The 43,689-nt window shown below is 71.8% G+C and carries 43 protein-coding genes; 11 read left to right on the top strand and 32 right to left on the bottom strand.

What is annotated here, in order from left to right:
• From ACFOWE_RS04805 to ACFOWE_RS04785, 5 genes are all read right to left on the bottom strand, one after another.
• Positions 1 to 832: ABC transporter permease (locus ACFOWE_RS04805; protein WP_377285637.1), on the bottom strand; the 832-nt coding region annotated here is incomplete at its 3' end.
• 16 nt (positions 833 to 848) lie between these two features.
• The gene (locus ACFOWE_RS04800; protein ID WP_377285636.1) at positions 849 to 1,700 is read right to left on the bottom strand and encodes an ABC transporter permease; all 852 of its coding nucleotides are present in this window, start codon (positions 1,698 to 1,700) and stop codon (positions 849 to 851) included.
• Between the two features lie 73 nt (positions 1,701 to 1,773).
• On the bottom strand, positions 1,774 to 3,015 hold the full coding sequence (locus ACFOWE_RS04795) for a polyamine ABC transporter substrate-binding protein (RefSeq protein ID WP_377285634.1): 1,242 nt from the start codon (positions 3,013 to 3,015) through the stop codon (positions 1,774 to 1,776).
• Positions 3,016 to 3,026: 11 nt separating this feature from the next.
• A complete protein-coding gene (locus ACFOWE_RS04790) occupies positions 3,027 to 4,172 on the bottom strand; it encodes an ABC transporter ATP-binding protein (RefSeq protein ID WP_377285632.1) in 1,146 nt (381 codons plus the stop codon).
• A 26-nt stretch (positions 4,173 to 4,198) separates the two neighbouring features.
• On the bottom strand, positions 4,199 to 5,632 hold the full coding sequence (locus tag ACFOWE_RS04785; protein ID WP_377285631.1) for a gamma-aminobutyraldehyde dehydrogenase: 1,434 nt from the start codon (positions 5,630 to 5,632) through the stop codon (positions 4,199 to 4,201).
• A gap of 223 nt (positions 5,633 to 5,855) precedes the next feature.
• Here ACFOWE_RS04785 and ACFOWE_RS04780 point away from each other — a divergent pair, with 223 nt between their 5' ends.
• On the top strand, positions 5,856 to 6,344 hold the full coding sequence (locus ACFOWE_RS04780) for an Lrp/AsnC family transcriptional regulator (RefSeq protein WP_377285629.1): 489 nt from the start codon (positions 5,856 to 5,858) through the stop codon (positions 6,342 to 6,344).
• 54 nt (positions 6,345 to 6,398) lie between these two features.
• On the opposite strand, the gene ACFOWE_RS04775 is transcribed toward ACFOWE_RS04780, so the two are convergent.
• Positions 6,399 to 7,817 carry a DivIVA domain-containing protein gene (locus ACFOWE_RS04775; protein ID WP_377285628.1) on the bottom strand — a complete coding sequence of 473 codons (1,419 nt, stop codon included), beginning with the start codon at positions 7,815 to 7,817 and terminating at the stop codon, positions 6,399 to 6,401.
• 103 nt (positions 7,818 to 7,920) lie between these two features.
• Here ACFOWE_RS04775 and ACFOWE_RS04770 point away from each other — a divergent pair, with 103 nt between their 5' ends.
• Both ACFOWE_RS04770 and ACFOWE_RS04765 read left to right on the top strand, forming a co-directional pair.
• A complete protein-coding gene (locus ACFOWE_RS04770; protein WP_377285626.1) occupies positions 7,921 to 8,631 on the top strand; it encodes an ABC transporter ATP-binding protein in 711 nt (236 codons plus the stop codon).
• A gap of 85 nt (positions 8,632 to 8,716) precedes the next feature.
• A complete protein-coding gene (locus ACFOWE_RS04765; protein ID WP_377285625.1) occupies positions 8,717 to 9,388 on the top strand; it encodes a hypothetical protein in 672 nt (223 codons plus the stop codon).
• Positions 9,389 to 9,434: 46 nt separating this feature from the next.
• Here ACFOWE_RS04765 and ACFOWE_RS04760 read toward each other — a convergent pair whose 3' ends face one another.
• Positions 9,435 to 10,004: a GNAT family N-acetyltransferase gene (locus tag ACFOWE_RS04760; RefSeq protein ID WP_377285624.1), complete on the bottom strand. Its 570-nt coding sequence runs from the start codon at positions 10,002 to 10,004 to the stop codon at positions 9,435 to 9,437.
• A gap of 212 nt (positions 10,005 to 10,216) precedes the next feature.
• Complete coding sequence (locus ACFOWE_RS04755) at positions 10,217 to 11,431, bottom strand: ATP-binding protein (RefSeq protein WP_377285622.1); 1,215 nt, start codon at positions 11,429 to 11,431, stop codon at positions 10,217 to 10,219.
• A gap of 582 nt (positions 11,432 to 12,013) precedes the next feature.
• On the opposite strand from ACFOWE_RS04755, the gene aspS reads away from it, so the two are divergent.
• Positions 12,014 to 13,390 carry an aspartate--tRNA(Asn) ligase gene (aspS, locus tag ACFOWE_RS04750; protein ID WP_377285621.1) on the top strand — a complete coding sequence of 459 codons (1,377 nt, stop codon included), beginning with the start codon at positions 12,014 to 12,016 and terminating at the stop codon, positions 13,388 to 13,390.
• A gap of 58 nt (positions 13,391 to 13,448) precedes the next feature.
• On the opposite strand, the gene ACFOWE_RS04745 is transcribed toward aspS, so the two are convergent.
• Both ACFOWE_RS04745 and rlmN read right to left on the bottom strand, forming a co-directional pair.
• Positions 13,449 to 14,051 carry a hypothetical protein gene (locus ACFOWE_RS04745; RefSeq protein WP_377285620.1) on the bottom strand — a complete coding sequence of 201 codons (603 nt, stop codon included), beginning with the start codon at positions 14,049 to 14,051 and terminating at the stop codon, positions 13,449 to 13,451.
• 94 nt (positions 14,052 to 14,145) lie between these two features.
• Positions 14,146 to 15,270: a 23S rRNA (adenine(2503)-C(2))-methyltransferase RlmN gene (gene rlmN, locus ACFOWE_RS04740; RefSeq protein WP_377285618.1), complete on the bottom strand. Its 1,125-nt coding sequence runs from the start codon at positions 15,268 to 15,270 to the stop codon at positions 14,146 to 14,148.
• A gap of 72 nt (positions 15,271 to 15,342) precedes the next feature.
• Here rlmN and ACFOWE_RS04735 point away from each other — a divergent pair, with 72 nt between their 5' ends.
• Positions 15,343 to 16,425 carry a suppressor of fused domain protein gene (locus ACFOWE_RS04735; protein WP_377285617.1) on the top strand — a complete coding sequence of 361 codons (1,083 nt, stop codon included), beginning with the start codon at positions 15,343 to 15,345 and terminating at the stop codon, positions 16,423 to 16,425.
• Positions 16,426 to 16,507: 82 nt separating this feature from the next.
• Here the strand turns inward: ACFOWE_RS04735 and ACFOWE_RS04730 are convergent, their stop codons facing one another.
• The 6 genes from ACFOWE_RS04730 to ACFOWE_RS04705 form a co-directional block, all read right to left on the bottom strand.
• Positions 16,508 to 17,329 (bottom strand): phosphatidate cytidylyltransferase, encoded by an 822-nt coding sequence (locus ACFOWE_RS04730; RefSeq protein WP_377285616.1) that lies wholly within the window; start codon positions 17,327 to 17,329, stop codon positions 16,508 to 16,510.
• A gap of 68 nt (positions 17,330 to 17,397) precedes the next feature.
• Positions 17,398 to 17,955 (bottom strand): ribosome recycling factor, encoded by a 558-nt coding sequence (gene frr / locus ACFOWE_RS04725; RefSeq protein ID WP_377285615.1) that lies wholly within the window; start codon positions 17,953 to 17,955, stop codon positions 17,398 to 17,400.
• Between the two features lie 277 nt (positions 17,956 to 18,232).
• Complete coding sequence (gene pyrH / locus ACFOWE_RS04720; RefSeq protein WP_377285687.1) at positions 18,233 to 18,931, bottom strand: UMP kinase; 699 nt, start codon at positions 18,929 to 18,931, stop codon at positions 18,233 to 18,235.
• Positions 18,932 to 19,053: 122 nt separating this feature from the next.
• A complete protein-coding gene (gene tsf / locus ACFOWE_RS04715; protein ID WP_377285614.1) occupies positions 19,054 to 19,887 on the bottom strand; it encodes a translation elongation factor Ts in 834 nt (277 codons plus the stop codon).
• A 157-nt stretch (positions 19,888 to 20,044) separates the two neighbouring features.
• The gene (gene rpsB / locus ACFOWE_RS04710; protein WP_377285612.1) at positions 20,045 to 20,956 is read right to left on the bottom strand and encodes a 30S ribosomal protein S2; all 912 of its coding nucleotides are present in this window, start codon (positions 20,954 to 20,956) and stop codon (positions 20,045 to 20,047) included.
• Between the two features lie 342 nt (positions 20,957 to 21,298).
• The gene (locus ACFOWE_RS04705) at positions 21,299 to 21,916 is read right to left on the bottom strand and encodes an ArsR/SmtB family transcription factor (RefSeq protein WP_377285610.1); all 618 of its coding nucleotides are present in this window, start codon (positions 21,914 to 21,916) and stop codon (positions 21,299 to 21,301) included.
• 739 nt (positions 21,917 to 22,655) lie between these two features.
• Between ACFOWE_RS04705 and ACFOWE_RS04700 the strand changes: the two genes are divergently transcribed.
• The gene (locus ACFOWE_RS04700) at positions 22,656 to 23,180 is read left to right on the top strand and encodes a murein hydrolase activator EnvC family protein (RefSeq protein ID WP_377285609.1); all 525 of its coding nucleotides are present in this window, start codon (positions 22,656 to 22,658) and stop codon (positions 23,178 to 23,180) included.
• Positions 23,181 to 23,435: 255 nt separating this feature from the next.
• On the opposite strand, the gene dprA is transcribed toward ACFOWE_RS04700, so the two are convergent.
• The 16 genes from dprA to ACFOWE_RS04620 all read right to left on the bottom strand — a co-directional run bounded on the left by dprA (position 23,436) and on the right by ACFOWE_RS04620 (position 38,629).
• On the bottom strand, positions 23,436 to 24,635 hold the full coding sequence (gene dprA / locus ACFOWE_RS04695) for a DNA-processing protein DprA (RefSeq protein WP_377285608.1): 1,200 nt from the start codon (positions 24,633 to 24,635) through the stop codon (positions 23,436 to 23,438).
• Positions 24,632 to 26,257, bottom strand: a complete 1,626-nt coding sequence (locus ACFOWE_RS04690) for a YifB family Mg chelatase-like AAA ATPase (RefSeq protein ID WP_377285606.1) — start codon at positions 26,255 to 26,257, stop codon at positions 24,632 to 24,634. Before ACFOWE_RS04690 ends, dprA begins: the two co-directional genes overlap by 4 nt.
• Before the next feature lie 184 nt (positions 26,258 to 26,441).
• Positions 26,442 to 26,795: a YraN family protein gene (locus tag ACFOWE_RS04685; RefSeq protein WP_377285605.1), complete on the bottom strand. Its 354-nt coding sequence runs from the start codon at positions 26,793 to 26,795 to the stop codon at positions 26,442 to 26,444.
• A gap of 174 nt (positions 26,796 to 26,969) precedes the next feature.
• On the bottom strand, positions 26,970 to 27,293 hold the full coding sequence (locus ACFOWE_RS04680; RefSeq protein WP_068895098.1) for a DUF2469 domain-containing protein: 324 nt from the start codon (positions 27,291 to 27,293) through the stop codon (positions 26,970 to 26,972).
• A 120-nt stretch (positions 27,294 to 27,413) separates the two neighbouring features.
• Positions 27,414 to 28,073: a signal peptidase I gene (lepB, locus tag ACFOWE_RS04675; protein ID WP_377285604.1), complete on the bottom strand. Its 660-nt coding sequence runs from the start codon at positions 28,071 to 28,073 to the stop codon at positions 27,414 to 27,416.
• A 9-nt stretch (positions 28,074 to 28,082) separates the two neighbouring features.
• Positions 28,083 to 28,952: a signal peptidase I gene (gene lepB, locus ACFOWE_RS04670; RefSeq protein ID WP_377285603.1), complete on the bottom strand. Its 870-nt coding sequence runs from the start codon at positions 28,950 to 28,952 to the stop codon at positions 28,083 to 28,085.
• 210 nt (positions 28,953 to 29,162) lie between these two features.
• Positions 29,163 to 29,507 carry a 50S ribosomal protein L19 gene (gene rplS / locus ACFOWE_RS04665; RefSeq protein WP_377285601.1) on the bottom strand — a complete coding sequence of 115 codons (345 nt, stop codon included), beginning with the start codon at positions 29,505 to 29,507 and terminating at the stop codon, positions 29,163 to 29,165.
• A gap of 169 nt (positions 29,508 to 29,676) precedes the next feature.
• Positions 29,677 to 30,465: a tRNA (guanosine(37)-N1)-methyltransferase TrmD gene (trmD, locus tag ACFOWE_RS04660; RefSeq protein WP_377285600.1), complete on the bottom strand. Its 789-nt coding sequence runs from the start codon at positions 30,463 to 30,465 to the stop codon at positions 29,677 to 29,679.
• Position 30,466: 1 nt separating this feature from the next.
• Positions 30,467 to 30,982: a ribosome maturation factor RimM gene (gene rimM, locus ACFOWE_RS04655; protein WP_377285598.1), complete on the bottom strand. Its 516-nt coding sequence runs from the start codon at positions 30,980 to 30,982 to the stop codon at positions 30,467 to 30,469.
• 95 nt (positions 30,983 to 31,077) lie between these two features.
• On the bottom strand, positions 31,078 to 31,320 hold the full coding sequence (locus ACFOWE_RS04650; protein ID WP_377285597.1) for an RNA-binding protein: 243 nt from the start codon (positions 31,318 to 31,320) through the stop codon (positions 31,078 to 31,080).
• A gap of 1 nt (position 31,321) precedes the next feature.
• Positions 31,322 to 31,771 (bottom strand): 30S ribosomal protein S16, encoded by a 450-nt coding sequence (gene rpsP / locus ACFOWE_RS04645; protein WP_377285596.1) that lies wholly within the window; start codon positions 31,769 to 31,771, stop codon positions 31,322 to 31,324.
• Positions 31,772 to 32,113: 342 nt separating this feature from the next.
• Positions 32,114 to 33,664 carry a signal recognition particle protein gene (gene ffh / locus ACFOWE_RS04640; protein WP_377285594.1) on the bottom strand — a complete coding sequence of 517 codons (1,551 nt, stop codon included), beginning with the start codon at positions 33,662 to 33,664 and terminating at the stop codon, positions 32,114 to 32,116.
• A 210-nt stretch (positions 33,665 to 33,874) separates the two neighbouring features.
• Positions 33,875 to 34,468, bottom strand: coding sequence for a GTP-binding protein (locus ACFOWE_RS04635; protein ID WP_377285593.1), 594 nt, complete (start codon positions 34,466 to 34,468; stop codon positions 33,875 to 33,877).
• Positions 34,449 to 34,829 carry a DUF742 domain-containing protein gene (locus ACFOWE_RS04630; RefSeq protein ID WP_377285685.1) on the bottom strand — a complete coding sequence of 127 codons (381 nt, stop codon included), beginning with the start codon at positions 34,827 to 34,829 and terminating at the stop codon, positions 34,449 to 34,451. The genes ACFOWE_RS04635 and ACFOWE_RS04630 overlap by 20 nt, the downstream gene beginning before the upstream one ends.
• Before the next feature lie 472 nt (positions 34,830 to 35,301).
• The gene (locus tag ACFOWE_RS04625) at positions 35,302 to 35,724 is read right to left on the bottom strand and encodes a roadblock/LC7 domain-containing protein (RefSeq protein WP_449301201.1); all 423 of its coding nucleotides are present in this window, start codon (positions 35,722 to 35,724) and stop codon (positions 35,302 to 35,304) included.
• Between the two features lie 37 nt (positions 35,725 to 35,761).
• The gene (locus ACFOWE_RS04620; protein WP_377285591.1) at positions 35,762 to 38,629 is read right to left on the bottom strand and encodes a sensor histidine kinase; all 2,868 of its coding nucleotides are present in this window, start codon (positions 38,627 to 38,629) and stop codon (positions 35,762 to 35,764) included.
• Positions 38,630 to 39,284: 655 nt separating this feature from the next.
• Between ACFOWE_RS04620 and ACFOWE_RS04615 the strand changes: the two genes are divergently transcribed.
• From ACFOWE_RS04615 to ACFOWE_RS04595, 5 genes are read left to right on the top strand one after another with little or no spacing between them, the layout of a single operon-like run.
• A complete protein-coding gene (locus ACFOWE_RS04615) occupies positions 39,285 to 40,268 on the top strand; it encodes an ABC transporter substrate-binding protein (RefSeq protein WP_377285590.1) in 984 nt (327 codons plus the stop codon).
• Complete coding sequence (locus ACFOWE_RS04610) at positions 40,265 to 41,053, top strand: ABC transporter permease (RefSeq protein WP_377285588.1); 789 nt, start codon at positions 40,265 to 40,267, stop codon at positions 41,051 to 41,053. Before ACFOWE_RS04615 ends, ACFOWE_RS04610 begins: the two co-directional genes overlap by 4 nt.
• A complete protein-coding gene (locus ACFOWE_RS04605; protein ID WP_377285586.1) occupies positions 41,050 to 41,832 on the top strand; it encodes an ABC transporter permease in 783 nt (260 codons plus the stop codon). The genes ACFOWE_RS04610 and ACFOWE_RS04605 overlap by 4 nt, the downstream gene beginning before the upstream one ends.
• Before the next feature lie 10 nt (positions 41,833 to 41,842).
• On the top strand, positions 41,843 to 42,625 hold the full coding sequence (locus ACFOWE_RS04600) for an ABC transporter ATP-binding protein (protein ID WP_377285585.1): 783 nt from the start codon (positions 41,843 to 41,845) through the stop codon (positions 42,623 to 42,625).
• Positions 42,626 to 42,661: 36 nt separating this feature from the next.
• Positions 42,662 to 43,666, top strand: a complete 1,005-nt coding sequence (locus tag ACFOWE_RS04595; protein ID WP_377285584.1) for a methyltransferase — start codon at positions 42,662 to 42,664, stop codon at positions 43,664 to 43,666.
• Positions 43,667 to 43,689: the final 23 nt, after the last annotated feature.

Here is a 43,689-nt window from a genome sequence, read left to right as displayed (position 1 = left end):
CGGGGCGGCGGCGCGCGGTCACCGCGTTGACCACGGCGACCACGACGCCCGCGGCGAAGATGAGCGTGCCGATGATGTTGACCTGCGGCGGGACGCCGATCCGGGTGGCGCCCCAGATCCACAGCGGGAACGTCTGGGTCGCGCCGCTGGTGAACTGGGTGATGACGAAGTCGTCGATGGAGAGCGCGAAGGCGAGCAGCGCGCCCGCGACCACGCCGGGCAGGATCATCGGGAAGGTGATCCGCCAGAACGTCGTCCAGGCGGAGGCGCCCAGGTCACGCGCCGCCTCCTCGATCGAGGGGTCGAGGCCGAGCACCCGGGCCCGCACGGTGATCGCCACGAACGAGAGCGAGAACAGCACGTGCGCCACGACCACGGTCGCGAAGCCGGTCTGCACGCCGGCGCTGATGAACAGCGAGAGCAGCGAGGCGCCCATGACGAGCTCCGGCGAGGAGATCGCGGCGAACATCACCAGGTTGGTCGCGCCCTGCCCGCGGAACCGGTGGCGGCCCAGGGCCAGGCCCATGAGCGTGCCGAGCACCGTGGTGACGAGCACGCTGAGCGCGGCGATCAGCAGCGAGTTCAGCACCGCGGTGACCAGGTCGGGGTACTCGTCCAGCCGGCCCCACCACTTGAGGGTGAAGCCCTGCCAGCTCACGTTGGACTTGCTCCGCGTGTCGTTGAAGCCGAACACGATCATCACCGCGATCGGCAGGAGCAGCCAGGCGACGACCAGCCAGACGTAGGCCCGCAGGAGCCGGTCGGACCACCGGCTCCCGCGGGGCCGCGCGGGCCCGGCGGTGCTCCGCGCCGCGGCGGTCAGCGCGCTCATCGTCGATCACCGCTCCTCATCGGGCCGCCGCCTCCAGCACGTTCTCGGTGCCGAGCACCCTGGCGTAGGCGAAGATGCCGACCAGCAGCGCGGCCATCAGCGTGAACGACAGCGCGGCGGCGGTCGGGTAGTCGTTGTTCATCAGGTACTCGGTCTGGATGATGTTGCCGATCATCGTGTTCTCCGGGCCGCCGAGGATGGCGGCGTTGACGTAGTCCGCGGTCATCGGGACGAACGTCATCAGCACCCCGGCGAAGACCCCCGGCAGCGAGAGCGGCAGCACGATCTTCATGAACGCCTGGCGCGGGGAGGCGTACAGGTCCTGCGCGGCCTCCACGGTCCGCGGGTCCACCCGCTCCAGCGCCACGTAGATCGGCAGGATCATGAACGGCAGGTAGTTGTAGACCAGCCCGCCGATCACCGCGGCGGTCGTCTGCAGGACGTGGAAGTCCTCGGCGAGAAGGCCGGCCGACTTCAGCGGCGCCAGCAGGATCCCGTCGTCGGCCAGCAGGAACTTCCACGACACCGTGCGCAGCACGAACGAGACGAAGAACGGCAGCAGCACCAGCAGCAGGTAGGTGGACTTGCGGGAGCCGCCGCGGAAGGCGATCCAGTAGGCCACCGGGTAGGCCAGCACGATGGAGATCGCCGTGGCGGCCAGGCCGTAGGAGGCCGAGCGCAGGAAGTGCCCGCCGTACTGGGCCAGGACGTCTCCGTAGACGCCGACGTTGAAGGTCTGGACGAAGCCGTTGACCACGTCGCCCTCCTGGGTGGAGACCGAGGCCATGAAGACCATCGGCACCACCAGGAAGACCGCCAGCCAGAGGCCGCCGGGAAGCACCAGCAGGTAGGGGGTCAGGCGCCTCACCGGCCGCTCACCGCCTCTCGTCCGCCGTGCGGGCCCGTCCGGGCCCGCTCCGGGTTCGCTCCATCGACCGCCCTCAGCCCTGGGTGATGGGCTGGAAGATGTCCTCGAAGACCTTCTCCTGCGCCGTGGTCAGCGTCACGAACGAGCGCAGCCTGGCCATGTCGGCATCGGAAGGATAGATCATCGCGCTGGACGCCAGCTGCTCCAGGAACTCCTTGTCCTCGCCCTTCGCCTCGCCGGCCTTGGCGGCCAGGAGGTCCTTGGTGGCGGGGACCGGCGCGATGTAGTTGATGTACTCCACCAGCATCGCGGCGATCTTGGGCTGGTAGACGTAGTCCATCAGGGTCAGCGCGTCCACCGGGTTCCGCGCGGTCTTCGGGATGCACATGTTGTCGCTCCAGATCGTGCCGCCCTCGGCGGGCACCACGAACCTCAGGTCCTTGCCCTCGGCGACCTGCTGGAAGACGTCGCCCGACCAGGCCATGGTGATCCACACGTCACCGCGGACCAGCGCGTCGATGTAGTCGTTCTCGTAGTACTTGCGGACCAGGCCCGCGTCACGCTGCTCCTGGAGCTTGGCCGCCGCCTTCTTCCAGTCGGCCTCGGTGGACTTGTCCGGGTCGATGCCCAGGGCGAACATCGCGAAGTTCGCGACCTCCTGGGGGTCGAGCATCATGCCGACCTTCCCCTTGTACTTGGGGTTCCACAGGTCCTCGACGCCGGTGACGCCGTCCACGTACTTCGGGTTGTAGGCGATGCCGGTGATGCCCGCCGCCCACGGGATCGTGTAGGTGTTGCCCGGGTCCCAGACGGGGTTCTTGAACCGCGGCCCGGCGTTGGCGGCGAAGTTCGGCAGCTTGGAGTGGTCGAGCGGGACCAGGTGGCCGAGCTGGATGGTCCGGTTGAGGTGGACGCCGTTGGACATGACCATCAGGTCGTAGCCGATGTCGTTGCCGGCGGCCAGCTGCGGCTGGATCTTGCCGAAGAAGGCGGGCATCTCCTGGATGGCCTCGGAGTACTCCACCTTGATGCCGGTGTCGGCGGTGAACAGCTCCAGCGACGGGTAGCGCTTGCCGTCCTTGTCGATGTAGAGCGGCCAGTTGGCGAAGCGCAGCGTGCCGTTCTTCTTCTTCGACGCCCAGTACTCGGCGACGGCGTCCTTCTTCGGCGGCGCGGCCTTCTTGCCCTCCACACCGCAGGCGGCCAGGGCCAGGCCGGCGGCGGAGAGCCCGGCCAGGCGGAAGGCGTCCCGGCGGGTCACGGAACGGCTGCGCGTCATGCCGCGCAGGAAGGCGGGGGTCGTGCGGGGATCCATGGTGGGGGCTCTCAACTTCCGATCGCGTACGAGTGGTGCGGCTGCCACGACAGCCACACGGCGTCACCACGCTCCGCCGTACTGGCGCTGTCGAGCGCGTTCTGCTGGAACACGGTCACCTCGGCGCCGTCGGCGAGACTGACCGCGTAACTGTTGTACAGCCCCAGATAGACCACTTCGCACACGGTGCCGCGCACCGCGCTGACGTTCCCCGCGGGCTTCTCGGTGGAGATCGTGATCTTCTCGGGGCGCACGGTGACCGCGATCGCGTCCCCCGCCCCGTGCGGCGCGCCCGCCACCAGGATCCGGCCATCCTCACCCAGCCGCAGTACGGCGGAGCCGGCCTCGACCCGGTCCACGGTGCCGCGCAGCAGGTTGGAGGTGCCGATGAAGCCGGCCACGAAGGCGGTGGCGGGCCTCTCGTAGATCTCCCGGGGGTCGGCCAGCTGCTCGACGCGGCCGTCGTTCATCACCGCGATGCGGTCGCTCATGGTGAGCGCCTCGCTCTGGTCGTGGGTGACGTACACGAACGTGATGCCGACCTCGCGCTGGATGCGCTTGAGCTCGATCTGCATGGCCTGGCGGAGCTTGAGGTCGAGCGCGCCGAGCGGCTCGTCGAGCAGGAGCGCGCGGGGTCGGTTGACCAGCGCGCGGGCCAGCGCCACCCGCTGCTGCTGGCCGCCGGACAGCTCCCTCGGCCGGCGCTTCTCCCGGCCCGTCAGGTCGACGATCTCCAGCATCTCCCCGACCCGCCGGGTGATCTCGGCTGCCGGGACCTTCTTCCGCCTCAGTCCGAAGGCGACGTTCTCCCAGACGTCCATATGCGGGAAGAGCGCATAGGACTGGAAGACCATGTTCACGTCGCGCTTGTCGGGCGGGACGTCCGTGACGTCCTGGCCGTGCAGCCGGACGGTGCCGCGCGTCGGCTCCTCGAACCCGGCGACCATGCGCATGGTGGTGGTCTTGCCGCAGCCGGAGGGGCCGAGGAGGGAGAAGAACTCCCCCTCGGCGATCGTCAGGTCGATTTCCCTGACCGCCTGGACGACCTCACCGTGGGCGAGGTACTCCTTCACGACTCCGTCGAGCTCGATCGCGGGCACCTGCGGCGCGTCGGAGGCGGATGGGGCCGTCTCCGTGCCCGCCCGGGTCTTGGTCATACCAGGCTTATCCCTCTGTTTCGCGGCTATTCACCGATGTAGTGCATTACGTGCTTGACCCTGAGGTAGTCGTGCAGGCCGAAGACCGACAGGTCCTTGCCGTAGCCGGAGTGCTTGAAACCGCCGTGGGGCATCTCGGAGACGAACGGGATGTGGGTGTTGACCCACACCACGCCGAAATCGAGCCGATTCGACGCCCGCATCGCCCGGCCGTGATCGGAGGTCCACACCGAAGCAGACAAACCGTACTTTACGCCGTTGGCCTTGGCGAGGGCATCGGCTTCGTCGGTGAAGGTCTGAATGGTGATCACCGGGCCGAAGACCTCGTTCTGCACCATCTCGTCGTCCTGCCGCAGGCCGTCCACGACGGTCGGGGCGAAGAAGTAGCCCTTCTCGCCGACCCGGTGCCCGCCGGTCAGGACCTTGGCGTGGCCGGGGAGGCGGTCGAAGAAGCCCGCGACGCGCTCGAGCTGGCCCGCGTTGTTGAGCGGGCCGTACAGCGCCTCGGCGTCGGACAGGTCGCCGGTGCGGGTGTTCGCGGCGGCCTCGGCGAGCGCGGCGGCGAACTCGTCGTGCACGCTCTCGTGGACCAGCACGCGGCAGGCGGCGGTGCAGTCCTGCCCGGCGTTGTACAGGCCGGCCGTGGCGATGGACTCCGCGGCGGCCTTCAGGTCCCTGACGTCGTCGAAGACGATGACCGGGGCCTTGCCGCCCAGCTCCAGGTGGACCCGCTTGAGGTCGTCGGCGGCGGTCCTGGCCACGGACATGCCGGCGCCGACCGAACCGGTGATCGCGACCATCTGCGCGGCCGGGTGGCCGACCACCAGGGCGCCGGTCTCACGGTCGCCCGCGACCACGTTGAAGACGCCCGCCGGCAGGATCTCCCCGATGATCTCCGCCAGCTTGAGGGTGGAGACCGGGGTGGTGTCGGACGGCTTGAGCACGACGGTGTTGCCGGCCGCGAGCGCGGGGGCGATCTTCCACACGGCCATCATCAGCGGGTAGTTCCAGGGGGTGACCTGGCCCACGACGCCGATCGGCTCGTGCCGGATGACGGAGGTGTGCTCCGCCAGGAACTCCCCGGAGGTCGGCCCCTCCAGGGTCCGCGCCGCGCCGGCGAAGAAGCGGAAGTGGTCGGCGGCGACCGGGGTCTCGTCCTCGGCCATGCGGGCCCGCGGCTTGCCGGTGTTGCGGCACTCGGCCTCGTTCAGCTCGCCGGCCCGCGCCTCGATCGCGTCGGCGACCTTGAGCAGCAGGTTGGCACGCTCACCCGGGGTCGTGCGCCCCCACGACTCGAAGGCGGCCGCCGCGGCGGCGTAGGCCGCGTCGACGTCCTCGGCCCCGGAGACCGGCGCCTGGAGGTATGCCTCCCCCGTGCACGGGTCGACGACGTCGGAGAACCGGCCGCTCTTGGCGTCCACGAACCCACCGTTGACGTAGTTCTGCAGACGGGTGGTCACCGTTGACCTCCTGTGAGGGGGAGCTGAGTCGCCGCGACTCTTACAGAGGGAAAGGGTCCGGACAAGCGATTTCGTTGTGAAGATACCAAATTGCTACGAAATCGCTTGACAGGAGGCGGATAACTGACAACATGTCGCACCGGAGCCGCGTCGTGGCGGAAACGGCCGCGCGACGCGACGACCTGACCGCGACCTGACCGCGACCTGACTGAGGGAGGCCCGGATGAGCACTCCGCCCAAGGCCCGCCGCGACGGCAGGTCCGCTTCCGTCGTCCTCGACGACATATCCAAGCAGATCATCGAACAACTGCAGAGCGACGGGCGCAAGCCGTACGCGGCGATCGGCAAGGCGGTGGGCCTGTCCGAGGCCGCGGTCCGCCAGCGGGTCCAGCGCCTGCTCGACGCCGGCGTGATGCAGATCGTCGCGGTCACCGACCCGCTGACGCTCGGCTTCCCCCGCCAGGCCATGATCGGCATCAAGTGCGAGGGCGACCTGCAGGCGGTGGCCGACGAACTCGCGGCCATCGAGGAGATCGACTACGTCGTGCTGACCGCGGGCTCCGTCGACATCATGGTCGAAGTGGTCTGCGAGGGCGACCAGCACCTGCTGGAGATCCTCGGCAAGATCCGCGCCATCCCCACCGTCCGCGCGACCGAGACCTTCGTCTACCTCAAGCTCCACAAGCAGACCTACTCGTGGGGCACCCGCTGAGGGAGGCCGGCCGCCGAGAGGTACGGCGGCTTCCCGGCGGCCTCCGGGAGGAGATCAGCCGCCGAGGTGGCGCTCCAGGACCTCCGCCATGTCGTTGAGGAACGCGTCCACCTGGCTCACCGAGTATCCCGGCCGGAATATCACGGTGCTGAACCTGGCCTCGCGCACGTCGGCGGGGGTGACCGGATCCTCGGCGGTCCCGCGCAGGGTGGCCGCGACGCGGTCGAGGAAGACGTCCACCTCCTCCTCGTCGTAGCCCATGCCCAGCCGCCCCGGCCGGAAGGCGACCCGCTCGACCCGGGCGGCCTCCTCCTCGGCGGCGGGCGGGGCCGCCCGCTCCTGCGCCACCGGCCTGTAGTCCGGGAGCCGGAGGGGAACCGGCCCGGGGATCGACGCCGGGGGCGTCGGCCAGGGGACGGACCGGGCGGGGGCCGCCTGAGCGGGCTCGGACGGAGCCGTCGGCACCGGACCCTGCGCCGCGGGCGCGGGCGGAGCAGGTGGTACCGGACCCTGCGCCGCGGGCGCCAGCGGCACGGTGGCCGCGGCGGCCTCGGCGGGATGGGGATCCGCGTCCGGCGCGGAGGGCGCACCGGGTACGGCCGGCGTCTCCACGACGGGCCGGACGTCCGTGACCGGCTCCGCGCTCACGGGTACCGCACCCGCGGCAGGCTCCGCGCTCGCGGGTACCGCCCCCACGACCGGCCCAGTCTCAGGCCGGTCCTCCGGAACAGGCCGGTCCTCTCGGACCGGTCCCGCCGGAGCGGGCCCGGTGCCCGCGCCGGACTCCACGTCCGGCACGGACGGCGCGTCCGGCACAGGCCCCTGGGTGACGTCCGGAGCAGGCGCGACGCGGACATCCGGACCCGGCGGCGCGTGCACCGGCGCGGGGTCCGGAGCGGCGGGTCCGGACAGGAGGTCCGGAGCAGGCGCGACGCGGACATCCGGACCCGGCGGCGCGTGCACCGGCCGGTCCGGCCCGGTCGGCGGGGTCTGGCTGACGAGCGGAACGTGCGCGTCCTGGGCCGCAGGCGGGACGTGCGCGGCCGGTGGAACCGCCGCAGCCGGTGGGGCCGGTGGGGCCGGTGGGGCCGCAGGCCTCGGGTCCGCGGGGGCATGGCCGTTCCCCGCCCCGTTCCCTGCCTCGTTCCCCGCTCCGTTCCACGGGCCGGCGGCCGCCGGGGTCTGCGGGGTTCCCGCTCCCGGCGCCTCCACCGCCGCGGGCTCGGCCCGGTGCGTGCCCGCGGTGAGCGTCTCGACCGCCACGATGAAGGCGTCCAGCGCGTAGTCCACCGCGGTCTCGTTGTATCCGCCCAGTTTCGTGCGGAAGCGGGCGTCGCGGATCTCGTCGGCGGTGATCGGCTCGCCGACCGGCTCCCCTCTGCCGAGGGTGCCCTCGATCCGGCGGATCAGCGCGTCCACCTGGTCCGGGTCATATCCGTAGCGCACGCCCAGCACCCGTGGAAAGCGGTTCAAGCCCCGCATCCTTTCCATCCGCGTATTAGCGTTCTCGTCCAATGCCCCATTCTGGAGGGACACCGGCCGAAAAGGCGAGTCGCAACGGTAGGGTGACGGCCCTATGCGGTTATCCGAGGTGTCCTTCCGCTACTCCCGCCGCGGCCCCTGGGTCCTGCGGGACGTCGAGCTCTCCCTCGGTCCCGGGACGGTCGCCGAGGTCACCGGTCGCAACGGAGCGGGGAAGTCCACGCTGCTGCGCCTGCTGGCCGGGATCGTCCCGGCCTCCCGGGGCTCGGTCACCGGCAGGCCCGCCGTCGTCGGCTACGCCCCCGACGTCTTCCCGGTGGACCAGCCGTTCACGGTCTCGGCCTATCTCGCCCACCTGGCCGGGATCCGGCGGGTTCCGCGCTCCTCGGGCACGGCGCTCGCCGAGCGGCTGAACGCGACGCACCTGCTCGGCCTGCCCCTCGGCGACCTGTCCAAGGGCAGCGCGCAGAAGATCGGCCTGATCCAGGCGCTGCTCGCCCCGCCCGGCCTGCTCATCCTCGACGAGCCCTTCGCCGGGCTCGACGAGCAGACCCGGGCCGAGCTCCCCTCGATCATCGGTGAGGTCGCCGCCGGCGGGGGCGCGGTCGTGGTCAGCGACCACCAGAACCAGCTGCGGGAGTTCCCCGGCGCCGTCCGCTGGCTGGTCGAGGGCGGCGCCGTCTCCGTCCAGGACGGCGACCGGCCGCGCCGGGCGGTCATCGAGGTGATCGTGGACGCCGCCGACGCCGCCGAGGTCGAGCAGAAGCTCCGCGCCGACGGCCACGTCACCAGACGGGTCGGCTGACCGTGCGAGCCGCCGGAGAGCCGCGCCGGCAGGAGAGTCCAGCCGCCGGAGGACCCATGCCCCCTCGCCCGACCCGGAGCGCCCCGTGATCCACCTCACCCGGTTCAAGCTGGCCGCCTACGCGCGCTCCCACCGGCTGCTGCAGCCGGCGATCGGGCTGTTCACGATGATGCTCATCTTCTACTCGACGACCGTCCCGGACGGGAAGCAGCTGGCCTCCTACGCCGACTCCGCGGGACTGCTCATCGTCGTCTTCGCCTGGGCCGCCCGGGGCCTGCTCGACACCGAGCCCGCCGCCCAGCGGCTGATCTCGATGACGGCGGCCGGGAGCCCCCGCCGGGAGATCGGCGCGGGACTGCTCGCCGCGCTGGCCGTCAACCTCGTCCTGGCCGCGGTCGCGGTCGTCTTCCCGCTCCTGATCGGCTTCGCCGTGCTCCCCTCCGCGGGCGACCTCGTCCGGGGGACCGTGCTGCACCTGCTCGGCCTGAGCGCCGGGACCGCGCTGGGCGCGCTGACCAGCAGGCCGGTCCTGCCCTCCCCCGCCGCGTCGATGCTGGCGCTGTTCGGCGGCTACCTGGGGCTGCTGCTGCTCAGCCTCACCCCTGCCGGGAGCCTCGCCGTACCGATCATGCCGTGGATGCGCGCCGCCGACGCGGGCACCCTCGACGCGGTCCTGCTCCCGATCTCGGCCGCGGCCCTCCTGTGGTCCGCCGCCGGCGCCCTCGCCTACGCCCGCCTCCGCCGTACCCGGCCGTAGCCGGGCCGCGGCGCCGCTCCGCCGCAGGCCGGTCCCGGACCGCGGATCAGAGGTCCAGCACGAAGCGGCGGCAGACGTGCACGCGGGTGAACCGCTCGCGCATCGCCTGCTCGTCCCGTAGGTCGGCATGGAGGAAGACCTTCACCGGCCGCAGCCGGGGCTGCCTCTCACCGACGGCCCGGCCCGGCTCGGCGGGGTCGGCGTAGTGGTCGGCGTAGACGTGGAGGTAGTGCTCCCGCTCGGTGAAACCCACCGACCGGTACCAGCGCAACGTCTCCGGATCCTCACGGGTCCAGGCGTCCAGCACCGGCACACCGAGCAGGCCCAGACGGGTACGGGTCTCGGAGAGCAGGGCGCGGCCGATGCCCTGGTGCTGGTGGTCGGGATGCACGGCGACGGTGTCGATGGTCGCCAGATCGACGTCGACGGTGACATCCATGATCCCCGTGACGTCCCCTCCCGTCCCGGTCGCGACCAGCTGGAATCCGGGGGCGGGGATGACGGGCTTGCTCTTCATGACGTCGTCGAAGTAGGCGGTCCCCAGGAAGGAGAGCACCCGGCAGCGCAGCCAGGAACCCTCGTCCGCCGGAGCGTAGTCACGTATGGCATGGTCCACGACGGTCCTCACTGCGGGCGGGAGGCATCCGCGCGCCGGCGTCCACCTCGTTGGGAGACCACGAGGGAATCCTGCGCGCCGGATCGCGCCCGGGCAATCGGTTTTTCCGGCCGCGCGGGGGGCGACGGCACCGGCCGGGGAACCGGCCGGCTGACGTCCCGATCCGCTCGTGCCCGCCGGTGATCGCCTCGGCCCCGGCCGGTGACGAACCTTCATTCCGGTGGAGCCGTCTCCCACAGGGCGCTCACCGGCATGGCGCGCAGGCGCTCCCCGAACGGGAGCGTCTGCGCGCCGGTGTAGAGGACGACACCGGCGACGAAGTCGTCGCCGAGGCGGTCCGCCAGGTGACGCAGTCCCTTGAAGTCGTCCGGCCGGACCGTGGACGACGCCTTCACCTCGACGCCGACCACGCGCCCCTGCCGGTTCTCCAGGACGGCGTCCACCTCGACCTTGTCCTTGGTCCGGTAGTGGAAGAGCTCCACGCGCTCCCGCGACCAGGTGAGCTGGCGGGCCAGCTCCATGAGGACGAAACCCTCCAGGAGCGGGCCGAAGACACCCCCGGGACGGAGCAGGCTCCGGGCGTCCGCGCCCAGGAGGTTCGCCGCGACCCCGGAGTCGACGAAGGCGACCTTGGGCGTGCCCACCGCACGGCTGCTGAGGTTGCGTGACCAGGCGGGGATCCGCTTGATCAGGAACACTTCCTCCAGCAGGCCCAGATAGCGGTGGACGGTGCTCGCCGACAGGCCGACCTCGTTGCCCAGCGCGGCCGGGACCAGCAACTGGCCGGAGCGTGCGGCCAGCAGCCGCACCAGCGCCCGCATCTCCGCCGTCCGTTCGATCTCCGACAACTGACTGACGTCCCGAGCGATGAGGTCTCCGACGTACGAGTCGAAGAAGCGCTCACGCCTGCGCGGGTTCGACCGTGCGACCGCTTCAGGGAATCCGCCCCGGACCACCCGCTCGGCGTACTCGGCGCGGCCGGTCTCCGACACGTGGTGCAGGCTCTCCCCTTCGGCGAAGACCGCGTCCACGAAACCGTCGGCCGCACCGTCGATCTCCCCCTGCGAGAACGGCCAGAGCTCGATGGTCTCCATCCGGCCGGGCAGCGCGTCAGGGAGCGCTCGGAGCCCGAGGACCCGCGCCGATCCGGTCAGCAGGTAACGGCCGGGCCGAGGATCCGTGTCCACCTGCTCTTTGATCGCGAGGAGCAGGCCGGGCGCCCGCTGGATCTCGTCGATCACCATCAGGTCGGAGAAGTCGACGAACCCTGCGGGATCGGCCATCGCCGACTGCCGGACGGCCGGGGTGTCGAGGTTGCGCCACTCCCCCGCCCTGCCTTTGGCGAGCAGGCGGACCAGCGTGCTCTTGCCGCACTGCCTCGCACCCGCGACGAGGACGACGCGGGTGTCGGACAGCGCCTCTTCCACGGCCTGCTCCGCACGCCGCGGGAGGACCTTCCCGAGAGGAGTCTGAACACTGTTGGACACCGGATCAGAATGGCATGACCTGCTGCCTCCTGACAGCCTGGTCGCCGTATCGGTGGCCTTCTGGTCGCTACCATGCTGAAAGGATGGTCGCCTTCGCTCTGGCATGTTGGTCGCTGGGGCCTCGGCATGTCAGCCGTTGTTCGCCCGGCGGGAGCAGCGGGAAACGTGTTTGCGCTCCCGCGGGAGTGATCTCTAGGATGCCGCCAACGCGTTGACGGAGACGAGTAGTCCGAGGACCACGCGGGCCGGAGAGAGCCGCCGGCAGCTGGGAAGGCGGCCCCGCGCCCCGGGCGAAGACCCTCCCGAGCGCGGGGAGGAACGGCCCGCCGGGCCGGGACCGGGACGACCGGTCCCGGAGGGCGGGTCCGATGCCCCGCCGGCCGGCCCCCGTCACCGGGCCAGAACGAGGCCGCCGCCTCCCGCGCTCCGCGGGGCGGCGGTGGCGAAAGTGCGGTGGCACCGCGAGTTGCCCTTCTCGCCCGCACTCCCAAGGGATCAGCTCATGCTCCGTGAGGGACTGTGATGATCCACCGAGTTCTCGCCGCCGACCTGCCCCGGCACGTCGGCTCCCGTGTCCGCCTCGCCGGCTGGCTGCACCGCCGCCGCGAGCTGAAATCCGTCTCCTTCCTGGTGATCCGGGACCGCTCCGGGCTCGCCCAGGTCGTGCTCCGCGAGCCGGCGCCGTACCCGGAGGAGACCGTCCTGCAGGTCACCGGCACCGTGGTCGCGAACCCGCAGGCGCCGGGCGGCGCCGAGCTGGCCGCGGACCCGCGTGCCGCCGGCCGTCCGGGAGCGGCGGAACCGGCCGCCTCCGGGGCCACGGAAGGGCCCGTCCCGTCCTCTGGTACGGCCGGGCCGCTGGTCGAGGTGCTGGCGGAGGCGGTGGAGCCGCCGCCGTTCGACCTGTACCGGCCCGCGGTCCCGGCCGCGCTGCCGACGATCCTCGACCACGCCCCCGCCGCGCTCCGCCACCCCCGCCTGCGGGCGCCGTTCGAGATCGCCGCGGCCGGGGTCGCCGGGTTCCGCGCCGCCCTGGACGGGCTGCACTTCACCGAGGTCTGCACGCCGAAGCTCGTCGGCACGGCCACCGAGTCGGGGGCGAACGTGTTCGGCGTCGACTACTTCGGCCGCCGCGCCTTCCTCGCCCAGTCTCCGCAGTTCTTCAAGCAGGCGCTGGTCGGCGTCTTCGAGCGGGTCTACGAGGTCGGCCCGGTCTTCCGGGCCGAGCCGCACGACACCGCCCGCCACCTGGCGCAGTACACCAGCCTCGACGCCGAGCTCGGGTTCGTGCGCGACCACCGCGACGTGATGGCGGTGCTGCGCGAGGCGCTTGCGGGCATGCACGCGGCGGCCGCCGGGCGGGCCGGAGCCGCGCTCGCGCTGCTGGGGGTGGAGGTGCCCGAGGTCCCGGCGGAGATCCCGGCGGTCCACTTCGCCGAGGCGCAGGAGCTCATCGGCCGGCACACCGGCGAGGACGTGCGCGGCGAGATGGACCTGGCACCCGCGCACGAGCGCTGGCTGGGCGAATGGGCACGCCGCGAGCACGGCTCGGAGTTCCTGTTCGTCACCGGCTACCCGATGGCCAAGCGCCCGTTCTACACCCATCCGGACACCGGGCGGCCGGAGTTCTCCCGCAGCTTCGACCTGCTCTTCCGGGGGCTGGAGCTGGTCACCGGGGGGGAGCGGCTGCACCGGCACGGCGACTACCTGGCGGCGCTGGCCGCGCGCGGCGAGGACCCGGAGGCGTACGCGGGGTATCTCGCGGCCTTCGCGCACGGCATGCCTCCGCACGGCGGTTTCGCCATCGGGCTGGAACGGTGGACCGCCCGGCTGACCGGCGCGGCCAACGTCCGGCAGACCACGCTCTTCCCGCGCGACCTGCACCGGCTCAGCCCCTGACGGGCGCACCGCCCCGCGCGGGCCCGTCAGGCCGGGGACCGCGCGGGGCGGGCCCGCGTCACTTCTCCTCCAGGCCCTCCAGCGCGATCCGGGTCTTGTCGAAGGGGATGTACGGCGCGGCCTCCTTCGACATGTGCAGGTAGCCCACGGTGTCGGCGTCGACCCAGTAGCAGCGGGTGCCCTCCCCCTCGGCGAGGTTCTGGCAGGCGGCCGCGGCGGGGGACGGGCCGGGGTTCACGGGCACCCAGTCCGTCCTCGCGCCTGCCGGCTTCCCGGCCTTGGCGGTCAGCCAGTCCAGGGCGCCCTTGACGTCGCTCACCTGGGCCTGCGACCCGGTGGCGGTGACCTGCTGACCGGCGGTGACCCCCTCAGCGCTCCGGTAGGTCACGGTGAGCTGCCCACCGGCGGACGTGTGGTGCGGCCCGTCCGGGATCGCGGCGTCTCCCGCGGCGGGCTCCGCGGAGACGCGGTCCATCATGAACAGTCGCTCGGGGAACGGTTCCGCGAAGGAACCGGGTGCCCTGGTCGTCGCGGTCGTCGCGGTCGCCACGGCCGTCGCGACCGCCTCAGCCTCGGAGGCCAGGTCGGCCTCGGCGGAATAGGTGCATCCCGTCAGGACGCCCACCGCGAGCGCCGTCAGGGTGATTCGTGCAATTTTCACCCTCTGAGGATTCAGCAGTGCACTTGCGCGACACTTGCATCCCTCTGACAACGATCGTGGCGCGGCATCCCATTCGGGAAGATCGCCGCGGCCGCTACTCGGCGGCGGCGAGCTGGCCGCAGGCGCCGTCGATCTCGCGGCCGCGGGTGTCGCGGACCGTCACCAGGACGCCGTGGTGCTCCAGGCGGCGGACGAAGGCCCGCTCGTCCTCCGGCCGTGAGGCGGTCCACTTGGAGCCCGGGGTCGGGTTGAGCGGGATCAGGTTGACGTGCACGAGCTTGTTCCTGATGAGCTTGCCGAGCAGGTCGGCCCGCCACTCCTGGTCGTTGATGTCCTTGATCAGGGCGTACTCGATGGAGACGCGGCGCTTGGTCTTCGCCGCGTACTCCCAGGCGGCGTCGAGCACCTCGGCGACCTTCCACCGCGTGTTGATCGGCACCAGGGTGTCGCGGAGCTCGTCGTCGGGGGCGTGCAGGGAGACCGCCAGCGTCACCGGGAGCCCCTCGTCGGCGAGCTTGCCGATGGCGGGGACCAGGCCGACGGTGGAGACCGTGACGCCCCGGGCGGAGATGCCCAGGCCGGAGGGGGCGGGCTCGACCAGGCGGCGGACCGCGCCGATGACGGCCTTGTAGTTGGCCAGCGGCTCGCCCATGCCCATGAAGACCACGTTGCTGACCCGGCCGGGACCGCCGGGGACCTCGCCGGCGGCCAGCTCGCGGGCGCCGGCGACGACCTGCTCGACGATCTCGGCGGTCGACATGTTCCGGGTCAGGCCCGCCTGGCCGGTGGCGCAGAACGGGCAGTTCATGCCGCAGCCCGCCTGGGAGGAGACGCACATCGTGGTGCGGTCGGAGTAGCGCATGAGCACCGACTCGACCAGCGCGCCGTCGAAGAGCCGCCAGAGCGTCTTGCGGGTGGTTCCGCCGTCGCAGGTGATCTCCCGGACCGGCGTCAGGAGGCGCGGGAACAGCGCGGCGCCGAGCTTCTCCCGCGCCGCCGCGGGCAGGTCGGTCATCGTCGCGGCGTCGCCGTTGAGCCGCTCGAAGTAGTGCCGGGAGAGCTGGTCGGCGCGGAACGGCTTCTCGCCCAGCTCGGCGACCGCCGCCCGGCGCTCGGCCATGGTCAGGTCAGCCAGGTGGCGGGCGGGCTTGGCCCGGCGGGGCGCCACGAAGGTGAGCTGGCCGGGCGCGGGGGTCCCGGTCTGACTGGCAGTCGACACGTCCAATGCCTTCTCTCGACGGTTGCGCGAATACTCGAAGCGGTGCTCGGTCCTGATCTAGAGTCCGGAGGTATGGCGACATTCCGCCCCTCGGAGACGAGGGGAGACGGCGTCGAGGTCCTGCTCTCCGAGGCCAATCCCTACGGGAGCCGGACCCTGGTGGTCGAGCGCGACGAGATGTCCTCGGTAGCTTACCTTTGCGCGTCCGGCGGCACCGTGCACGGAGCGGTCTGGCTCGCCAACCACGTGCCCGCTCCGCCCACGATCGACCCGGGACGCCTCGACGCGGGACTGCCGCCCCTGGTGCCCCGGGCGAACACCCGGCACCCCGCGGGCAGGCCGCCACTGGGTTCCCTGAGACCGCTCTGGTTCGAGGAGGGCGACGGCGTCGCCCTCTACGAGAACGACGAGCTGCTCGCGGTCATTCCGGGGTGGGCGGACATCGGTGAGGGGGTGCCGGGCTACGCCCGCGACCTGGTCGGCGCCACGCCGTTCGCCCGGTCGCTGGAGGAGGCCGCCCGGGAGCTGACCCCCCGCCTCCAGGCGGCCCGCTCCTACTGGGAGTGGCGCGCCGGCGACGGCGCCTGGGCCTCGTTCCAGCAGTTCGTGATGGGGCACCTGGACCGGGCCGTCGGGTCCGCGGGCCGGTTCTGGGACGCGGGCGGAGGGCGGATGCCCGCGGTGGGCATCACCGAGCGGCCGCCGGAGCGGGGCCGGGCGCACACGATCCTGTCCACCGTCGGCATGGGCTGCCAGCGCATGCCCGCCGTGGAGCGGTACGCCGACCGGCCGGGGGTCCACGCCCGGATCGAGCTCGCCACCGCCACCCGGGGCGATCCCAAGGAGGCCGCCCGGCTGCTGGTCTGGCTGGGCCAGTACCCGTGGCACTCGGTCACCTGGCTCGGCCACGGGCACACCGCCCGCTGGTACCACCGGCCGGAGACCTTTCCGCTGGGTCCCGCCTACGACGGCGTCGTCATGCTCTCCCAGTTGTCCGGAATGCCGGACCTGTCGGGCTTCAGTTTCGGCGGGGAGACCGTACGGTGGCTCTGGCTGGTCCCGCTGACCTCCGCCGAGCTGGACCTGGTGGCCGCGCGGGGATACCGGGCGCTGGCCTCCCGGCTCCCCGCCGACCGGCTCGTCCGGACCGGATGACGCACGGGGACCGGACCTGACGAGCGAGGCGGGGCCGGACGGGCAGGGCGGGGCCGGACGGGCAGGGCGGAGCTGGACGAGGCTAGACGAGCAGGGTGAGCAGCGCCCAGACCGGGATCAGCGCCGCGACGAGGGAGTCGAGGCGGTCCATCATCCCGCCGTGGCCGGGCAGCACACTGCCCATGTCCTTGATCCCGAGGTCCCGCTTGATCACCGACTCGACGAGGTCGCCGAGCGTGGCGGCGACCACCACGACCGCTCCGACCAGCACGCCCTTCCATGCCTCGGCCTCCAGCAGCCACGCCGTCAGCCCGCCGCCCACCGCCATGCAGGCCAGGGCCGACCCCGCGAAGCCCTCCCAGGTCTTCTTCGGGCTGATCACCGGGGACATCTTGTGCCTGCCGAACGAGATCCCCGCGAAGTAGCCGCCGATGTCGCTGGCGACGGTGGTGGCGATGAAGACCACCACCCGGTCCGGTCCCTGGTCCTGGGCGAGCAGCAGCGCCACGAACCCCGCCAGCATCGCCGGGTACGCGGTGACCAGGATCGTCGCGGCGGCGTCGCGGACGTAACCGTCGGTCCCGGCGAACATCCGCCCGACCATCAGGGCCGGCACCGCCATCGCGAAGATCCCGACCAGCCAGACCGGCCCGCCCCAGTAGGCGCCGGCGAGCATCGCGGCCAGCGCGGCGAGCACCGCGACCTGAGGGACGCGGATGCCCTTGGTCGCGAGCGCCTGGACCAGCTCCACCACCCCGACGCCCACCGCCGCGAGCACCACGACCAGGAAGATCTCCGGCACGGTGTAGAGGGAGAAGATGACGGCCGCTCCGAGCCCGAGCCCGACCGCTACCGCGGCGGGAAGATTCCGGCCGGTACGGTTACCGCCCGCCGCAGATTCCAAGGGGTCCTACTCTCATACACGAAATCCTTGTCCCGCGCGGTCGCCCGCGCAGGACAAGGATCGGGGGCTCAGACTTCGAGCAGCTCGGCTTCCTTGTGCTTGAGCAGCTCATCGATCTTGGCGACATGCTTCTGGGTGAGGTCGTCGAGCTCCTTCTCCGCCCGGCGCACCTCGTCCTCACCGCTCTCGCCGTCCTTGACCATCTTGTCGAGGGCCTCCTTGGCGTGGCGGCGGATGTTGCGGATCGCGACCCTGGACTGCTCGGCCTTGCCCCGGGCGACCTTGATGTACTCCTTGCGGCGCTCCTCCGACAGCTCGGGGAAGGCCACGCGGATCACCTGGCCGTCGTTGCCGGGGTTGACCCCCAGGTCCGAGTCCCGGATCGCGCGCTCGATCGCCGCCATCGAGCCCTTGTCATAGGGCTGGATGATGACCATGCGAGCCTCGGGGACGTGGAACGACGCCAGCTGCTGAATGGGAGTGGGTGTCCCGTAGTACTCAGCGGTGATCTTGTTGAACATCGACGGGGTGACACGACCCGTGCGGATACCGGCGAAGTCGTCCTTCGCCACCGCGACGGCCTTGTCCATCTTTTCCTCGGCCTCGAGGAGGGTCTCGTCGATCACAGCGGCTCCCTGCCTTCTCGGTCACTCACCGTTCCCTCACTCGCGGGGCGGGCCGCTCCGGGGCACGTACCGCTCCACTCGCTCGCGTCGGGCTCGTTCCCTGCTCCTGGGGTCGCTCACCTTCCTCACGCGCGCCGCGGGCCGCTCCTTCGTCGCGTACCACGCCACCCGCTCCGTCAGGCTCGCTCCCTGCCTTTGGGTCGCTCACCTTCCTCACGCGCGCCGCGGGCCGCTCCTTCGTCGCGTACCACGCCACCCGCTCCGTCAGGCTCGCTCCCTATTTCCCTGCCGGACTCACCAGCGTGCCGATCTTCTCACCACGCACGGCCCGGAGGATGTTCCCCTCGCCCATGAGGTCGAAGACCACGATGGGAAGGCCGTTGTCCATGCACAGGCTGATGGCGGTGGCGTCCATGACTCCGAGACCGCGCGTCAGCACCTCACCGTATTCGAGGTGATCGAACCGGACCGCGTCGGGGTTCTTACGGGGGTCGTCGTCGTAGACGCCGTCCACCTGCGTGCCCTTGAGCAGTGCCTGCGCACCGATCTCCAGCGCGCGCTGCGCGGCGCAGGTATCGGTGGAGAAGAACGGCGAGCCCAGTCCCGCCCCGAAGATGACCACCCGCCCCTTCTCGAGGTGGCGGATGGCACGGCGGGGCAGGAAGGGCTCGGCCACCTGCTGCATGGTGATGGCGGTCTGCACCCGGGTCTCGATGCCCCGCTTCTCCAGGAAGTCCTGGAGGGCCAGGCAGTTGATGACGGTGCTGAGCATGCCCATGTAGTCGGCCCGGGCGCGGTCCATGCCGCCCTGGGACAGGGCCGCGCCACGGAACATGTTGCCTCCGCCGACCACGACCGCGACCTGCACGCCACCGCGGACGGCCTCGGCGATCGAGTCGGCGAGCTGGCCCACCACACCGGGGTCGATGCCCATCGGCTCCTTGCCGGCGAACGCCTCACCGGACAGCTTCAGCATGACGCGCTTCCAGCGGAGCGCGCCCGTGTACGACGAAACCGCCGACGCAGCGGGTTCTGAGTTCTCCTGCACGACGGCGGCCTCCTCGTAGGGGTTCTGCGCTGAGAGAAGCTGTTCGAAGCCTAGGCCTGGCCGACCTTGAAACGGACGAAGGCCTGGACCTTGGCACCGTTCTCGGCGGCGTACTTCTCGATGGTCTTCTTGTTGTCCTTCACGAAGGCCTGCTGGAGCAGGGTGAAGTCCTTGTACCAGCCGTTGACGCGACCGTCGACGATCTTGGCGATGGCGGCCTCGGGCTTGCCCTCTTCGCGGGTCATCTCCTCGAAGACCGCGCGCTCCTTCTCGATGACGTCGGCGGGGACGTGCTCGGGGCTGAGGTACCTGGGAGCCATGGCGGCGGCGTGCTGCGCGATGTCCTTGGCGACCTCGGCGTTGGCCGCGTCGAGCTGCACGAGGACACCGACCGTCGGCGGGAGCTGCGGGTCGCTCTTGTGCATGTAGGCGCCGACGTAGCCGCCCTCGAGGACCGCGAAGCGGCGGACCTCGATCTTCTCGCCCAGGGCGGCGTTGGTCTCGTCGAGCAGCTCCTTGACGGTCTTGCCGTCGATCTGCGACTCGAGCAGCGCCGGGACGTCGGCCGGACGGGTGGCGAGGACGTGCGCGACGACCTGGGCCGCGACCTCCTGGAAGCGCTCGCCCTTGGCCACGAAGTCGGTCTCGCAGTTGAGCTCCAGCAGCGCGGCGAGGGAGTCGCCCTCCTGCTTCAGGGCGACCAGGCCGTTGGAGGCGGTGCGCGCCTCGCGCTTGCCGACGTCCTTCGCGCCCTTGACGCGGAGGATCTCGACGGCGCGGTCGAAGTCGCCCTCGGCCTCCTCCAGCGCCTTCTTGCAGTCCATCATGCCGGCAGCGGTCAGCTCACGAAGCCGCTTGACGTCGGCCATGTTCACGGAAGCCATTGTCTTTTCCTCGTGGGAATCGTCACTGATCTCTGGATGTCGGCGGGAGATCAGAAGGTCTGGGTGGATCGGGTGGGCGGCCCGCGACGGGCGCGCCCACCCGGAGAAGATCCTTGCGTCCCGTACGGCCGTGCCGTACGGGACGGACCGGGAAGGACTACGCCTGCTCGGCCTCGCCGGCGGCCGGAGCCTCGGCCTCGGCGTCGTTCTCGGCCACCGGGGCGGCCTCTGCGACCTCGGCGGCCTCCGCGGCCGGAGCGTCGGCGGCCGGAGCGGCCTGGGCCTCGGCACCCGCGAGGAGCTCCTGCTCCCACTCGGCCAGCGGCTCGGCGCCACCGGCGACGGCCGGCTTGTCCTCGCCACGGCCGGCGCCGGCGCGCGCCATGAGGCCGGCGGCGACGGCGTCGGCGACCACGCGGGTCAGCAGGCCGACGGCGCGGATGGCGTCGTCGTTACCCGGGATCGGGTAGTCGACCTCGTCGGGGTCGCAGTTGGTGTCGAGGATCGCGACGACCGGGATGCCGAGCTTGCGGGCCTCGCTGATCCCGATGTGCTCCTTCTTGGTGTCGACGACCCACACCGCGCTGGGCACGCGGGACATGTCGCGGATACCGCCGAGGGTGCGCTCCAGCTTCTCCTTCTCGCGGCGGCGCATGAGGAGCTCCTTCTTGGTGAGCCCCGAGCCGGCGACGTTGTCGAAGTCGAGCTCCTCGAGCTCCTTCAGACGCTGGAGCCGCTTGTGCACGGTGGAGAAGTTGGTGAGCATGCCACCCAGCCAGCGCTGGTTGACGTACGGCATGCCGACGCGGGAGGCCTGCTCGGCGATGGCCTCCTGGGCCTGCTTCTTCGTGCCGATGAACATGATCGTGCCACCGTGCGCGACGGTCTCCTTGACGAAGTCGTAGGCACGGTCGATGAAGGCCAGCGACTTCTGCAGGTCGATGATGTAGATGCCGTTGCGCTCGGTGAAGATGAAGCGCTTCATCTTCGGGTTCCAGCGGCGGGTCTGGTGGCCGAAGTGCACGCCGCTCTCGAGCAGCTGTCGCATGGTGACGACGGGGGTGGACATGTGATTGTCCTCCAGGTCGGAGCACCCATCGCTGGGCGCTGTTCTCGGTTGACGCGGCGGCCCTCGGCCGCCGCCCTGATGCCCCGGGGCCGCTCCAGCCGGGCTGTCGCCCGGACCGAGAGAAGCGTCCACTGACGGGGCATGCGAAGTCAGCCCGTGAGTTACAGGCCATCGGAAAGTGTACCCGCAGAGCGGCCGCATACCGACCTTCCACCCCGAACCTCCCGGATCGCGGGGTCTCCCACCCCACTCCCCGCCCCCTCCCCGGCCCCGCGCCGCCTCCTCCCGGATTCCGGCCCGGGGCCGTCCCCAGGGGCTCGCGGGCGGCCCGCCCGGAACCTCCTAACCGTCGGAGGGGAGCCCGTGCGGACGCCGCTCGGCCCGGGGGAAGAGCGAGATCTGCGCCTCGGAGACCCTGGCCCCCTCGGGGGCGCCCTCCTTCCTGCGCTGTTCGACCAGGTAGGGGGCGAGAAGCTCCTCGATGCGCTCGACGAGCCGCTTCATCTCCCCGGCCTCCACGAGCAGCACCGACCGCATGAAGATGCTCGCCTCCTGCCACTCCGGAGGCTCCCGGTCGAGGTTGCGCAGCGCCCGGGTGACCTCCGCCGCGGCCTCTTCCCGCACCACCTTGATCAGCGTGTCCTTGGCCTCCCGGACCCCGGGCGGATCGTCTGCCTGGGGGGTCACACTCCAGCCGCCGACGGCCCTGCGCCAGAGCCGCTCCCTGCCGTCCCCGCGCGCCGGCGCGTCCTCGACGAAGCCGTACTTGGCCAGCATGCGCAGGTGGTAGCTGGCCGCGCTCGGGGTCACGCCCACGACCTCGGCGACCTCGGTCGCGGTGGCCGCGCCGTCCGTCCGGAGCCTGTTCAGGATGGCCAGCCGGGCGGGGTGGGCCAGCGCCCGCATCGCCCTGGGGTCGCTGAGCTCCGTGTCACTGAGGGGCCGCCGGTCCTCGGTCATGTGCAAACCGTACCCACTCCCGAGTATGAAGGATTGCCTTCACAACCGTGAAAGGTTACCTTCATAGATATGAAACGAACCCTTCAGATTGTTCGGAGGACGACATGACCTCGCTCGCTCCGCTTCCCGGCCTCCGCGGGAACCGTCCCGACCCGTCCAGGCGGCCCCCGGCGGCCCCCCCGCCGTCCAAGCCGTCCGAGTCGCCCCAGTCACCCGGGTCGTCCGGGTCATCCAGCTCCTCCGAGCCGCCCCAGTCACCCGGGTCGCCCGGGTCATCCAGCTCCTCCGAGCCGCCCCAGTCACCCGGGTCGCCCGGGTCGCCGGCGACGCTCGTCCAGCGTGTCCTCGCCCGCCTCACGGCACGGCGCCCGCGGCCGGCCCTGCGATCCTCGCCCGCGGGCGTCCTGCTGGGGCTGCGGAGGCCCTTCCGCCCCGGCGAGACGATCCTCCGGTGCGGCTGCCCCGGCCACCCATCCACAGCCCTCTCCGACTGTCCACAGAACCCCGATCGGTTCATCACGCACCTGTGGCCGATCTCATCCTTGCGAATGTGATCCCTCGCCCTCTTCCCGTCCTCGTCCTCCTGCCGGCCCTCCTGGGCCCCGCTCCGGAGCCCGCAACTCCGGAGGGCCCCACCCGCCCCGCCACCGCGCCTCCGGTCGTCCCCCGCTCACTCACGCGGACCACCGGACCGGTCTCGCCGCCGGCGGTACGGGCGGCAGGCACGCCGAGCGCACCCTTGACCCCACCAGCGGTCACGCCAGCGGCCACGCCAGCAGGCACCCCCCTGGCCGCACCGGCGGCCACGCCCTCCGCCGGCTCCGCCACCGCGCCCTCCGGAGCGGCCCGCTGGGCCTGGCCGCTGCCAGGCCGCCCCCGGGTCCTGCGGAGCTTCGCGCCCCCACCCGAGCCGTGGCTGCCCGGCCACCGGGGCGTCGACCTGCTCGCCGCTCCCGGCACCCCGGTCCACGCCGCGGGGCGGGGCACGGTCGGCTACGCCGGGACGCTCGCAGGACGCGGGGTCGTCACCGTGCTCCACCCCGGCGGCCTGCGCACGACCTACCTCCCGGTCCGTCCGTCGGTGGAGCGCGGTGAGACGGTCGCGCCGGGCCAGGTCATCGGAGTGCTCGAGGACGTCCCCGGGCACTGCCCCACCGGCTGCCTGCACTGGGGCCTGCTCCGGGACCGGCGTTATCTCGACCCGCTGCTCCTGCTGGGACTGGGCCGGGTCCGGCTCCTCCCGCTGACCGCCCCTCCCAGCTGAGCGTGGTCGCCGCAGCAGACGGTCACCACAGCAGCCGGTCACCACAGCAGACGGTCACCACAGCCGCCGGTCACCACAGCAGTTGGTCACCACAGCCGCCCACCCATCCCGCCTCGCGGCTCCCAGTGGCCGGTGACCAGGCAGCCGCATAGCCCGGCGGCCCGGCGGCTCTGTCCCCCTGTGGCGCCGTGGTCCTGTCGCCCTGTGGCCCCACGGCCCGGCAGGCGGCGGGCACCGCCTTGGGCCTCCCTGGACCTATCCGCCCTCCGGCCGCTCCGGACGCAGCCGCCAGCCCCGGGAGGTCCGCTCGACGTATCCGGCGGCGGCCAGCCCGCCGAGGCAGGAGAGCACCGTCTCCAGGTCGGTCCCCGCCGCCACCGCGATCGTCGCCGGTCCCGCGCCCGCCCGCGCCGGCACGGCCTCCAGGACCCTCCGGGTCTCGGGATCGAGCCGGTCGCGCGGGAGCACCGGACCACGCGGCTCGGGTGCGAGCTCGTCGCCGATGACGCCGACCAGCTCGGTCATCTCCGCGGGGGTGGTGACACAGGTCGCCGCGCCCTGGCGGATCAGGCGATGGCAGCCCGCCGAGGTGTCGGAGGTCACCGGTCCGGGCACGGCGGCCAGGACCCGGCGCAGCGCCGTCGCGTGCCCCGCCGTGTTGAGCGCCCCGCTGCGCACCGCCGCCTCGACGACCACCGTTCCCCGGGCCAGCGCGGCGATGAGCCGGTTGCGGACCAGGAAGCGCGGCCGGGTGGGCCGCACCCCCATCGGGCACTCGCTCACCAGCACCCCCTGACCGCGCACGGCCGCGAACAGGTCGTGGTGCGCGCTGGGGTAGGTGACGTCGGTCCCGCAGGCCAGCACCGCGACGGTGGGAGCCCCACCGGCCAGGGCGCCACGGTGGGCCGCGCCGTCGACCCCGTACGCCCCTCCCGAGACCACCCCGTAGCCGCGCTCGCTCAGCCCGGCGCCGAACTCCGCGGCGACGTGCGCGCCGTAGGGGGTGGCGGCCCGGGAGCCGACCACCGCCACCGAGCGGATGCAGGCGAAACGCAGGTTCGCCTCGCCGTGCAGCCACAGGGCGTGCGGCCGCACGTCGCCGAGGTCGTCCAGCTGGGTGGGCCACTCCGCGTCTCCGGGCACCACCAGGCGGGCCCCCGTCCGCTCCCCGGCGGCCAGATCCTCCGCGGGGTCCGCCGTCTCCAGCCGTGCCGCCCAGGCGGCGAGGATCCGTGCCAGCCGGTCCCCCGCACCGGCACCGTCGCCGTCACCGGAACCGGCCGCGCCCCGGTGGCGGGCGCTCCCGAACCAGTGGACGAATCCGGCGTCCAGCGCCCCTCGCCGGACCTGCTCGACCGCGGCCTCGGGGCCGCAGGAGGCGGTGAGCCTGCCCATCACCGGGTCGCCGGGCTCGGCCAGCCGCATCAGCGTCACCCGGGCCAGCCGTTCCCTCACCGCTCCTCCCCCAGCCACAGTCCGAGCGCCGCGTTGGTCTCCTCGACTCCGGGCTCACCGCGGTCCTTCAGGTCGGCGATGGTCCAGGCGACTCTCAGCACCCGGTCCAGGCCGCGTGCGCTCAGCACTCCGTTGTCCAGGCAGCCCAGCAACGGCGCCATCGCCTTCGGCGGCAGGCGGTACTCGGTGTGCAGCGCCCCGGTGGGCATCTCCGCGTTGCACCGCCACGGCCTGCCCGCGAACCGCTCGGCGGCCCGCGCCCTGGCCCGCAGCACCCGCTCGGCCACCGTCCGGCTCGGCTCGGTGAACCTGCGGTCGGCGAGCAGCTCACGCCGCGTCGCCCGCAGGAGCGTCACCTTGACGTCGACGCGGTCCAGCAGCGGGCCGGAGAGCCGGGACAGGTAGCGGCGGCGGGCGCCCGGCGAGCACCGGCAGGGCTCCCCCGGACGGGACGGCTGCGCGCATGGGCAGGGGTTGGCCGCCAGCACCAGCATGAACCTGGCCGGGAACGTGACCGTGCCCTGCGACCGGGAGACCGTCACCTTGCCCGACTCCAGAGGCTGGCGGAGCGCGTCCAGGACGCTCATCGAGAATTCGGGAGCCTCGTCCATGAACAGGACGCCGCCGTGGGACAGCGAAACCGCCCCCGGGCGGATCACCCCGCTGCCGCCGCCGATGACGGCCGCGATGGTCGCCGTGTGGTGGGGCGCCATGAAGGGCGGGCGGGCCAGCAGCGGCCGGCCGGGCGGGAGCGTCCCTGCCACCGAGTGGATCGCCGTCACCTCCAGCGCCTGGTCGTGCTCCAGCGGCGGGAGCAGCGTGGGGAGCCGCTCGGCGAGCATCGTCTTACCGGTCCCCGGAGGCCCCAGCATCCAGAGGTTGTGCCCCCCGGCGGCGCAGATCTCCAGAGCGCGGCGGGCGAACGGCTGCCCGGCCACGTCGCTCAGATCCGGAGTGCTCCCACCGCTCTCCGCTCCACCGAGCGGACCCGGCCCGGCCCGCCCCGCGGATCCGCCGTGCGGCTCCGGCGCCCCGCCGTCCTGTCCGGCGGCGGACGCTCCCGCGGCCGGGGGCGCACCGCCCGGGAACGGGAGCGGAGCGGCCTGGCCGTCTCCGCGCAGCCAGCCGACCAGGTCTCCGAGGGACGAGACGGGGATCACGGTCAGCTCCGGCACCAGAGCGGCCTCGGCCGCGTTGCCCACCGGGACGACGACCGTGCCCGCACCCGCGCCCGCCGCCGCGAGCACGGCGGGGAGCACGCCCCGCACCGGCCTGACCGACCCGTCGAGCCCCAGCTCTCCGAGGAAGAACAGCGGGGCCACCCGGTCCCGTGGCACGACCCCCGCCGCGGCGAGCAGCGCCACCGCGATCGCCACGTCGAACATGCTGCCCCGTTTGGGCAGGCTGGCGGGGAACAGGCTGATGGTGATGCGTGCGTCGGGCCAGGCGTGACGGCTGTTGACCACCGCCGAGCGGACCCGGTCGCGTGCCTCGCTCAGTGCGGTGTCGAGCATGCCGATGAGGTGCGTGCCGGCGACTCCGTTGCCGACGTCCGCCTCGACGTCGACCACATGCCCGGTCACCCCGACCAGGCAGACGCAGCGCGTGCGTGCGACGGTCATCCGCGCCACCCCCGCACGTGCCGGTACCGGACGTGCGCACGCCGCCCCGCAGGGCGCGCGCCGTCCCCGCGCGGAGCGGGCGGCCCGCACCGGTCCGGGGAACGCCGGACGCTCCACAACGGTCCCGGGAAGAGCCGCCGGACGGTCCCCGGCGGTCCCGGGGAGAGCCGGTGGGCCGGGGGCATCAGCACACCCCCCGCTCGTGGCGGATCACGAGCTCTCCCGCGAACCGCTCCAGCGCGACCACGTCGACCCGGACCGAGTCGAACCACTCGCGCCGCCCGCCCAGCCAGCGTCCCGCGAGCCCGCGCAGCCTGGCGACCTTCGCCCTGGTCACCGCCTCGAAGGCGGTGCCGTGGCTCCGGCCGGAGCGGGTCTTCACCTCCACCACGACGAGGGCCCGCCCGTCCCGGGCGACCACGTCGATCTCACCCTCCGGGCACCGCCAGTTGCGGTCCAGGATCTGCATGCCATGCGCCAGCAGGTAGTCGACGGCGACCTGCTCACCGTGCCTGCCGAGCTCGTCCTTCGCGGCCATGGAACCACCTCCGGTCCCCGACCCTCGCTCAGCTCACACCGCCACCGGCGGCCCGAACCGGCTTCTGTGGACATCCGGACGGCAGAGGTATGGACCTGTGGAGAGGCTCCGGCCACAGGCAGGCCGGCGGCGGGCGCCCGCGTGGAGATGCCCCCACGGGCCCACGTGGAGGCCTCAGCCGGAGAAGCCCTCCTTGGGCATCTCCAGATCGGACTTGGCCAGCTCCTCGACGTTGACGTCCTTGAAGGTGACGACGCGGACGTTCTTGACGAACCTCGCCGGCCGGTACATGTCCCAGACCCAGGCGTCCTGCATCTTCACGTCGAAGAACACGTCGCCGTTCTCGGCGGTGCGCACGTCCAGGTCGACGGAGTTGGTGAGATAGAAGCGCCGCTCGGTCTCCACGACGTAAGTGAACAGGCCGACGACGTCGCGGTACTCGCGGTAAAGCTGCAGTTCCATCTCGGTCTCGTATTTCTCGAGATCCTCTGCGCTCATGCCGCTCCTCCTGTCACACGCCCTTCCGGCCCACCCGGTCGGGCTGAGCCGGCCCCCAGTTCATTGTCCCCCATCGGCCCCCTCCGGACGGCTCTCGCCGCCCTCCCGGAGAGTGTGCCGCTATTTCCCCCCGGGAAACGCCCGGGCGAACGTCTCCGGCGTCTCCAGGATCGCCGCCCGGGAGAACGGCCAGTAGATGGCGACGGCCCTGCCGATCACGTCGTCCTCCGCGATCGTGCCGTCACCCGCCTGCTCCTCCCAGCTCCGGGAGTCCTGGGAGGCGGTGCGGTGGTCGCCCATGAGCCACAGGCGCCCCTGGGGGATCACCTTCTCGAACTCGTCGCCCGAGGGGAAGTCGTCGGGGTGGATGTAGGACTTCTCGTCGAGCGGCACGCCGTTCACGGTGATCCGGCCCTTGTCGTCGCAGCACTTGACGGTGTCCCCGCCGATCGCGATGACGCGCTTGATGGTGTCCTCGCCGTTCCAGCCCTTGAAGACCACCACGTCGCCGCGCTCGGCCGCGCCGTGCAGCTTGTTGACGACCACCCGGTCGTCCACCTGCAGGGTGTTCTCCATCGACTCCGACGGAATCCAGAAGGACTGGAAGACGAACGCCTGCAGCAGCAGCGCCGCGACGACGCCGGAGACCAGCAGGAGCAGCGTCTCGCGCAGGCTCCCGCCCTTCTTCTTGCCGGAGGAGTGGTCCTTCTTGCCGGAGGGCTCGGCCTCCTGGCCGGAGGGCTCGTCGCGCTTGTTGTCGTTGTCGGGTTCAACGGTCATGGGGTACGGCTACCGCCTCGAAAGCCGGCGACGACGCCACAGCACCAGCGGCACGGCCCCCGCGAAGCCGGCCAGGAGCGGGGTGGCCCCTGTGACGGCGGCGGCGGCGTTCAGCGCCGGCTGGCTGAACGTGTCGGGGATGGGGAGAGTGGTGGCCCTGGAGAAGGGCCAGACGATGACGAAGGCGCGGCCGATCACCTGGTCGATCGGGATCGTCCCGCCCCCGGGGTCGCCCGTGTGGTTCCGGGAGTCCATGGACACGCCGCGGTGGTCGCCCATGACCCACAGGCGCCCCTCCGGGACCTTGATCGAGAAGTCGTCCCTGGAAGGCGCGTCGTTCGGGTAGAGGTACTCCCTCTCGTCGAGGGCCACCCCGTTGACCGTGACGCGCCCCTGCTTGTCGCAGCACTTCACGACGTCCCCGGGAACGCCGATGACGCGCTTGATGTAGTCCTTCTCGCCGGGGACCATGCCGAAGGCGGTGCCGACCCAGCGGAAGAACGCCTCGAACGCGTTGGACGGCTCCTCTATCTGGACCTCGCCGTCCCAGGAGTCCACCCCGGAGAAGACCACCACGTCACCGCGCTCGATGTCGCGGACGTGGTAGACGAGCTTGTTGACCAGGACCCGGTCGTTCTTCAGCAGGGTGTTCTCCATCGACTCCGACGGGATGTAGAACGCCTGGACGATGAAGGTCTTGATCACGAGCGCGAGCACCAGGGCGACGACGACCAGGACGGGCAGCTCCTTCCAGAAGGAGCCCTTCTTCTTGTCCTTGCCGCCCTTGGCGGTCTTCTTGGTGTCTTCCGTGACCACGTCCACCTCGTCCTCGGCAGGCCGGCGTGCCTGCGCGCCGTATGCCTGGTCCTCGCTAGTCATCGCTGACGAGCCTAGATGATGGTGGAGGCGCAGTGGTCGAGGCCGCGGTTAAGGAGTGTTCCTGATTGCATCAGCGTTGGTTCGTCTTCATGTGTCCGGCCGGTCCCGAAGACGCGCCTGCCCGTGCGGCGGGACCGGCCCGCGCACACGAGCGGCCCGCCTCCCGGCACGGGGAGACGGGCCGGACGGACGCGGCGCCTGCCGGCGGTGCTAGCGCTTCTCGCGGATGCGGGCGGCCTTGCCGCGCAGGTCGCGCATGTAGTAGAGCTTGGCGCGGCGGACGTCACCACGGGTCACGACGGTGATCTTCTCGATGACCGGGCTGTGGACCGGGAAGGTGCGCTCGACGCCGACGCCGTAGCTGACCTTGCGGACGGTGAAGGTCTCCCGGGCGCCACCGCCCTGGCGGCGCAGGACGAAGCCCTTGAAGACCTGGACACGGGAGCGGTTGCCCTCGATCACTCGGACGTGGACTTCGAGCGTGTCACCGGGACGGAAGTCCGGAACGTCGCTGCGGAGCGTGGTCTTCTCAAGCTCGACGATCAGCGGGTGCATGGCAGTGGTACCTCGTTCACGTGAGCACGCGGAGGTCCATCCGGCCACGGCGGGCGGCATCGTGATGGACGCACGTACTGGACTGATGTGTCTGTCGTGGAGCCGGACCCTCCGGTCGGCGGGCGGCCCGACGGCGCGCGCCGGTCTGCGGACAGTCGGCGGCAAGGATTCAGTGTGCCATATCCTCGCGGTCCACCGGAAATCCGATCTCCGCCAGGACCGCGCGGTCGTGCTTGTCCAGCCGTTCCGGGTCCAGCGCCGCGAGCAGCTCGGGGCGGTTCCGCGCGGTACGGCGGAGCGCCTCGTCCCGGCGCCACCGGGCGATCCTGCCGTGGTGGCCGGAGAGCAGGATCTCCGGCACCCGGTGGCCGCGCCACTCCGGCGGCTTGGTGTAGACCGGGCCCTCGAGCAGGTTCTCCATGGCTCCGGGGGCGAAGGAGTCGTCCACCGCCGAGTGGGCGTTGCCCAGCACTCCGGGGAGCAGCCTTCCCACGGCCTCGACCATCACCAGCACCGCGGCCTCGCCCCCGGCGAGCACGTAGTCGCCGATGCTGACCTCGTCCACCCGCAGGCGGGAGCCGTACTCGGCCATGACACGCGAGTCGATGCCCTCGTAGCGGGCGGGGGTGAACAGCAGCCACGGCTCGGCGGCGTACTCCATCGCGAGCCTCTGGGTGAAGGGCACCCCGCTCGGGGTCGGCACGACGATCCGGGGACGGGCCTGCGGATCGGCGGCCAAGACCTCGTCGACGGCCTCGCCCCACGGGTCCGGCTTCATGACCATGCCGGGACCGCCGCCGTAGGGGGTGTCGTCCACGGTGCGGTGCACGTCGTGCGTCCAGTCGCGGAGCTGGTGCAGGTGGACGTCGAGGATGCCGCGCTCGCGGGCCTTGCCGATGAGGGAGACGCCGAGCGGGGCGAAGTACTCGGGGAAGATCGAGATGATGTCGATGCGCATGTCAGACCATCTGGTCGGGGTCGAGCAGGCCCGGCGGCGCGTCCACCGTCAGCGTCCCCGCCTCCAGGTCGACCTCCGGGACGAGCGCCTTGACGAACGGCACGTAGACCTCCGCGCCGCCGCGCCGTACGACCAGCAGGTCCTGGCCGTGGTGGAGCACGTCGATCACCTCGCCGGCCCGTTCCCCGCCGGGGGTGACGACGGTCAGCCCGATGAGCTGGTGGTCGTAGAACTCGTCCGGGTCCGTGGGCGGCGGGACGTCCTCCGAGTCGAGGACCAGCATCGTCCCGCGGAGCGCCTCGGCCCGGTCGCGGTCGTCCACGCCCTCGAACCGGACCAGCAGGATCCCGGAGTGCCAGCGCCGGGAGGCGACGACGAGGGGGCCGGCGGACGCGGGATCGGTGGCGAGCGCCGCCCCGGGGGCGAACCGGCCCTGCGGGTCGTCGGTGCGCACCTCCACGGTCACCTCGCCGCGGAGCCCGTGCGGGCGGCCGATGCGGCCTACGACAAGCTGCACGCCCGTCTCCTGAGTCTCGTGTCGAAAGAAAGCAGACGGGCCACCCACACCGGTGGGTGGCCCGTCCGCTCGGTGGATCTCGTGTCGGCCGGGGTCTAGCGGGGCTCGTCCAGGTCGAGCAGGTCGACCCGGACGTATTTGCCGTCGCCGAGGGCGTTCACGACCGTGCGCAACGCCTTCGCCGTACGGCCGCCTCGGCCGATGACCTTGCCCAGGTCCTCAGGGTGGACCCGGACCTCAAGCACACGCCCGCTGCGGATGCGGCGGCCGCGAACCTGGATGTCGTCGGGATGCTCGACGATGCCCTTCACCAGGTGCTCGAGGGCCTCCTCGAGCATCTCAGGCCTCGCCTTCCGGCTTCTCCTCGGCGGCGGCCGGGGCCTCGGCGGCCTCGTCGGCCTTGGGGGCCTTCTTGGCCGGCTTCTTCGGCGTGGCGGCGGCCTCGAGGGACAGCGCCTCCTTGGCGGCGGCCTCGTAGGCGGCGTGGCGGTCCGGCTTGGGCTCGGCGACGAGCTTCGGCGCGGGGGCGGGCTCGCCCTTGAACTTCTGCCAGTCACCGGTGATCTTGAGGAGCTTCAGCACCGGCCCGGTCGGCTGCGCGCCGACACCCAGCCAGTAGGCCGCCCGCTCGGCGTCGATCTCGATGCGCGAAGGGTTCTCCTTCGGGTGGTACAGGCCGATCTCCTCGATCGCCCGACCGTCACGCTTGGTGCGGCTGTCGGCGACGACGACACGGTACTGCGCGTTGCGGATCATGCCGAGCCGCTTGAGCTTGATCTTGACTGCCACTGGTGTGGTCTCTCCTGCATTAGAGCGTGGATGAGCGGTGTCTCATCGAGTGGGGCACGAGGATCCGACCGCTACAGGGACAGGCGCGACCGGCGGGGGTTAGAGGGCGCCCGCGTGGCCACGATGTTCCAACATGCAATTGTGCCAGACGCACGGGGGTGCCCTGCCAATCACCCGCCGACTTCCGCGTGCGGAGACAGGTGGAACCCCCGTGCCGGCGCGCCGGGGCTCACTTCGGCCGGACGCCCAGCAACTCCAGCAGCGTCATGGTGATGAACCCCAGGATGATGAGCACCCAGATCCAGCGGGCCCGCGCGAAGAAGTTGTCGTCGCCGCCGCCCATCACTGCCCCGGCAGCTTGAACTTCGAGGGGTCGAAGCCCGGCGGCAGCTCCAGGCCCGGCGGGAGCTGGCCCGCGCCCAGGTTGCCGAGGGCGCCCGGGCCGGGCGTGTTGCCCGCGGCGGCCTTGCCGGCCCCGCCCTTGCCGAGCGCGGCCTTACGCGGGTCGCCGCTGACCCGGCGCCCCTTGGCGGCCTTCTTCTGCGCCGCCTTGGCCGCCTTGCGCCCGCCCGGCATGCCGGGGATGCCCAGGCCGCCGGCCATGCGCTTCATCATCTTCTGGGCCTCGAAGAAGCGGACGACCAGGTTGTTCACCTCGGTGACCGTGACACCGGAGCCCCGGGCGATGCGCTCGCGGCGCGACCCCTTGATGATCTTGGGGTCCTGCCGCTCGGCCGGGGTCATCGAGCGGATGATCGCGGCGATGCGGTCCAGGTCGCGGTCGTCGACCTGGTTGAGCTGGTCGCGCATCTGCCCCATGCCGGGCATCATGCCGAGCAGGTTCTTGATGGGGCCCATCTTGCGGACCATCATCATCTGCTCGAGGAAGTCCTCCAGCGTGAAGCCCTCGCCCGAGGTGAGCTTGCCCGCCATCCGGGCGGCTTCCTGCTCGTCGAAGGTCTTCTGCGCCTGCTCGATCAGGGTGAGGATGTCACCCATGTCGAGGATGCGGGAGGCCATCCGGTCCGGGTGGAAGGCGTCGAAGTCCTCGAGCTTCTCACCGGTCGACGCGAACATGATCGGCCTGCCGGTGATGTGCCGGACCGAGAGCGCGGCGCCGCCGCGGGCGTCGCCGTCGAGCTTGGTGAGCACGACCCCGTCGAAGCCGACGCCGTCCATGAACGCCTGGGCCGTGGCGACGGCGTCCTGGCCGATCATGGCGTCGACGACGAACAGGACCTCGTCGGGGGAGACCGCGTCGCGGATGTCCGCGGCCTGCCTCATCATCTCCTGGTCGATGCCGAGCCGGCCGGCGGTGTCGATGACGACGATGTCGTGCTGCTGCCGCCGGGCGTGCTCGATCGACTGGCGCGCCACGGCGACCAGGTCGCCGACGCCGTCGCCGGGCTGGGGGGCGTAGACCGCGACGCCCGCCCGCTCGGCCACGACCGACAGCTGCTGCACCGCGTTGGGGCGCTGCAGGTCCGCGGCGACCAGCAGCGGGGTGTGGTTCTGCTCCCGCAGCCAGCGGCCGAGCTTGCCCGCGAGGGTGGTCTTTCCGGCGCCCTGGAGGCCGGCGAGCATGATGACGGTCGGCGGGTTCTTCGCGTGGCGGAGGCGCCGCGTCTCGCCGCCGAGGACCTCGATCAGCTCGTCATTGACGATCTTGACGACCTGCTGGGCCGGGTTCAGCGCCTGGGAGACCTCGGCGCCGCGGGCGCGCTCCTTGACCTGGGCGACGAACGTCTTGACCACGGGCAGCGCGACGTCCGCCTCGAGCAACGCGATGCGGATCTCGCGGCACGTCGCGTCGATGTCGGCGTCGGAGAGCCGACCCTTGGATCGGAGGGAGGAGAAGACCGATGTGAGCCGGTCGGAAAGCGTCTCGAACACGTGATTGGCCAGCCTCTGCGCTACAGGGTCTGCGACTCGACCTCCCAGCCTATCCGCTGGCGGCCGCCTCCGGCGCCCGGCGGGCGGCCGCCGCGGGGGCCCCGGGGGCCCGGACCGGGGGACGCCGGAGGGCCGGGCCAGAGCGCGCCGGAGGGCCGGGCCGGGGCACGCGCCCTGCCCTCCCCCGGCGGCCCCGGCCCGGGACGGCCGTCAGCGTCCCCAGCCCGGGACGGCCATCCGCATGGTCAGGGCGTGCTCGACCAGCGTGATGAGCGTGGCCTTCACCGCGTCGCGCGAGCGGGCGTCGGTCCGCGAGATGGGGATGTCCGGCGCGAGCGTCAGCGCCTCGCGCACCTCCTCCTCGCCGTGCGGGTGGCTCCCGTCCCAGCCGTTGAGCGCGACCACGAAGGGCAGCCTGGCCTCCTCGAAGTAGTCGATCGCCGGGAAGCTGTCGGCCAGGCGCCGGGTGTCGACCAGCACGACGGCGCCGATGGCGCCGCGGACCAGGTCGTCCCACATGAACCAGAACCGGTGCTGCCCCGGCGTGCCGAACAGGTACAGGATCAGGTCCCGGTCCAGGGAGACCCGGCCGAAGTCCATCGCCACGGTGGTCGTGGTCTTGTTGGGGGTGAGCGCGACGTCGTCGATGCCGGAACTGGCGTCGGTCATCACCGCCTCCGTGGTCAGCGGGAGGATCTCCGACACCGCGCCCACGAACGTGGTCTTGCCGACGCCGAAACCACCGGCGACGACGATCTTGGTCGAGGTGAGACCGCCACCGCGGCTAGAGCCTGCGAAGTCCACTGAGCACCCTTTCCAGCAGGTTGAGATCCGGCTTGCCCGCGTTCAGTTGCGGTTGGTGCAACTGGACCAGCCCCTCGGCCGCCATGTCGGCGACCAGGATCCGGGTGACGCCGAGGGGGATGCGGAGCATCGCGGAGATCTCAGCGACCGAACGCACTTGCCGGCACAGGGCGCTGATCGCCTGATACTCCGGAGTGCGGGTGGATAGATCATGTTGGGAGGTCGCCGAGGAGACCAGGGCCTCCATGGCGAGATGGGTCCGGGGGGCGGTCCGCCCCCCGGTCACGGCGTAGGGGCGGACCAGGGAACTCTGCTCCGCCGGCGCCGGCTGTATCTCGTGCGCGGGCACCGCCTGCGGCACGGGGTACGGGGCGGCGTACGGGCCGGCCCCCGACTGTCCCGGCGCGCCCTGCGGCGGCCCGTACGGCCCCGGCGCGCCCTGCGGCGATCCGTACGGCCCCGGCGCGCCCTGCGGCGGCCCGTACGGTCCGGGGAGTCCCTGCGGTCCGTACGGGCCCGGGACCTCCTGCGACGTGTACGGCCCCGCAGGCCCCGCAGGAACGCGCCCGCCGGGCGCCCCCGGCGGCACGTGCCGCGGGGGCGCTCCCTGCGGTGCGCGGAGATCGTCCATCGACTGGTGGGGCGGCCCGCCTAACGGGTCGCCCTCACCTGGCCAGCCGCGCCCTGCCACGGCGTCCTCCTAGCGCGGTGTCCGCCGCGGCGCCGACGCGCCGCGGCACGGATGCTGCCGACCGTTCTCTTCCCTCATCTCTCATTCACGGGCTCCTTCGGGCTCCGGGAGGGGAAGTGCTCCGGCGCGCCCTGGTGGGTCGTCACCGGGGGTGGGAGGCCTGGAGTTCGGCGCGCACGGCGGGCGTCAGCACCTGCCCGGCCCGCTCGACGAGCAACGTCATCTGGTAGGCCACCAGGCCCATGTCGCACTCGGGTGAGGCCAGTACGGCCAGGCAGGAGCCGTCACTGATCGCCATGAGCAGGAGCAGCCCTCGCTGCATCTCCACCACGGTCTGGGTGACCGCGCCTCCCTCGAAGACCCTGGAGGCGCCCTGGGTCAGGCTGAGCAGCCCGGCCGCCACCGCGGCCAGCTGGTCGGCCCGGTCCCGGGGGAACCCGTCCGAGAACGCCAACGGCAGACCGTCCGCCGACACCACGACCGCGTGCGCGACGCCGGGGACGTTGCCCACGAAATCGGTGACCAGCCAGTTGACCCCCCGGGCGGCCTGACTCAGTTCGCGCACCGGTGGCCCTCCTCAGCGATCGTGCCGGGCTGCTCGCTCACCGCTCCTCCTTGCTCGCTTCAACGTCCGGGCCGAAGCGGGGATACGTCTCCTCCGCCCCGGTCGCCTCTCCCCTGGCCACCGCCCGGCCCTGCCGTACTCCCCGCTGGAAGCTGGACAGCCGGTTGCGCACCGCCTCCGGGGAGACCGCCGGCCGCGCGGGCGGCGCCTGCGGGGCGGCCGTCTCGGCGGCGACCGTGCCGGGCACCAGGTTGGCCTTGGGCACCCGCTTGGGCAGGCCCGCGCCGGTGAGGCCGCCGAGGGCCGGCTCGCTCGCCGCCCGGGCCGCCTGCCAGCCGGCGTCCGCGGGCGAGGACCAGGTGCCCGCGGGTGCGGGCGGCTGGATCGCCGCGGTCTCCTGCAGGTCCTCGCCGGACGAGTACGGCGCGGGCCCGCGCTCGACCGGTTCGGCCTTCTTGAACCAGTCGGACTCCACCGCCGCGAAGATCGGCAGGAACTCCTCCCGGGCCTCCTCCATCGGGGAGGGCTCGCGTACCACCGGCAGCGGTCCCGTGGTGTCCGCCTCGGCGGCGAACCCGCGGCGCGCCCCCGCCGCTCCCGCCGTCCCCGCGCCCGGCTCCGGCCACACGCTGGTGTCCCCGCGCACCGGAGCGCCGGGCCAGGAGCCGGAGTCGCCGGAGGGCACGCTCGGCCAGGACGGGCCGGAGCCCGGCGGCGGCACGTCGCCGGGCCAGGGGGTGTCGAACGGCGCCTGCCCGAGGCTCCCGCCGGCGAAGGAGCGGTGGGAGGTGTCGAAGGAGTCGAACCGCCTTCCCGCGTCGAAGGAGTCGAACGCCTGCCGGGCCGCCTCGAAGGAGGCGAACGCCGGGCGGGAGCCGTCCAGTGAGACCGGGCTGGCCAGCACCGGCGGCATGTCCACCGAGGGTGCCGAGGACAGGGAGGGCATCGAGGGCATCGAGGGTGCTGCGCCGCCCCAGTCCGTGCCGTGTCCCGCCGCCGGCATGCCGGGAACGGGGCCGGCGGAGGTGAGCAGGCTCTCCGGCAGGAGCACCATCGCGGTCAGGCCGCCGGTGTCCTGCTGCCGGAGCTGCACCCGGATGCCGTGCCGGAGGGCCAGGCGGCCGACCACGAACAGGCCCATCCGGCGGGAGACCGAGACGTCCACGACCGGCGGGTTGGCCAGCCGCCAGTTCGCCTGCGCGAGCTCCTCGGCCGTCATGCCGATGCCGAGGTCGGTGATCGAGATCATCAGCCCGCCGCCGTCGATGCGGTTGCTCGACACGATGACCTTCGTCTCCCGGGGGGAGAAGGAGATCGCGTTCTCGACGAGCTCGGCGACCAGGTGGACGACGTCGTTGACGGAGGTGCCGGCCACGGAGACGCCACCGGCGACCCGCAGGTCCACCCGCTCGTAGTTCTCGACCTCCGAGAGCGAGGCGCGCACCACGTCGATCAGCGGGACCGGCTGGCTCCACCGGCGCGCGGCCTCCTGCCCCGCGAGGACCAGGAGGTTCTCGGAGTTGCGGCGCATGCGGGTGGCCAGGTGGTCCAGCTTGAAGAGGCTGCCGAGCCGGGTCTCGTCCTGCTCGCCCTGCTCCAGGCTCTCGATGAGGGCCAGCTGGCGCTCCACCAGGGTCTGGCTGCGGCGGGAGAGGTTGACGAACATCGCGTTGACGTTGGTGCGCAGCGTCGCCTCCTCGCCCGCCAGCCGTACGGCCTCGCGGTGGACCTCGTCGAAGGCCCGGGCGACCTCGCCGATCTCGTCGGAGGAGACCACCCCGATCGGCTGGACCTGCACGGAGGTGATCTCGCCCCGTTCGCGCATGCTCTGCACGGTCTCGGGCAGGCGCTCGCCCGCGATGGACAGCGCCTCGGTCCGCAGCGTGCGCAGCGGCTTGACCAGCGAGCGGGCCACGACCACGGTGACGGCGAGGACCAGCAGGAGCAGCAGCGCGGTCAGCGCACCGGCGATCAGGGCGCCGCGCTGCTCGGACTCCTGGAGGGTGCGGCTCTGCGTGATGACGGTGTCGGCGAGCGCGGTCTCCACCTGGCGCATCAGCTCGACGGTCTCGGAGGAGGCGTCGAACCAGGCCGCCTGGTCGCTGGAGCCGGCGCCGCTCGTGTTGACGCGGAGCAGCGAGGCGTCCTGGCCGGCCAGGACGATCGAGCGCAGGCGGATGAACTCCGCGCGGTCGACCTTCTGCCCGGTGACGGTGTCGTCGTAGAGCTGGCGCTGGGCGAGCGAGGCGTTGGCGCGGAAGACCGCGAGCTCGCTGTCGCGCTGCGCGCGGGCCGCGGTGAGGGAGTCCAGGCCCTCGGGGGTGAGGTGCTTGGCGGCCAGCGCGACGGCGAGGTTGGCGCGCTCCTGCGACGCCTGCTCCTTCGCCCTGGCCAGGGCGGCGAAGGCGGCGGCGCTGCCACCGATCTCCTGGTCGCCCTCGCCCCGGATGATCCTGTCGTGGATCGACAGGAGCTCGCGGATCGCCTCCGAGTAGAAGTTGATCATCGGCAGGGGCGGAAGCTCGGTCCCGGTCGCCGCGCTCCGCATGCTGGGGAGCTCGGCGATCCGGCCGCGCATCCGGATGGCCTGCTCCTGATCACGGGGGGCGAAGTCGCCGCTCGCGACCAGGTCGTCGATCCGCTCCAGGACGGGTCCCGCCAGTTTGTCGACGACGGCGTACTGGTCCTCCAGCCGCTGCCGGCCGGCCTGCGACCTGCCCTGCGCGATGAACCTGGCGCTGAGGTCCCGTTCGAGCTGGAGGTCGTGGACCATGCCGCTCAGTCCGGCGGCCAGTTCCGCGGTCGTACGCACCTGCTCGTACTCGGCGGCCATGCCGATGGAGGTGACGACCCGCAGCACGCCCAGGACGATCGCGGCGGCCGTCGGGATGGCGACGAGCGCCACCAGTCGCGAGCGGACCCGCCAGTTGCCGAGGGCGAGCCTCCCGCCTCTCCCGCCGGCGCCCCTCCCCCCGGGGCTCTGGCTCCGGCCGCCCGACGGCGGAGTCTCCTGGTCATCGTCCCCGGCGGCCTCCCGTGCGGTCGCGCGCTCACTGGGGGTTGACGCTGTCCTCACTGATCTCCGCTGCCTCTCCTCGGATCGTCTACTTGGAGGGGATCGCGTCACAGAAAGGGTGGGAGTGACGCCGACGCATCCATGGGTAGGGGTTATTGGAGCACAGGCGGATGACTTCGGCCAATAGCACACAAGTCGCAACTCATCCACAATCGCCACATATCATCCTCAAACGGATGTTCGCCCCATCGGCTCTCCGTGCAACGCCGGACAGGCGGAAAGAGCCCCCTCTTGACATCTTATTGTCCGAGCACTAGACAAACCCCAGTCGCAAAGATTGGGAGGGATAGTGCAAATAAGTCCGATTACCGCCTATTTGGCCAAATAAGCCGATATTTGCAATTTGGTCAATCTCCTCCGCTACTCTGATCCGCGGTCGGCATACCCCCCCATGACACGTGATTCTCCCGGGACGATCTCCATGCCGCCCGGATCACTTCGGCGAGATCCTTCCCGGACGACCGAATGCAGCTAAGGAGACCTCATGAGGTTCAAGCTTGCGAGCCGGGTGGCCGTCGTCGGCCTCGCCGCGGTGCTCTCGCTCGCCGCGTGCGGCGGCTCGGACTCCGAGACCACCGCGACGGCCGGAGGTGACGGACCGGAGAAGACCTCGCTCACCATCGGACTGCTCCCCATCCCCGACAACGCGGCCGTCTACATCGCCGACCAGAAGGGCTTCTTCAAGGAGGAGGGCCTCACGATCAAGACGGAGGTCATCCAGGGCGGCGCCGCGGCCATCCCCGGCCTGGTCAGCGGCACCCTCGACGCGACGATGACGAACTACGTCTCCACCTTCATCGCCGCGGAGAAGGGCAACAAGCTCAAGATCGTCTCCGACTTCTTCCAGGCCGGCCCGAACGTCTTCAACATCATGGCCGCCAAGGACTCCACCATCACGTCGGTGGCCGACCTCAAGGGCAAGAAGATCGCGGTCAACACCCTCAACAACATCGGCACCCTGGCCGTGACCGCGACCCTCAAGCTCAACGGCCTCACCGCGGACGACGTGGAGTTCGTCGAGCTGCCCTTCCCGAACATGACGCCGGCCCTGCAGAAGGGCGACGTCGACGCGGCCTGGATGACCGAGCCGTTCCTGACCGGCGCGCAGAAGGAGTTCGGCGCCAAGAAGATCGCCGACACGATGACCGGCCCGATGGACGGCTTCCCCATCGCCGGCCTCGCCGTCACCGCCGACTTCGCCGAGAAGAACCCCAAGACCGTCGCCGCGATGCAGCGCGCCATCGGCAAGGCCCAGCAGCTCGCGGCCTCCGACCGCAAGGTCGTGGAGCAGATCCTGCCCACCTACACCAAGATCAACGCTGAGACCGCCGCGGTCATCACCCTTGGCACCTTCCCGACCAGCATCAACGAGCAGCGCCTGCAGCGCGTCGCGGACCTGATGTTCGACCACCAGTACCTCAAGAGCAAGGCCGACGCCAAGACGCTCCTCGTGGGTTCCGGCAAGTGATCGGAAGCACTGCCGTCGGCAGAGTGCTCTACGGCGCCCTGGGCGTCGCGGGGCTGCTCGCCGCCGCGGAGCTGGCCGGCCGGATCGGCCTCGTCGATCCGGCCGTCCTCCCTCTGGCCTCGACGATCCTGGCCCGGACGGCCGAGCTCGCCGCGGACGGGGAGTTCCTCGCCGACGTGGCGGCCACGATGCAGGCCTGGGCCCTCGGCCTCCTGCTCACCGTGGCCGTCACGGTCCCGGCCGGGCTCGCGCTCGGCAGCCTGCCCCGGGTCGAGACCGCGGTGCGGCCGCTGATCGAGTTCCTCCGGCCGATCCCCTCGGTCGCCCTCATCCCGCTGGCGATCCTGCTCTTCCCGGACCGGCTCGACATGAAGATCGCGGTGATCTTCTACGCCTCCTGCTGGCCGGTTCTCATCAACACGATGTACGGCCTGCTGGAGGTCGACCCCGTCGCCAAGGAGACCCTGCGAAGCTTCGGCTTCGGCCCGCTGGCCGTGCTGTGGCGGGTCTCCCTGCCCAGCACGGCGCCGTTCATCGCCACCGGGGTGCGCCTGGCCGCCGGCATCGCGCTCATCCTGGCGATCAGCGCCGAGCTGATCGGCGGCGGCTCCTCCGGGATCGGCACCTACGTCATCGAGGCCGGCAGCAGCTTCGACGGCCTGGAGTACATCCTCGCCGCCACCGTGTGGGCCGGAGTGCTCGGCATCGTGACCAACAGCCTGTTCATCGGAGCCGAGCGGCGGCTCTTCCGGTGGCACACCGCCCGCGCGGAGGGAGCCCGATGACGCGCGTGCTCGCCCGCTTCTGGCTGGTCCCCGTCGCCCTGCTGCTGTGGGAGGCCGGCGCCCGGCTGGCGGAGTCCAACTTCTTCCCGCCGCCCAGCGTGATCGCGGTGACCATGCGGGAGATGTGGCTGACCGGCCCGGCCTCCCAGCTCTGGCTGACCGACCTGGTGCTGGAGAACTTCCCGCCCAGCCTGGCCCGGCTCTTCGCCGGCTGGGCCGTCGCGGGGGTCGCCGGCATCACCCTGGGGATCCTGCTCGGCCGCTCGCGGCCGCTGGCCCGCCTCGCGGACCCGCTCATCCACTTCGGCCGGGCCATTCCGCCGCCCATGCTGCTGCCGTTCTTCATCGCGGTGCTCTCGCTCGGCGCGGAGACGCAGCTCGCCACGATCGTGTTCGGCGTGATCTGGCCGGTCCTGCTCAACACCATCGACGGCGCGCGCGCCGTGGACCGCCAGCACATCGAGACGGCCCGGGTCTTCGGGCTCTCCCGGGGCCAGCGCCTGTGGCGGATCATCCTGCCCTCGGCCCTGCCGAAGATCTTCGCCGGACTGCGGCTCAGCCTCTCCCTGGCGCTGATCCTGATGGTCATCTCCGAGCTGGTGGCCAGCACCAGCGGGATCGGCTACCAGCTCCTGCGCGCGCAACGCGACTTCGACCTGCCCGCCGTGTGGGGCACCATCGTGCTGCTCGGTGTTCTGGGGTACCTGCTGAACTCGGCCTTCCTCGCGGCCGAGCGGCGTTTCCTGTCCTGGCACCGCGCGGCCAAGCAGACGACCTGAGGACCTGGCTGTGCTTGAGATCTCGAACCTGAGCCACACCTACGGCAGCGGCCCGTCCGCGCACACCGCCCTCGGCGGCATCGACCTGAGCGTCGCCGAGGGCGAGCTGGTGTGCATCGTCGGCCCCTCCGGATGCGGGAAGTCCACCCTGCTGCGCTCCGTCGCCGGGCTCATCACCCCCACCGGGGGGAGGGTCCTGCTCAAGGGCGTGCCGGTCGACCAGACACCGGACGATCTCGCCGTGGTCTTCCAGGACTACAGCCGCTCCCTGTTCCCCTGGATGTCGGTGGCCGACAACGTCTCGCTGCCGCTGCGCCGCAAGGGCCAGGACAAGCGGCAGCGCCGGCGGTCCGCGCTGGACGCGCTGGAGCAGGTCGGCCTGGGCGGCGCCGCCGACAAGTATCCGTGGCAGCTGTCCGGCGGCATGCAGCAGCGCGTGTCCATCGCCCGCGCCCTGGCCTACCGGCCCTCCCTGCTGCTGATGGACGAGCCCTTCGGCTCGGTGGACGCCCAGACCCGTGAGGACCTGGAGGATCTGACCCTGCGGGTCCGCCGCCATCACAACATGACCATCCTGCTCATCACCCACGACATCGACGAGAGCGTCTACGTCGGCGACCGCGTCGTGGTGCTGTCCAAGTCGCCGGCGGGGATCGCCGGCGACCTGCGGGTCGACCTCCCCTCGCCCCGCGATCAGATCTCCACCAGGGAGCATCCCGACTTCGTACGGCTGCGCGCCGAGGTCGGCCGCCTGGTACGCGGCACGCGCGGCCAGCCGGCCGCCGCCCTCTGACCCCTTGACCGCCCGCTACCGGAAAGAAGACCGAGGATGAGTGACCCGCAGGAACCCGTCTGGGACGCCATCGGCGGGGTCTCCCGCTTCGCCGCCCTGGCCACCATGGCCGAACTGGGCTGCGCGGACCACCTGGCCGAGGAACCGCTGCACGTCGAGGAACTGGCCCGGCGCTGCGGCGCGCACGCCCCCTCGCTCGGCCGGGTGCTCAGGCAACTGGCCTCGATGGGCATGGTCCGGACGGTGGGAGCCGGCGTCTACGAGCTGACCGAGGCCGGCGCCACCCTCCGAACCGGTGTGCCCGGCTCGCTGCGTCCCGCCGTGCGGATGGTCGCCGAGACAGGCTTCTGGTACGGCCTCGGCACGATCCCGGTGACGGTCCGCGAGGGCAGGTCGGCCTTCGTCGAGCGGTTCGGCCCGCTGTACGGCTACCTCAAGGAGAACCCCGAGGCCGGACGGCTGTTCGACGACTACATGGTGGCCCGGGCGGCGCCGTTCGCCGAGGCCGTGGCCGCCCGCTACGACTTCTCCGGCGTACGCACCCTGGTCGACGTGGCCGGAGGCAAGGGGCACGTCCTGGCGGCCGTCCTGAAGGAGCATTCAAATCTCCGCGGCGTGCTCTTCGACCGGGAGGACGTGGTCCCGGGCGCGCGGCGGTTCCTGGCCGAGGCCGGTTTTGCAGACCGGTGCGAATGCGTCAGCGGCGACTTCTTCGTCTCCGTGCCCGCCGGGGCGGACGCCTACATGCTGAGCAGCGTGATCCACAACTGGTCCGACGAGGATGCGGCGCGGATCCTGCGCACCGTCCGGGAGGCCATGGCGGACGACGGCCGGGTCCTGCTGGTGGAGTTCGTGGTGCCCGACGGCGACGGCCGCCACGTCTCCAAGGACATCGACATGCGGATGCTCGCCCTGTTCGGCGAGGGCATGGAGCGCAGCACGTCCGAGTACGCCGAGCTGCTGGGCAAGGCCGCGCTCCGCTTCGAGCGGCAGGTCGAGCTGCCCGGCGGCGCGAGCGTCATCGAGGCCCTGCCGGTCTGAGCGGCACCGGACGGGGGCGCCGG

The sequence above is a fragment of the Planomonospora corallina genome, from assembly GCF_042650625.1.
Taxonomy (GTDB): domain Bacteria; phylum Actinomycetota; class Actinomycetes; order Streptosporangiales; family Streptosporangiaceae; genus Planomonospora_B; species Planomonospora_B corallina.
This window is presented reverse-complemented; position numbering and strand designations above follow the sequence as displayed.

Coding starts and splice junctions, on each gene's coding strand:
- rplS (WP_377285601.1), bottom strand. CDS start 29,507: ATGCACCCGCTGATCGTCGAGCTTGAGAAGACCACGCTCCGCAGCGAC.
- ACFOWE_RS04770 (WP_377285626.1), top strand. CDS start 7,921: ATGCGGTTATCCGAGGTGTCCTTCCGCTACTCCCGCCGCGGCCCCTGG.
- tsf (WP_377285614.1), bottom strand. CDS start 19,887: ATGGCTTCCGTGAACATGGCCGACGTCAAGCGGCTTCGTGAGCTGACC.
- ACFOWE_RS04615 (WP_377285590.1), top strand. CDS start 39,285: ATGAGGTTCAAGCTTGCGAGCCGGGTGGCCGTCGTCGGCCTCGCCGCG.
- ACFOWE_RS04595 (WP_377285584.1), top strand. CDS start 42,662: ATGAGTGACCCGCAGGAACCCGTCTGGGACGCCATCGGCGGGGTCTCC.
- ACFOWE_RS04690 (WP_377285606.1), bottom strand. CDS start 26,257: ATGACCGTCGCACGCACGCGCTGCGTCTGCCTGGTCGGGGTGACCGGG.
- ACFOWE_RS04795 (WP_377285634.1), bottom strand. CDS start 3,015: ATGGATCCCCGCACGACCCCCGCCTTCCTGCGCGGCATGACGCGCAGC.
- ACFOWE_RS04705 (WP_377285610.1), bottom strand. CDS start 21,916: ATGACCGAGGACCGGCGGCCCCTCAGTGACACGGAGCTCAGCGACCCC.
- lepB (WP_377285604.1), bottom strand. CDS start 28,073: ATGACCGTTGAACCCGACAACGACAACAAGCGCGACGAGCCCTCCGGC.
- ACFOWE_RS04735 (WP_377285617.1), top strand. CDS start 15,343: ATGGCGACATTCCGCCCCTCGGAGACGAGGGGAGACGGCGTCGAGGTC.
- ACFOWE_RS04650 (WP_377285597.1), bottom strand. CDS start 31,320: ATGCTCGAGGAGGCCCTCGAGCACCTGGTGAAGGGCATCGTCGAGCAT.
- ACFOWE_RS04780 (WP_377285629.1), top strand. CDS start 5,856: ATGAGCACTCCGCCCAAGGCCCGCCGCGACGGCAGGTCCGCTTCCGTC.
- ACFOWE_RS04605 (WP_377285586.1), top strand. CDS start 41,050: ATGACGCGCGTGCTCGCCCGCTTCTGGCTGGTCCCCGTCGCCCTGCTG.
- ACFOWE_RS04680 (WP_068895098.1), bottom strand. CDS start 27,293: ATGAGCGCAGAGGATCTCGAGAAATACGAGACCGAGATGGAACTGCAG.
- ACFOWE_RS04685 (WP_377285605.1), bottom strand. CDS start 26,795: ATGGCCGCGAAGGACGAGCTCGGCAGGCACGGTGAGCAGGTCGCCGTC.
- lepB (WP_377285603.1), bottom strand. CDS start 28,952: ATGACTAGCGAGGACCAGGCATACGGCGCGCAGGCACGCCGGCCTGCC.
- aspS (WP_377285621.1), top strand. CDS start 12,014: ATGATCCACCGAGTTCTCGCCGCCGACCTGCCCCGGCACGTCGGCTCC.
- ACFOWE_RS04790 (WP_377285632.1), bottom strand. CDS start 4,172: ATGACCAAGACCCGGGCGGGCACGGAGACGGCCCCATCCGCCTCCGAC.
- rpsB (WP_377285612.1), bottom strand. CDS start 20,956: ATGTCCACCCCCGTCGTCACCATGCGACAGCTGCTCGAGAGCGGCGTG.
- trmD (WP_377285600.1), bottom strand. CDS start 30,465: ATGCGCATCGACATCATCTCGATCTTCCCCGAGTACTTCGCCCCGCTC.
- pyrH (WP_377285687.1), bottom strand. CDS start 18,931: ATGCTGAAGCTGTCCGGTGAGGCGTTCGCCGGCAAGGAGCCGATGGGC.